Raw genomic sequence first — 57,671 nt, forward strand, 5'->3', positions numbered from 1 at the left:
AAGATTACTGATATCGAAACCTTCCACCCAGACCGTATGTCTGGCCGTATCCTCGGTATGGGGGATATGCTGACCCTGATTGAAAAGGCCGCTCAAGAGTACGATGAGAAGAAATCTCTTGAAATGGCTGAAAAAATGCGGGAAAACACCTTTGATTTCAATGATTTCATCGACCAACTGGACCAAGTTCAGAATATGGGACCTATGGAAGAATTGCTCAAGATGCTGCCAGGTATGTCCAATAATCCTGCTCTCAAAAATATCAAAGTAGATGAAAAAGAAATTGCCCGTAAACGTGCCATCGTATCCTCTATGACGCCAGCAGAACGGGAAAATCCAGATCTGCTCAACCCGAGTCGTCGCCGTCGGATTGCGGCTGGTTCTGGTAATAGCTTTGTCGAAGTCAATAAGTTTATCAAAGACTTTAACCAAGCTAAACAGATGATGCAGGGCGTCCTATCTGGAGATATGAATAAAATGATGAAACAGATGGGGCTCAATCCTAACAATCTTCCTAAAAATATGCCGGGTGGCACGCCTGATATGTCAGCTTTAGAAGGCATGATGGGCCAAGGCGGTATGCCTGATTTATCTGCTTTAGGCGGAGCAGGTATGCCAGATATGAGTCAACTTTTTGGCGGTGGTCTCAAAGGTAAAGCAGGAGAATTCCTCATGCGCCGCAGCATGAATAAAATGGCCAAGCAAATGAAGAAAAACAAGAAAAAACGGAAGTAATCGCAAACAAGTTACATAATTTAGTTTATGTAACTTGTTTTGTACATTTAGGAAAAAGAAATGAAAAAGTTTATTAAGTACCTAATTCGATTTTATAACGACATACAAGCGAAACTCACTTCCCATCCCATCAGCCATCTGCCCTTGAGCAAAGTTGATATTCAGCCAATCATCATGATTCCGGGGAGTTCAGCAACGGAGAATCGTTTTAATAAAATGGTTAGAATGCTCAATCACGGGCAGCATCCACACCATAGTCTGATTCGTATAATAGTCTGGAATGACGGCCGCATGACTTATCGAGGGCATTTGAAGCTCAAGGATAGAAATCCAATTTTTGTGGTTGGTTTTCAGAATAATCGCGATGGTTACAAAAATATCAAGAAGCAGGCTGCTATGTTCAACGCTGCCATAACTGTTTTGCAAGAAAAGTACTCTTTTAACAGCTTTAAAGGACTGGGACATTCTAATGGCGGACTAGTTTATACAGTATTCCTGCAGCAATACCTAGCAAACCATTCAGGGTTGGGGATGGAAAAGCTCCTGACTATTGGCAGTCCTTACAATCTGGATAAGAAAAATCTCAATCATCGAGTCCCGATGCTAGACGACTTTGTAGCCAACCAAGGAAAACTGCCTAAGAAGCTGCAGCATTTATCGATTTTAGGAATATTTTTCCGAGATGGCGATGGCATCGTTCATAGAAGCAGTGTAGAAGCAGGGCGCCTGATTTACAAAGGCAAAATTGCTTCATACAGAGAGGCTATCATCGCAGGAAAGGATGCTCATCATTCATCTCTGCCGCAAAATGATCAAGCCATTGATTTAATTAGGGAGTTTTTATTCTAATAATTATATTACATAATTTTATTTTGGTAAAAAATTTAGAAAGACAATAAAACAATGAAAATGACAGCCATTCTTCATAGGTATTATGGTGACTTCGATCTGATAAATGAAAAATGGAATGAAGACTATGAAAGCATTTTGATTAAGCCAAAGGATGATCAAGAATATAAAAGATGCCGTTTGGCAAAGAAAACACCCAAAAAAGAAGGCTACTTTACAGTCTTTTGGAAAAAAGCCCCAGACAACAAGAATATTCCATATACTGATAAAGACTTAGGGGATGAACTGGTAATTGTCGTTATCGACGACCGTCATTGCGGTATATTTATCATTCCCAAAGAGGTGGCTATCAGTAAAAAAATTCTTTCTACAAAGGATTGTAAAGGAAAGATGGCGATGCGGTTTTATCCGTCCTGGTGCAGCAATTTAAATAAAACAGCACAAACAACACAAAAATGGCAACTGGATTATTTTCAAAAAATCGAATTAGAAGAATAAGCTTCAGGTAAAACAAGACAGAGTTTAGTTTATCAATTCTGTCTTGTTTTTTATTATCTATTTTGTAGTAAAGTCAGATTGCTTAATTTCTCCTACGATCTTTCCGAAAAACTATAATTTTCTTGAAAAATATATCTAGATATGCTATACTTCTTTTATAGAAAAATCACGAGGAAGATGGAATGAAACGTGAGATTTTACTGGAACGAATCGACAAACTAAAACAAATCATGCCCTGGTATGTTCTGGAATACTACCAATCAAAGCTTGCTGTTCCCTATAGTTTTACGACCTTGTACGAATACCTCAAGGAATACGATCGATTTTTCAGCTGGGTTTTGGAGTCTGATATTTCAAATGTTGATAAAATGTCTGACATTCCTTTATCAGTCTTGGAAAATATGTCTAAAAAAGATATGGAATCCTTTATCCTGTATCTACGTGAACGACCTTTGCTGAATGCTAATACAACCAAGCAAGGTGTCTCTCAGACGACCATCAATCGAACCTTGTCAGCACTTTCCAGTCTTTACAAGTATCTGACCGAGGAGGTTGAAAACGACCAGGGGGAGCCTTATTTCTATCGTAATGTAATGAAGAAAGTTTCAACCAAGAAAAAGAAAGAAACACTTGCTGCTAGAGCTGAAAACATCAAGCAAAAACTCTTTCTAGGTGATGAAACAGAAGGTTTTTTGACTTATATCGACCAAGAGTACCCACAACAACTCTCAAATCGCGCCTTATCCTCCTTTAATAAAAATAAAGAACGTGATTTAGCCATTATCGCCCTTCTTCTAGCATCTGGTGTCCGCTTATCTGAAGCTGTTAATCTGGATCTAAGAGACCTTAATCTCAAAATGATGGTTATAGATGTCACTCGAAAAGGTGGTAAACGTGACTCGGTCAATGTCGCTGCCTTTGCTAAGCCTTATCTTGAAAATTATCTCGCCATTCGAAATCAACGCTATAAGACGGAAAAGACGGATACAGCACTCTTTCTGACCTTATATCGTGGTGTTCCCAATCGTATTGATGCTTCTAGTGTTGAAAAGATGGTTGCTAAGTACTCTGAGGACTTCAAAGTCCGTGTAACTCCCCACAAACTACGCCATACCCTAGCAACTAGGCTCTATGATGCTACTAAATCGCAAGTTTTGGTCAGCCATCAGCTAGGACACGCCAGTACACAAGTCACCGACCTCTATACCCATATCGTTAATGATGAGCAAAAGAATGCTTTGGATAGTCTGTAAAATACATAAAATAAATTATGTAATATAGATCGCACTTAAAAACGAAAGACCAATTCCTTTATCTTTCGTTTTTTATTTATTTAAACTCAATCCAGTAGTTACGGTGTGGCTCTATAATTACTGGTTTACCCCAAAAGGCTTGCAGATAGGCTAGATTTGCTGGGCTTACAGGTTTTTTTGAATCATTGTACTGCTCAGCACTCTCTTTAGTTAGAAAACATTTTACTGCTTCATAAGTAGTTCCATCAGCTGATTCTCTTTCGATTCCCATATAAGAAATTTCGCCACCATTTTTAAGATCGTCAGTTAACAGTTTACCAATAAAGAACACTGTCTTATCTTTCATGAATTCATAAGCCTTACTATTTTCAAGTCGGTTATTTGCTGCAGCATACATAATACAAAAACTATCAACAATGTCTTTCAAAGGCATTAAGTCCTCTTTGTTTACTTTGATTTCATCGGGAAGAAGACCGCCAATTATAAGATTTTGGAAAAATGAATAACTCCTTTTCATTTTTCCTCTCTATTATACTCTAATCAGCTTGATTATCAAGTCTAAATGTAATAAAAGAATCCATCTTAAATGGATTCTTTTATTATCCTACTACTGCTTCAGCGATTTCTTCACGGCTAATACCAGCAAAGTAGCGTGTAATGTCAATTGTTTCTAAGGCTTTAAGTACATCTTCACGTTCGTATTTCACTCCACGAAGGACATCTTCTACGGCTGTAACGTCCTCGATACCAAAGAAGTCACCATAGATTTTGATGTCTTGGATTTTTGATTCAATGACGTTGGCAAAAACTTCAACCTTACCACTAGTGAATTTTGTTCCTCGACGGACGTTAAATTCTGGTGATTTACCGTAGTTCCAGTCCCAAGTTCCAAACTTGGTATCCTTGATGCGGTTGATTTCAGCTAATTCTTCTTCTGAGAAGACGTATTCAGTCATCTCTGGGTACTCTTTTTTCATGTATTCCAATAGTAAATCACGAAATTCTTCAACTGTAATTTTCTCTGGTAATTCATCGATAATATTGGTTACACGGGCACGGACGGATTTCACGCCTTTTGATTCAAATTTATCTTTTGAAACCTTGAGGGCATTTGCTAGGACTGACAAATCAACGTCAAAGAGCAAGCATCCGTGGTGCATGATACGGCCGTTGATATAAGCTTGGGCATTTCCACAGAATTTCTTTCCGTCAATCTCAAGGTCGTTACGGCCTGTGAACTCAGCTTTAACGCCTAGTTGAGCCAAGGTATTGATAACTGGAGTTGAGAAGCTCTTGAAGTCAAAGGCCTTGTTTTCATCTTCTTTTGAAATGATGGTGTAGTTGAGGTTGTTTAAATCGTGGTAAACAGCTCCACCACCACTGATACGGCGGACTACTTCAATGCCATGTTCTCGAACATAATCGCGGTTAATTTCCTCAATAGTATTTTGATGACGCCCGACAATGATAGATGGTTTATTGATCCAAAGTAGGAAGATTTGATCCTCATCCAAAAGGTGTTTAAAGGCATATTCTTCCAAGGCGATATTAAAGGCAGTGTCGTTTGAATGATTGATAATATATTTCATGATATCCCTTTATACGATAGAGACTGGAAATAAGCTTCCAGTCTAATCTATCTTCGTTTTATTTTTTCTTAGGGGAATGGATGGCCATTCCTAAAACATCCGCAAATGCTTCGTACATCACTTCAGAGTAGGTCGGGTGTCCGTGGATGGTCTTCAGCATTTCTTCAACAGTGATTTCCATTTCGATAATGCTTGACGCTTCGTTGATCAATTCTGCAGCTGCAGGACCAATGATATGAACACCAAGGATTTCTCCGTATTTCTTATCAGCGATGACTTTTACGAAACCTTGAGCTGCATCTGATGCAATGGCACGACCGTTAGCTGCAAAGTTGAATTTACCGATGGCAACATCGTATTTCTCACGAGCTTGTTCTTCAGTTAGACCTACTGCTGCTACTTCAGGAAGAGTGTAGATGGCTGCCGGAGTCAAATTCAATTTGGCGACAGCATGATTTCCTTTAAGGGCATTTTCAGCGGCAACTTCACCCATGCGGAAGGCTGCGTGCGCCAACATCTTAGTACCATTGATATCACCTGGTGCGTAGATGCCTGGAACAGAAGTTTCCATGTATTCATTGACCTTGATACGTCCACGATCCAATTCAAACTCAACATCGCCAATTCCTTCAAGATCTGGAACACGACCGATTGAAAGAAGGGCTTTATTTGCGATGATATCATCTTTTCCTTCAACCTTGATACGAAGTTGACCATTTTCCTCGATGATTTCTTGGAGTTTTGTACCTGTCAAGATAGTCATGCCTTTGCGTTCCAAAATCAAGCGAAGATTCTTAGATACTTCCGCATCCATAGCTGGAACGATACGGTCCATCATTTCGATAACGGTTACTTTTGAACCAAATGTCATGAAGGCTTGACCAAGTTCGATACCGACAACCCCACCACCTATGATAACAAGGCTTTCTGGTACTTCGTTCATTTCCAGAATATCATCGCTGGTCATCACAAGTGGAGATTCCATACCAGGAACGTTGATCTTGCTGACTTTTGAACCACCAGCAAGGATGATTTTCTTAGTTTCAAGCAATTCTGAGCCATCAACCAAGACATTCTTGTCTTTAGTGATTGTACCAATTCCCTTATGAACAGTAACTCCGTAGCTACGAAGGAGTCCTGCAACACCACCTACCAAGGTATTGACAACTTTAGACTTGGTTTCAAGGAGTTTATCCATATCAACGGTGAAGTTTGGATTTTCAATGACGATACCACGATTTGCTGCATGACCGATGTTTTCAATGATTTCAGCGTTGTGAAGGTAGGTCTTAGTTGGGATACATCCACGGTTCAAGCAGGTTCCACCGAGTTCTGATTTCTCAACAAGGGCAACCTTCCCACCGAGTTGGGCAGCTTTAATCGCTGCAACATAACCAGCAGGACCTCCACCAATCACAACGATATCAAAGGCATCATCGCTCTTACCATCGTCGTTTGAGGCGATAGCTGCAGGTGCAGGTTTTGATTCTGGTGCAGCCGCTCCAGCTGTTGGGATATTTTCCCCTTCTTCACCAAGGTAACCAATGACTTCCGTTACTGGAACAGTTTCACCATCTCCTTTAAGGATGGCAATCAAGTATCCATCTTCTTCGGCTTCCAATTCCATGCTGACTTTGTCAGTCATGATTTCCAAAAGGATTTCTCCTTCTTTTACAAATTCTCCGACTTTTTTATTCCATTGGACGATTTGTCCTTCTGTCATATCCACGCCGGCTTTTGGCATAATTACTTCTAAGGCCATGTCTTACTTCCTTTATCTAAAACTCTAAAATAATAATAGCTGACTTAAACCAACATTGAGATTGGGTTCTCAATTAAGGCTTTCAAGTCTTTCATAAACTTAGCACCAGCCATACCATCTACGACACGGTGGTCAATCGTTAATCCCAGACTCATAATTGGACGAATCACAATCTCACCATTAACGACAACAGGTTTTTCAACTGTTGAGCTAACCCCGAGGATTGCTGAGTTTGGTTGGTTAATGATAGGACCAAAGGACTGAACACCAAACATTCCCAAGTTACTGATTGTGAAGGTTGAATTTTGCAGTTCACTTGGAGCTAATTTGCCATCCAAGGTACGTCCAATCACATCCTTGAAGGCTACAACCAACTCTGAAAGGCTCATCTTCTCAGCATTGTAAACAACAGGTGTCATCAAGCCATTATCCATTCCCACAGCCATAGCAAGGTTGACATAGTTGTGAGTGATAATGGTCTTGCCATCTTCGGTCAATGAAGCGTTGATATAAGGGTGTTTCATCAGTGTCTTAACAACCGCAAGAGAAAGCAAGTCAGTAACCGTAATTTTCTTACCAGTTGCTTCCATGATTGGCTCAAGAACCTTCTTACGAAGCGCCAACATTTCTGACATATCGACATCGTAGTTGAGCGTGAAGGTTGGCGCAGTTAAGTAGGATTCAACCATACGTTGGGCGATAACCTTACGCATTGGTGTCATTGGAATACGCTCAATCTCACCATAAGGAGTGATATTGTCTGGAATTTCTTCCACTTTTTCGATCTGAGCAGGAGACTTGATGGTATCATTTTCGATATTTTCAGGCAGAAAGGCAAGGACATCTTTTTTCATAATCTTGCCACGATGGCCAGTTCCTTGAATTTCTTGCCAAGCGATATTATGTTCTTGGGCAATTCGTTTTGCCAGTGGTGAAATCCGCACCACGTTTGTATCTTTAAAAGTTTCCACGTCTTCTTTGTGGACACGACCGTTTGCGCCTGAGCCAGAAACATCATAGAGGTTGATTCCCAAATCATCCGCTAACTTTCTAGCAGCAGGAGTCGCTCTTAGCTTATCATCAGCCATGACCTCTCCAATTCTAATTATGATACTAAGGGCACTGACTGCAAAGAAAAATAGTTTCAATTCCTTACAGTCGTAACCCTACAAGTTATTTTAATGCTATTTGTAACGACTATCAGCCATCACAGAAGTTTTAACTTCTTTGACCCTCTACACAAGATTAGATTACATAAATAATTCTATGTAATCTAATCCACGAGAAAGCCTTTTCTTTATTATACCTTATTCTTTATGATATGTCTTCCGAATAGCGTCTTTGATGCTTTCAACAGTCGGAATCATTGCGTTTTCCAAGTTTTGTGCATAAGGCATTGGCACATCTTCACCTGCACAACGGCGGATTGGTGCATCTAGATAGTCAAATGCTTCAGACTCGGCAATAATCGCTGAAATTTCACCAATAAAACCGCTGGTTTTGTGAGCATCATTGACCAGAACGACCTTACCAGTCTTTTTAACAGAGTTGATGATAATGTCCTTATCAAGCGGCACCAATGTACGTGGGTCAACGACTTCTACAGAGATACCTTCTTCTGCCAATTCTTCAGCTGCCTGCATGACACGGCGCAGCATTTTTCCGTAGGTAACAACTGTTACATCAGTACCTTCTTTTTTGATTTCGCCAACGCCAAGTGGAATAACATACTCAGGATCGACTGGCACTTCCCCTTTTTGGTTAAATTCAGACTTATATTCCAAGATAATAACTGGGTTATTGTCTCGGATAGAGGCCTTGAGGAGGCCTTTCATATCAGCTGGAGTACCTGGTGCTACTACCTTCAATCCTGGAATGTGGGTAAACCAAGATTCCAAAGACTGAGAGTGCTGAGCCGCAGAGCCAACTCCGTTACCAGCCGCACAACGAATGGTCATTGGAACTTGCCCTTTACCGCCAAACATATAGCGAGTTTTAGCCGCTTGGTTGACGATATTATCCATGGCAATCACAGCGAAGTCCATGAAGGTCATATCGACAATTGGACGAAGACCTGTCATGGCTGCTCCTGCTGCTGCTCCAGAAATCGCTGCTTCTGAAATCGGACAGTCACGTACACGCTCAGGTCCAAACTCTTCCAGCATACCAACAGATGTTCCGAAATCTCCACCAAAGACCCCGACATCCTCTCCCATCAAGAGTACATTTTCATCACGACGCATTTCCTCAGACATAGCGAGGATAATGGTGTCACGAAAAGACATAGTTTTAGTTTCCATTTTGATTTTCTCCTCTCTTTAGTCTGCGTAAATATCTTCAAAGGCAGATTCAAGCGGCGGGAATGGGCTCTCTTCTGCAAACTTAACAGATGCTTCTACTGCTTCTTTGACTCCAGCTTGGATAGCTTCCAGCTCTTCCTCGCTTGCAATCTTGTTTTCCAGCAAGTAGTTACGAAGATTTTCGATTGGATCTTTCTTCTTCCATTCGTCTACTTCTTCACGAGTACGGTATTTACCAGGGTCAGAAGATGAATGTCCCAACCAACGATAGGTCACACTCTCGATCAGAACTGGTCCCTTACCACTGCGAACATGCTCGACAGCCTTTTGGAAGCATTCATAAACATCCAGAACATTATTGCCATCTTCGATGAACATACCTGGAATGCCATAGGCTGCACTACGTTGATGAATATGGTCAACATTGGTCATTTTCTTAATGTCAGCAGAAATACCATAGCCGTTATTGATACAATAGAAAATTACCGGTAGATTCCAGATGGAAGCCATGTTGACTGCTTCATGGAAAACACCTTCGTTGGTTGCACCGTCACCAAAGAAGCAGACAACAATCTTGCCTGTCTTTTTCATTTGCTGGGTCAGAGCTGCTCCGACAGCGATTCCCATACCGCCACCTACAATACCATTGGCACCAAGGTTTCCAGCATCCAGATCGGCAATATGCATAGAGCCGCCTTTTCCTTTACAAGTACCATTATACTTACCAAGGATTTCAGCCATCATACCATTCAGGTCAATGCCTTTGGCAATGGCTTGACCGTGTCCACGGTGATTAGAAGTGATTAAATCATCCGAGTTCAAAGCTAACATTGCACCAACGTTTGCTGCTTCCTCACCAACTGAAAAGTGAGTCATGCCTGGAACTTTTCCTTTTTTTACAAGTTGCGCAATTTTCAAGTCCATGCGACGGATCTCTTCCATCTTACGGAACATCTCTAATAAGAGAGATTTATCTAAGGTTGCCATTTCTTTGCCTTTCTAAAACCCCATTCAATCGTATGTACGGGCAGCTGCAACTGTTTAAGTTGTACTAGGATATTATGAATATCCCAAGCGTTCTAACTGTCCTATCATTCCGAATGATACAGGGTATAAGCATTATTTATTTCCCTTCTATTCTAGCGAATATTGTAAGCACTGTCAAAGTTTTTGCTCAAATTTTTTCACAAAGAAAAATCAGCATATCGCATGGATAGGCTGATTGATAAATCAAAAATAAATATTTCACAAACTATCATTCTTAGATTTTTTGAATGGTTCAATAGATTAAAAACTATCTTCTCATTCTATTTCCGCAACACTATTATATATGCTGACTGGATGTTCACCGCTGTAAGGAAACTATTTACTATAAAAGATCACTCTGCTTTCTTTCCAAAGTCCGCAATCATCTCTTCCATCTGCTCTCGACTTGGAGTGGTCAGCATGTAGAGGTAGTCACCTTGCAACTCTGCGAAGGCTGCTGGCATGTCTTTTTTGACTTTAAAGTTATCTCGATACTTCTCTAACAACTCCGCCTCTGAATAGGCATAATGTGAGCTTGCGCGACGAGATGTTGCCAAGCAGAATAACGGCTCCATGTCTGATTCAGGGAAAGGCTCACCCGCCACAATATTCGCGTATCCACGATAGAGATCAATCGAATGAGCAAAATTATAAACATCGATGGTGAAACCACCTGCTGGACGATTATTGTATTCGATAGCTATGTAATCATCGTCTTTGCGGAAAAATTCGATATGGAAAAAGCGCTCTTTCATGCCAAATGCTTGGACGATGGCTTCTCCATAAGCACGAAGTTTTGGATCCATCTCCTTGAGTACATAGTAAGAATTATCCATTTTATAAAGCATGAGGTCAAGCGGTGTGTAGGCGTAATCAAAAGTCGTTGAAAAGACTATATTTCCCTTAGAATCAATCAGGCCATCAAACGTACAGATCTCGCTAGAAGTCACAAATTTTTCAAAGAAATAGACAGTCTCCTGATCCCATTCTTCTTTAAAATGCTCGACATCCGCAGCTGTCTCAATCTTAAACGTGGCTGCAGCACCTACTCCATTATCTGGCTTAGCAATCAGAGGAAGGCCGATTTTTTTGACAGCCTGATCCACATCCGATAGTTTTCTGACAACCTGACCTGGAACGACTGGCACACCAGCTTTCTTGAAGAGTTTCTTCATTTCAGACTTGAATTTGGTCTTTCTCAGGTCATCCGGCTTGGCTCCAAAAACGTTAAATTGTTCCCGCAACTGGGCATCTTGCTCCAGCCAGTATTCATTATGGGATTCAATGCGGTCAATCGGTCCATGTTTGTAGAAAAGGAAGGCTACCGCACGTTTAACTTCGTCCAAATTTTCCAAATTGTCAACACGGAAATACTCAGTCAAGGCATGCTGGAGTCCTGGGCCTAACTGCTCATAAGGCTCCTGTCCGATACCAAGCAATGTAATACCTTTGTTAGCCAGCTCAATCGTAAACTGCTGGAAATTTTCTGGATAATAAGGTGAAATAACAATATAATTCATAGTAAGACTTCCTTTCTACTTAACATTTTAGAGATTTAACTGGCTCAAGAAATAAGGCATCTGCTTGCGCCACCAAATCCAATCATGAGACACATCATGACCCCATTCAGCAAACCAAGCTGGAATATTTTTGTGTTCGCAGGCTTCTTTCAGTGTGTAAAATGAAGGAAGGCCATCCTGCTCCCAGTCGCCCAAACCGGTACAAACGATAATATCAGCCTGACGATAGCGGTCAATAAACCAACCATCATTTTGGTTCCAGATATAATCAGCTGGTGAGTTTTGATAAATGGCTTCGTCGTTCAAATTGTCACCGACAAAGAAACGTGCATCATAGACACCACTGAGGGCGATTACTTTATTGAAAACATCTGGATGTTGGAGGAAGAAATTGACTGCATGATAAGCGCCCATAGAGCAGCCTGTCGTCATCATTGGATCAAACCAGCCTGTCTTGTGTTTGATAAAGGGAATTGCCTCTTCAATAACATAGCGCTCATAAGCACGGTGCATCTCAGCACGGTCATGAGGATGTTTCCAGTCCGCCAGCCAGCTTTCGCTATCTATGCTGCTCAAAGTGAAAAACTGAACCTTCCCTGTCTCGATGAACCAAGAGCAGGCTTCAATCATGCCGAAATCAGCATATTCATTGTGAGAACCGCCCGACGAAGCAAAGACTACTACTGGAATACCAGCATGACCGTAACGATTGACATACATTTCACGGTTCAAATGACCGCTCCAATGACTTAAAAATTCTACATGCATTTCTTTTCTCCTTTTTGCTTCTTTTCCTACCACTTTTCACTGATAAAGCGGAAACAGTCGGGCAGATTTTCCGCCCAGTCCACTTCATTGTGAATCGCCCCTGACTGGATTTTGATGTGGAGATTGTCCAGCTCCACACCAGCAGCAATCAGCTGCCGGTAATAGCTGAGCGATGAATCAATATAGGCCTGCTTGATATTGCCCGCCATGAGAGTCTTATCTGTATCATCAGCTTCCTCTGTTCCAACATAGATGAAAACTCGCTGGTCTGGATGTAACTTCTGACGCTCTATGTAGCGGTCAAAAGCTTCTTGGTGGAGCCAGTTGGCCGATGAAAAAACACCTAGACAGCCGACCTGATCCTGATATTCAATGCCGATAAATTGGGTAATATTGCCCCCCAATGAAGAACCAATCATAGCCGTATGATGGCGGTCAGGCTTAGTCCGATAGTTTTCGTCAATAAAAGGTTTGACGACATCCATGACAAACTCTGCGTACTCTGTTCCCTTGCCGCCAAACTGGACACCAGGAATATTGGACTCCTGAAACTTCCAAGCGGAATATTCATCCATCCGTCGTAGTCCATCATTGTCAATTGCTACGACTATCATTTTTTCAATATCAGGATTACGCTTGATTGTCGGAATCACTTTCCAAGAATGCCCACTGAAAGACTCCTTGCTATAGAGGACATTTTGTCCATCGTGAAAATAGACGACAGGATAGGTCTTTTTAGTATCTTGTTCATAATTTTTAGGGAGCAGCACTCGCACGCGCCGTTTTTGCTTGGTGTAAGGAACCACCAACTCATGAGTTTTCATATCAAGATAGAAATAGGATTTATTCATTTTCAGAAAACTTTCTATTTTCAAAATTTTTATTTATTATAACACAAATTAAGCAAAAAAGTTAGGAATTTCCTAACTTTTTAATGATTTTTATTAGATAATGATAGAAAATAGATTATTTATCCAAATAAGGCTGTAAATCTTGCAAGGCACGCTCAGCAATCTTCTCATAACGCTCTTTCTTATCACGAATCCGAGGGCCATCTAGCTCTTTGATAATACCGAAATTGACATTCATCGGTTGGAAGTGCTTGCTATCAGCGTGAGTGATATAATGCGGCAGACTGCCGATTGCTGTTGTTTCTGGAAAAACAAGTGCTTCTTCTCCCTTGAAGAGTCGAGCGGCATTGATACCTGCCACTAGACCAGAAGCCGCAGACTCAACATAGCCTTCGACACCCGTCATTTGTCCTGCAAAGAAAAGATTGGGCTGTTTCTTAGAGCGGAAAGTCTGTTCCAGCAGATTTGGAGAGTCCATATAGGAGTTGCGGTGCATGACACCATAGCGGACAAATTCTGCATTCTCAAGGCCAGGAATCATCTGGAACACTCGCTTTTGCTCGCCCCACTTGAGATGGGTCTGGAAGCCGACTATGTTGTAAAGGCTGCCTGCAGCATTATCCTGACGAAGCTGCACTACAGCGTATGGCGTCTTATATTCACCATCTCGAGGGCCTTGGTAGTCATCTGGGTATTCCAAGCCAACCGGCTTCATCGGTCCATAAAGCATGGTTTTAATGCCTCGCTTGGCCATTACTTCAATAGGCATGCAGCCTTCAAAGTATTTTTCCTTCTCAAAGGAATTGAGCGGTGCTTCCTCCGCATTGACCAAAGCTTCATGGAAATCCATAAATTCTTGTTTAGTCATTGGCGCATTGAGATAGGCCGCTTCGCCCTTGTCATAGCGGGATTTGAGATAGACCTTGGTCATATCGATGGTATTGACATCGATGATTGGCGCTGCCGCATCGTAGAAATAAAAGCCGTCGCCACCGTTGAGCGCGTGGATTTTTTCTGCCAAAGCATCGCTAGTCAGCGGACCTGTCGCAATGACTGTGATGGCATCCTCTGGAATTTCAGTGATTTCCTCACGAATGACTTCAATCAATGGATGGTTGGTCACTTGCTCCGTTACTAGCTGCGAAAAGCCTTCTCTATCAACTGCTAGAGCGCCGCCAGCTGGCACGCGAGTCGCTTCCGCTGACTTTAAGATGACCGAGTCCAACCGCCGCATTTCTTCCTTAAGCAGACCAACTGCATTAGTCAAAGCGTCTCCTCGCAGGGAGTTAGAGCAGACCAGTTCTGCAAAGTCCGCAGTTTTGTGTTGAGGTGTCGACTTGACGCCCCGCATTTCATAGAGTTTGACTGGGATGCCACGCTTGGCAATCTGGTAAGCTGCTTCACTGCCAGCTAGACCAGCACCGATAACATTGATATAAGATTGAGACACGACACTAATACCTCTTTGGGTGGAAACTGAGTCCAAATAAAAACAAGCTACTAGACTATTTGACACCCACAAATCTTTCTAAATTAATACTTGGTCCATTATACCAAAAAGCTAAGTAAAAAGACAGACAGGAGAATTCCTGAATGTCTTTCATAAATTAATGTTTATTAAAACTGAATGTCTTATAAGCATACAGATGACTATTATCTTCGTAACTTATACCAAATCCTACTTCTGTATTCCTAGGTAGTTTTTCAATTTCAACTATTTGAGCAAGTAAATATTGGAAATCAGAGTCTGTCCAATTGTCAATATTTTCATTAGTTACTTGGAGGTTTTGTTTTCGTACCTGTTCTATATCAGTGTGTATGTGAATACTAAAGGTCGAACGATTATCAACAACTCTTTTTAAGAGTGTATCTTGATTGCGAACAAACGTTTCTTCATCGAGATTGTTGACTCTACTTGGGTCTAAATCCTCGATTAACGGAATTAGTTCTTCTACATCCGTCTTCAAAAATGCCTCTCTTTTTTCTTGTTCTTCAAGACGGGTTTTCGGGTTACCACTGTATTCTTCTTTTGGAACTAGAGAGTAATAGGATTTAAAAGATTCCAATTCAATTGAGTTTTTAATATAAAGCTTCCTAAGCTGATCATCTTTTAAATATGTAAAAGTCAAACTATCACTTTGAAGTATCCTATTGTAAGCTTCCTCAAGTCGGTCATAGTTATCATCTTCGGAAACATACTCCATTTCTAAACGGTAGACTGTTTTCTTGGAAAAACCAAAGAATTCTTTCTTTTCAACTTCTTTAAGCCTCGGATTGTATTTAAGGACTGGAGTGCTCTCAACATAATCTTTTTCAAAATCCACATAGACATCAACAAATTGTTTCGTTCCTTTAATATAAATTGGAGATCCCTGATAACCAAAGGTATCAGCTGTCGAGTATCCTTCTGCTTCTAACCCTGCAGCTTCTACTACGGAACGAATGTTTGAAATAGCTGTTTTAGCTAAATCACGATCGACTCTGTTGTTACATGCAGACAACATAAATAATGTGAGAATAGAAAACAGCACACTAATTATTTTCTTAATCACTTTGCTTTTAACATCTCCTCTAAATAAGCAATCTTAGAAAAATCCTTATGATTGTTATTATCATTTCGGTAAGAATCTTGGGAAGAGGCGCGGTAGATAGCTAAAAATTGCTCTGGAGTCGGCAGTAAAAACTCAATACCATCAACTTCTTTTCGAGTCAGCTTCTCTAGCGGCACACCTGAAAAAGCCTCCAAGGTTTCCATGGCTCCAAACTCAATAGATAGATCTTCTTTTTGAAATTCATGCTCGTGCAGATCGACCAAGCGATAGCCCAAGCGCTCCATCATAGGTTCAATCTTGTCCATATCGTAAATGCGCTCTTCATCTGGTGCTTCCCATCCACGCTCATCACCATGAACATGAATATCAATATCACGCACTTGCCAGTCTTGCCCAGTAACTTGCTCCAGACCTAGAGAACCCATCAGAAGTGGAACAATTCCCATCTTATTCAGCTGAGACGCGATTTTTAGAAACTCTGCAAATTTACCCATCATAAAACTGCACCTCTTCTTCAGAAAAATATTTTACGTTATATAAATTATGTAAAATAACTATTTCACTTTTTCTTCTTGATAGTCACCATTGCTGCAGACCACTTGCTTGCCGCCACCACGAACTTTCTTTTCAACTAGATAGTGGTCGCATTTTGGACAGTCCCGACCGACTGGCTTGTCCCAAGATGTGAAATCACAATCTGGATAACGATCACAGCCGTAGAAAATGCGATTTCGCTTAGTCTTACGCTCGATAACTTGACCTTTCTGACACTGCGGGCAGGTCACACCGATTTCCTTGACAATAGCTTGAGTGTGACGACAGTCTGGGAAATTACTACAAGCATAGAACTTGCCAAATCGACCTAACTTGATAACCATGGGACTGCCACAGACCTCACAGTCAAAACCGGCCGGCTCATCCTTGATTTGGATTTTCTCCATCTCAGACTCAGCTTTAGCCACTTCCTTTTCAAAAGGTTTGTAAAATTCGTCAATAATCTTCTGCCACTGCTCTTTGCCAACTTCTACATCATCCAATTTTGCTTCCATTTCGGCTGTAAATTTCACATTCACGATGTCTGGGAAGAATTCGACAATTAGCGAATTGACAATCTCACCTAGTTCAGTCGGTTCAAAGCGTTTGGAAACCAGCTTAACATAGTAGCGTTTCTGAATAGTCTCAATGGTCGGTGCATAGGTAGACGGCCGGCCAACACCATTTTCTTCCAAAGTTTTGATGAGAGTTGCTTCAGAATAACGTGCAGGCGGCTGGGTAAAGTGCTGTTCTGGATTGGTATTGACACGTTTGACGGTATCGCCCTTTTCCATATCTGGCAGCATTTTATTCTTGTCAGAGTCGTTGTAAATAGCCAGATAACCATCAAACTTGACCTGACTGCCGTTAGCTGCAAATTGGACACCGTTTTGTTCTAGTTTCACATTCATAGTATCAAAGACTGCTGCTGTCATTTGACTGGCTACAAAACGGTTCCAGATCAGCGTATAGAGCTTAAGCTGATCCTTATCCAGATACTTTGCGATACTTTCCGGTGTATTGAAAACGCTGGAAGGACGAATGGCTTCGTGGGCATCTTGAGCGCCAGAAGCGTTCTTGGCCTTGCTGCCATGTTTGGAATATTTAGCACCAAATTTATCCGTAATAAAGCTTGCTGCTTCATTTTGCGCCACAGGGCTGATACGAGTCGAGTCGGTACGCATATAGGTAATGAGACCTTGTACGCCAGAACCGATATTAATCCCTTCATAGAGCTGCTGGGCCACCATCATGGTCTTACGAGTTCGAAAATTAATCTTATTAGCGGCATCCTGCTGCATAGAGGAGGTCGTGTAGGGTAGCGGAGCATTGCGTCGGCGCTCCTTCTTTTCAACGCTGTCGACAGTAAAGTCATCACCCTTGAGGTGAGACAGAACTTCTTTGACCTCATCGTTGTTGGTCAGCTTCATCTTCTTGCCATTCATGCCGTAGAAGCTAGCCTGAAACTGACGAGTTCCTTTCTTGAAAGTTCCGTCAATTGTCCAGTATTCTTCAGGTTTGAAGGCATTGATTTCATTTTCCCGATCGATAATCAGCTTAAGGGCGACAGACTGCACCCGACCAGCTGACAGGCCCTTTTTGACTTTCTTCCAAAGAATAGGAGAAATGGAGTAACCAACCAAACGGTCCAGAACCCGACGAGCTTGCTGGGCATTTACCAAATCCATATCAATCTGACGCGGCTCTTTAAAAGCATTCTTGACCGCATCCTTGGTGATTTCATTGAAGACGACACGGTTTTTCTCTTTCTCATCCAGATTAAGAATGTGGGCCAGATGCCAAGAAATAGCTTCTCCTTCACGGTCCGGGTCACTTGCCAGAAAGACTTGCTTAGCTTTCTTCGCTTCTTTTTTCAAGTCATTAATCAACGGACCTTTACCACGAATATTGATGTATTGTGGCTCGTAGTTGTTCTCAAAATCAATGGACATAGTGGACTTTTTCAAGTCGCGAATATGCCCCACACTGGCCAGAACTTTATAGTTTCGCCCCAGATACTTTTCTATTGTTTTTGCCTTGGCAGGCGACTCTACGATGACAAGATTTTTCTTAGTCGTAGACTTTTTCTTTGTTTTTGTTACCAAATTAGACACCTTCTATAAGAAATAAATCTCATAGAGTGTAAACTATTTTTTGATAGATGTCAACTCACAACATTCTCTATAGGAAAACTTGTTTTAGAATTGGAACTCAGATAGGACGTCAGATCCCGATGTGATGCACTTTGCGCCCTCTTGAATCAAATGATGACAACCGTCAGATTTTCCATCTAAAATTGACCCTGGAATGGCAAAAACATCCCGCCCCTCTTCCATTGCTCGCTCACAGGTAATCAGGCTGCCTGAGCGCATCTTGGCTTCTGCCACGATGACGCCTCGACAAAGACCTGCGATGATACGATTTCGCTCTGGAAAATGGAATTTCAGGGGCTGTTCACCCGGCCCATACTCCGTCAGCAATAAATGATTTTTACCAATATAAGTCTGTAGTTTTTGATTGGCCTTGGGATAGAAGACATCTAGTCCCGTCCCAATGACAGCAATAGTTTGGCCACCATTTTGCAGTGCAGCCATGTGGGCCACGGTATCAATCCCACGAGCCAGTCCGCTGACGATAACCAGTTCATTATTCAACTCCTTGATGATTTTCTGCACAGCAGCATTGCCCTGCTTACTGCTGTCTCGACTACCGACAATGGCTATCTTGGGCATTTCTAGCAAATTTAGATTTCCTTGATAAAATAGCAAAGTCGGTGCATCGTAAATCTCGCATAGATCCCAAGGATACACATCATCCAAGATTGAAAAGGACGGAAAACGTTCAAACTCTTCTTTCAAAGCTGGTAAATCAAGTCGCTTGTACTTTTCCATAAAGAGTGCGGGATTGCGGCACTCAGAAACGACGGCCTTGTCTCTCAAAGATAGCTCCCCCTCTTTATTTTCTGCATATCTCAAGATATTTAAGACTTGTTGATTGGTTAAGCCAGCTTTTTTCATTTTATAAATTTCAAAATTATTCATTTCTATCACCTCACTTTCTTATTCGTAAAAAAGTTCAAAAAAAGAACTGCAATACAGTTCCTTGTTTCTTATTCGATTAATTATTGAGAAAATTGTTGAGTTCTTCTATTCTTCACGAACAGGAATTTCCTTAATAATCTTAGCAGGATTGCCGGCTAGGACTACATTATCGCCAAATGATTTAGTCACCACTGCACCAGCTCCAACTACGACATTATCTCCCAGCGTCACGCCTGGCAGAATGGTTACGCCGCCACCAGCCCAGAAATTGTCACCAATCTTAATAGACGCCCCGTATTCAATACCGGAATTTCTTTCCACTGGGTCAAGCGGATGCAACGGCGTCAGAAACTGGCAATTGGGACCCAGCATGGCATTCTTTCCAATGGTAATAGGACAGACATCCAGCATGGTCAAATTCCAGTTGGAATAAAAATTCTCCCCCAAGTGAATGTTAACTCCATAATCACAGACCAAATCTGGATGCAACCACAGATTCTCCCCTGTACTGCCGAACCACTCCTTGGCGATAGCGCTGCGTTTTTCAACATCTCGTTCTTGGTTAAAACGATACTGAAACTCTCGCGAGCGAGCAGCCAACGCTCTTAATTCAGGATCTTGAGGGCTGTAGTTCTCTCCTGCAATCATTTTTTGGTATTCGCTAGTCATACTTGTCTCCCCATAACGATTAGGATTTCTTATAAATTTGTCATGGATTTGATCGGTTCAAAGCTTCTGCGGTGAATCGGTGTGACACCGTATTTGTCCAGTCCTTCCAGATGCAATTTGGTACCATAACCAGCATTCTGGGCAAAGTCATAGCCTGGATAAATCTGATCAAATTCCGCCATCATCTTGTCCCTCGTCACCTTGGCTACGATAGAAGCCGCAGCGATGGATAGGGAATTGGCATCGCCCTTAATAATGGACTGCTGGGGCAAGGGCAAGTCTAACTTCATAGCATCGATTAAGAGGTAATCTGGCTTTATCTTGAGCTGAGCTACCGCTTCTGTCATGGCTAGCTTGGTCGCTTCATAGATATTGACTCGGTCAATCGTTTGATTATCCATAATCCCCAAGCCAACGGCTAAAGCCTGATCTAGCACCGCTTGATAAATTTCCTCATGCTTTTTCTTGGGAATCTTTTTACTGTCATTCAGCCCCTTGATTTTGCAGTTAGGAGGCAGAATGACTGCTGCTGCAACTACTGGCCCAGCTAAGGGACCTCGTCCGACTTCATCAATGCCAGCAATCACCTGAAATCCTTGACTATAGAGTTCTTTTTCATAGCGCAGCATGTACTCTAGACGTAAGTCTTCATCTAGCTCTGCTTGGATTTCTTTTTGGCGCTTGAGTAAGAGTTTTTGAACACCGCTTCGCTCATCCTGCTTCAATTCTTGAAAAAGCGGATCCTGCAAGTCAGATACTTGAGCCAACTGCTCTTGGATTTCCTTAATCGTAGCCATCCAATTCCTCCAATGTATCCAGTGTATAGCGACCTAAGCGCCCATCACGCACTTCCTTGACAAAGAGACTGTAAAAGCGATCATAGTCCTCTCTGAAGCCCAATTTCTGGGTCATATCCATAATCATGTCTGGCGCTTCCAGCTCTAAATCTAGCTGCTTAAAGCGCTCCTGCAGTGCCTTAGGATAATGCTCTTTGAAATAATTGAGTCCAAAAATAGTAACTTCGTCCATGGGCAGCAAATTGTCCTTGATAGCACCCGTCAAAGCGAGTTTCAAAGCCACCATTTCATCTTCAAATTTTGGCCAAAGAATCCCTGGCGTATCCAGAATTTCCAAATCCTTATTGGACTTGAGCCACTGCTGACCTTTGGTGACCCCTGGTTTATTGCCGACTATCGCGATTTTCTTACCAGCCAGTCGGTTCATCAGCGTTGACTTTCCAGCATTGGGAATCCCGATAATCATGGTCCGCAAGGTCTCGATTTGAATTCCTCTTTCCCGCTGGCGAGCTAGTTTATCAGCCATTAATTTCTTAGCTGCTTCGGTCACTTTTTTAACTGCAGATTGTTCCTTAGAGTTAATAGCCAAGGTTTTGATTCCCTGACTTTCAAAATAGGCCTGCCATTCCTTGGTTAAGTTTGGATCCGCTAAGTCGGCCTTGTTTAAAATCAATAATTTGGGCTTATCCCCAACAATTTTGGTCAACATAGGATTTTGACTGGACAAGGGCAACCTTGCATCCACCAAAATCGTCACAAAATCTACAAATTTAATACTTTCTTGAACCTGTCTCCGAGCCTTGGACATGTGCCCAGGAAACCATTGAATCGTTGCCATTAAAAACCTCTTTCTTACAATCTTCTAGTATCTCATTATACCAAAAAAATAGAGAATAAAATAGTAAAATCGCTCCCTCGAACTGATAGAAGCGATTCTCTATTCTTATAAAAATGACGGTTTACGATCCTGCTTATCTGTGAATGGAACTCGCGGTTCACGAATCCTAGTCACATAATCAACAAACTCCTCACCAGTCTGATCAAACTCAGCAACTGCGAAAAATTGATCGTGGTAAAAGAAAAACTTATAGTGGTTTTCAAAAGCTTCTTTGAGCCATTTGTCTTTGGCAACGATTGAACGCATCGGATAATCATCTACCGCAGCAACCCACAGAGGTTTCCGATGAGCATGAGTCAGCACCAAATCAGCCATATGAATCATGGTTTCCTCGCCCTGTTTGAGTAAGATGATGCTGTGACCATTACTGTGACCGCCTGTATGAACCATTTGAATTTCTGGAATGACGTTCAGATATTCAGTAAAAGTTTCAACCTGATCTTGGATTGGCTCCCAATTTTCCTTCAGATAAGTTCCCCTTGTCCGACTATTGGGATTTCGCATTTCGTACCATTCCATCTCATTTACAAAAATCTTTGCATTTGGGAATTTTGAAACAAGCTGATTGTTTTCATCTAGTCTAGTCAAACCGCCAGAGTGATCATGGTGCATGTGTGTCATTAAAATATGGGAAATATCTTCTGGCTTTAATCCCAAGAGTGCCAAGCTTTCTTCAACACGGCTCTCAGAAAGAATACCGAGATTGCGGCGTTGTTTATCAGACAGCTTAGCCGTATCAAAACTCGCATCAATTAAATAATTCTGCCCCTTGTATTGAATCAAAATCGGATCTGTCAGTTCAGCCATCATATTTTCTTCTGTTGTTGGATAATAACGCGACCAAACAACCTTTGGTACCGGGCCAAACAAGGTGCCTGCATCTGTGAGCTTATCCGCTCCACGCAACCAAGTCAGCTTCATTTCCCCAAACTGATACTCTTGTAATTTGAGTTCTGTCATCTTTTACTCCTTTAACCATCTCTCTGCGATTTCTTTTCTGATCGAATTTCCTGACCGTCCATAATTCTCAATAATTTCAGCATCTTTAAAATAGCGTTTGATATTCACATGATCAAATTTTTGTAAAGGCCCGATAAGACGGAGAATTTCATCTGTAACCTCTAGCGCTACCTTAGTCATATATAGCTTTATCCGTGCAACAAACTTGGAATCTTCTTCTATTTGATTTGGATAGGATGAAAAATAAGCATCTGCAGCACAAATTTTATTGTACAAATCTGCGAATTTATACTGATGCAACTCAACATCCATCAGTCGCTTGCCGAACCCCCTTTTTACACGTGCAAACTCAAGGCCCTTATGAAAGGCACCTTCGGCAACTCCTAAAGCAACCGCACTCAAGCCAAGTTGCATATTCTTTATGATATCATTAAATTGCTCATTTCCAGCCAAGACTCCACCTAATAAGGCAGTTTCCGGCAGGTGTACATTATCTAAGGTAACAGAACTTAGTGGAAGTCCTAGTAAACCTTGCTTTTCTATCTGCTCACCAATGAGCACACCCGAAGCACTCGTCTCCACAATGAAGAAGCCGTAAGAATCAGGCTTTCCAGTTTCCCTTACTTTAGCTAATACCAAGAGAATATCCGCAATGCTGCTATTCGACACTTTGGCTTTTTCTCCCGAAAGTTGCCACCCTGTCTCTGTCTTGATCGCATAGGTCTCCAAATCTGCCAAACTATTTAGATGCTTAGACTCAGAAAATCCAAGACCTGCTTTACAAGTTCCCTTTACCAACTTGTCCAGATAACGCTCTTTCTGTTGCCCTGTACCAAACTTCAAAATCGGATAAACACCATAACAACCTTGGGTCAGCAATATAGTTGAAAGAGCTGGAAATTCATTCGAAATCATTCGAATAGAGCTGATAAAATCAGAAGCCAAAGCCTGATCGCCTTCTGACAAAATCGGTGAAAAAATATCCAAATCCGTCGTCATTACTTCCCAGATCTCCTGAGGAAAGTCGACTGACTCATCATGATTTTTCATGTAGTCTCTAATAGCTGTATTTACATATGAACTCAATGCTGCTGTTTTGGTACTGGACTTCATCATCAATTCTCCCCCCTATGGATGTGGCTCAGAAAGAGGCTGATAATAACCTTTTAAAAGCTCTTCATATACGTATGCTTCTACCTCATTGTAGCTTGCTTTATAAGGACGGCAGAACCAAATATTGAAAGGCACTGGGTCCTTAAAGCGCACAACCTTGAATTTATTCTTATCGACAAAATACTCTAAAGGACGAGGTAACAGTGCAATCATATCGTTTTGATAAGTTGACTCTATCAAGAAATCCCATGTCGATGATAAATAGGCAAAATTTGCTTTTATCTTTTTACTCTTTAATTTTTCAGTGATTAAATCGTAGGTTGTAAATGATTTATTAAAGGTTGCTAAACCGTACTGAGCTATATCTTTCCATTTCAACAATTCTTTGTTTGCCAAGGGATGATTCTTGTCCATATAGGCCACGTATTCATCAACTTGAATGATATACTGTTCATATTTTTTTGGATCCAGATTGGTAGGTTCGATTAATACTGCAAAATTCAGATCCCCTGCAACCAGCTTTTGACGTAATTCATTACTTCCATCCTCAGTAACCTGAATGTTGACTTGCGGATTGTCTTGTAAAAACTTTGGTAAAATACTAGAAAAATATACACGTAAAATCAATGACGGAATGCCCAAGTTAAAGGTACCTTTTTGTTTAAGAGCTTCCATATGAATCATTGACTGCATCTCTTCATGCCGGTTGACAATCTCTGTGGCAAAACGGTAAATCTTACCACCAGCTTCCGTCAGACTCTCTAATCTTCCATTTCTGCGATTGAAGAGCTGGATTCCTTCCGTTGATTCAAAATTTGTGACAAACTGACTCAAGGCTGACTGGCTGATATGAATTTTCTTAGCTGCGATAGAAAGATTGCATCCACATTCGACGATATTGATAAAGTAAGTCATTTGAATTATATCCACTTTTCGTCTCCCATCTTTCAAATTTCACGAGGTAATTTGCCATAAATAAAACAACAACTGGCCCTCGAAACCATGATGACCAGTTGCTAGTATTCTGATTAAAAACTAATCATCGCTCAAGTTGTTATAAACACATAGTAACACACTTTCAGAGAAAGAGGAGATTAATTGCTTACTAACTTTATTAGATTGACATCGTTTTCAAGTCTTCTGAAACAATTACTTCTCCTGCTGTCTTTTCAAGAACTTCCTCTAGGGTAACGCCGGGAGCAAGCTCTTTCAAGAGGAACTTACCATCTTGGAAACCAAAGACAGCCAACTCTGTAATGACTAAATCAAGAACTCCTTTGGCAGAAAGTGGCAAAGTACACTCTGGCAGAAGTTTAGATTGGCCATCGGCAGTAGTATGCTGGATTGCACCGATAACACGCTTCGCTCCAACCAACAAGTCCATCGCTCCACCCATTCCTGGGGCAAACTTCCCTGGAATAATCCAGTTAGCAATACTACCATCTTGACTGACTTCCAAAGCTCCTAGCACGGTCGCATCAACGTGTCCACCACGGATGATCGCGAAGGAAGTCTGTAAGTCAAATAATGCTGCTCCAGGCAAGAGAGTGATTGGCGCTCCACCAGAGTTTGCCAGGTTTGGATTGTAAGTATCTTTCGTTGGTGTTTCACCAAAGCGAAGCGCTCCATTTTCAGCCTGAAGAATAACGTTTACTCCCTCAGGAATATAGTCAGCAGATGCGTTTGGAATACCAAATCCTAGATTGACAACATCTCCATCTTTAAATTCTTGTGCAACACGTCTTGCAATAATTTCTTTTGCTTTCATATTAGTTCACCCCCGCCAATTTTTTAGTCTCTGTCCAAAGATCACCCATCATCTTATGGTGTTCTTCTGGAGTCAAGCTTTGGACGACATAGTCAACAAGGATGCCCGGAACATAAATATCATTCGGATGAATTTCGCCAGCTTCAACAATTTCATTCGCTTCAACGATAACAGTATCTGCTGCGAGTGCTAATTGCAAGGAAATGTTTTTCGTAGTACCATCGATATACAAGTTGCCGTATTTGTCAGCTTTAGTCGCTTTGATTAAGGCAACATCAATTTTAAGTGGATCATAGACCAAGTATTCACGGCCATTACGTTCCACTTTTTCATAATCTTTTTCTAAGATTGTTCCGACTCCTGTCGGGGTCAAGACAGCTCCTAAGCCAGCTCCAGCTGCATGGAGACGCTCGACAACAGTTCCCATCGGTGTAAATTCGACTTCCATCGTCTTTTCAAAATACTCACGTTGAGCTGCTGCAGATGTTCCTATGTGGGCTGCAATATATTTTTTTACTTGGTGATTTTCACAAAGTCGTCCAACCCCAACTTCTTTACCAGGATGAGATGTTACCACCGATACCAAAGTCAAGTCTTGCTGGTTTTGTTTTACTAATTCTTCAATCAATTCAAAAGGTTCACCGACACCGAGGAATCCAGAAATTCCAACGATATCACCCGATTTGACCTTAGAAATAGCGTCTGATAATGATACAACTGATTTCATGCTGATACCTCCTCTTTTACTTACGATTGAAAACAGCTTTGCGTTTTTCAACAAAAGCACGCATTCCTTCTAGTTTGTCTTCTGTAGAGAAGAGCAAGGCTTCTGCTTCTGTTTCCAGACGAATTGCATTTTTAAGAGGAAGTTCCGCACCAACTTGAATGACATGTTTTGCTTTTTCAACAGCTAACGGTGCATTCTTCATGATGGCTGCGGCTAATTCTTCAGCTGAAGACAACAATTCTTCAGCAGGAACCAGTTTGTTAAGAATACCTAAGTCATAGGCTTCTTGACCTTTCACTGTACGAGCAGTGAAGATAAGTTCTTTGGCACGGCTAGTTCCAATCAAGCGAGACATCCGTTGAGTACCAGCAAATCCCGGAATAATACCCAAGCCAACTTCTGGGAAGCCAACCACTGTTTTTTCAAATCCAATACGGATATCTGTTGAAAGTGCTAGCTCCATACCACCACCGAGTGCATAACCATTGATGACTGCAATCGTTGGTTGGCGTAAATCTGAAAGGCGAGTAAATGTATCATTTGCAAATGTCATGTATTCAAATGCTTGAATAGGTGACATCAAATCCATTTCCTTGATGTCTGCTCCGGCGACGAATGCTTTTTCTCCTGCTCCAGTTACGATGACAACGCGAATTTCTTCGCTTTTCTCAACTTGATCAAGAACTTCATTCAAATCAGCCAAAACTTGAGAACTCAAGGCGTTCAAAGCTTCAGGACGGTTGATAGTGATATATCCAATCCCATTTTTAACTTCTAATAAAACAGTTTTACTCATTTTTATGCTCCTACTTATAAAATTGAATGACTAAGTATGGTGTCAACAAATACTTAAACCACAAATGTAAGAGCTTACATTCTTATGATATACCATTTCTCACACTTCGTCTACTTAATCATCATTTATGAATCAATAAGCTAAGCTTATAGTTTTGAAATTCAAATTAATTTTTTGAAAAATAAAACAAGCCCTATCAAGGCTTGCTTGCAAAAAACAGCTCATCGATAGGACTTGTTTATATAGTAGAAGCAAATGGAAAACTTCAAAAATGAACTAGATTCTAGCGTTCTACAATGACCGCTGTCCCCATTCCGCCACCAATACATAGGGTAGCAAGGCCACGTTTAACATCACGTTTTTTCATTTCGTGCAAAAGTGTTACCAAAATACGGCAGCCTGAAGCACCGATTGGATGACCAAGAGCAATCGCACCACCATTTACATTGACTTTTTCAGGGTCAAGATTCAGTTCTTTGCCAACGGCACATGCTTGCGCTGCAAATGCTTCATTGGATTCAACCAAATCTAAATCTTCCACTGTAAATCCGCCTTTTTCAAGGGCTTTGCGAGATGCGTAAATCGGACCACAACCCATAACTTTTGGATCTAGTCCAGCGCTTGCGTATGATTTGATCGTTGCCAAAACTGGAACGCCCAATTCTTTAGCTTTATCAGCACTCATAACAACCACTGCTGCTGCACCGTCGTTAATACCTGAGGCATTACCAGCAGTTACAGTACCATCCTTCTTGAACACTGGACGCAATTTACCCAAACCTTCAAGAGAAGCATCTTTTCTTGGAAATTCATCTGTATCAAATACGATAGGATCGCCTTTACGTTGTGGAATTTCAACAGGAACAATTTCTTCTTTGAAACGCCCAGCTTCGATCGCTGCAACTGCACGTTTTTGAGATTGCACAGCAAAGTTATCTTGGTCTTCACGTGTAATGCCATATTGTTCAGCAACGTTTTCAGCTGTAATTCCCATATGGAAGGATTCAAAGGCATCTGTCAAGCCATCGCGGAGCATAGTGTCTACTACTTGAGAGTCTCCCATACGAGCGCCCCAACGTTGGTTTTGAAGGACATAAGGAGCTTGGCTCATGTTTTCGGCCCCTCCAGCTACAACGATATCAGCATCTCCACATAATACAGCTTGAGCCGCCAATTGAACTGCTTTCAAACCAGAGCCACAAACTTTGTTAATAGTAAAAGCTGGAGAAGCTACTGGGACACCTGCGTTAACACTCATTTGACGAGCTACGTTTTGACCAAGACCTGCACCCAGAACATTCCCCATGATAACTTCATCAACTTGTTCTGGTTTCAAATTTGCTCGTTCAATAGCACTTTTAATAACTAAACTCCCTAGATCAACAGCCGAAACATTTTTTAAAGTTCCGCCAAAAGAACCTAAAGGTGTGCGGACTGCTGCTACAATAACTGCTTCTTTCATTTCTCGCTCCTTATATCTTAATATTTAAAGAATCCTTCTTTAGTCTTGCGACCAAGCTTACCAGCTTCAACCATCTTCTTCAGAAGTGGAGCAGGACGATACTTAGGATCTCCAAATCCATTGTTCAATACTCCCATAATAGCCAAGCAGACATCAAGACCGATCAAGTCAGCCAATGCCAATGGGCCAATTGGATGATTAGCACCTAGTTTCATTGCTTCGTCAATTTCTTCTGCTGAAGCAATTCCTTCTCCTAAGATGAAAATAGCTTCATTGATCATTGGAATCAAGACACGGTTCACAACAAAACCATAAGAATCTTTCACATCTACAGCTGTTTTACCGATTTTTTCAGTCAATTCACGAACAGCTTTCACAACTTCATCTGATGTTTGAAGCGCACGGATAACTTCAACCAATTTCATAACTGGTGCTGGGTTGAAGAAGTGCATACCAATAACGCGTTCTTGATGAACTGTCGCTGCTGCAATATCAGTAATAGATAGAGATGAAGTGTTTGAAGCCAAAACTGTTTCTGGAGCAGTGATTTCATCCAATTGTTTAAAAATGCTCAATTTGATTTCGCGATTTTCAGTAGCCGCTTCAATAACCAATTGAACATGTTTAGCATCTTCATAAGATGTAGAAGGAATCAGATTTGCCAAAATGCTGTCTTTATCTTCTTCTGACAAACGACCTTTTTCAACAGAACGAGACAATTGCTTAGTAATACCATCCAGCCCTCTTTGAACAAACTCTTCCTTGATATCATTGAGATAAACTGTGAAACCTGATTGAGCAAAGACTTGTGCAATACCGCTTCCCATTTGACCTGATCCGATGATCATCACTTTTGAAATACTCATTTTTTTCTCCTATTTACTATCAAAATATAAACTTCAAAAAGAAAGAATCGGAACGATTACTAGCAAATGCTGAGCAATCGTTCCAAATTCATTATTATACAAATGCTCCAATACCAGTAATTTCACGGCCTACAATCAAAGCATTCACTTCATGAGAACCTTCATATGTGTAGATTGCTTCAGCATCTGCAAAGAAGCGAGCTACATCAGTTTCAAGAGTGATTCCGTTACCACCACATGTTTCACGTGCAAGTGCAACTGTTTCGCGCATTACCAATGAGTTGTGCATCTTAGCAAGTGCAGAGTTCAACATCAATTCGTTACCTGCTTCTTGCATTTCAGCAATACGAGCTGAATATGAAAGTACTGCCACTGCGTTAGCTTGCATTCTAGCCAATTTTTCTTGTACGATTTGGAATGCAGCAATTGGACGTTTGAATTGTTGACGATCTTTAGCATACTTAAGAGCTGCTACGTATGAGCCACAAGTGATAGCAGTTGCAATGTGAGCAACGTCAGCACGAGTGAATGTCAAGATACGAGCTACATCGCCAAATCCATTGATGTTTACCAAACGGTCTGAATCTGGAACTTCCACATTCTTCATAGTAATGTGGCCATTACGTACGCAACGAAGAGCTGTTTTGTGAGGGATTGGTTCTGCATGATATCCAGGAGCGCCTTTACGAACGATGAAACATTTTACTTTTCCATCTTCAACGTCGCGAGCAAATACTGGAACCACATCAGCTGTATCTGATCCACCGATCCAACGTTTTTCTCCGTTCAAGATCCATTTATCGCCAACACGCTCAGCTGTTGTCGCAAGACCTCCAGCAATGTCAGAACCTGACAACGGCTCAGTCAAAGCGAAACATCCTTGCCAGTCAAATGCAGCTAATTTAGGAAGGAATTCTTTTTGTTGACGCTCGTCACCACCAAGCAAGACTGTGTTGTAGCAAAGTCCACCATGAACTGTGAAGAAAGTCGCTATAGACGCATCGAAACGGCCTAATTCCAAATACAAGAATGCGATGTAAAGTTCTGATGGTTTGTAGTTGCCTTCACGACCTTCGAACAATTTAGGGTTGTTCATGATTTGAGCGCCTTTAGCAACTGCATAGAATTCTTCAAATGGGAAATCAGGTGCTTCCCAATATTCATTAATGACTGGACGAAGATGCTTTTCAATCAAACGACGAGTTTCTTGTAATACTTCCGCTTCTCCCAATGTCAAGCCATCGGCATAGTGGAAAAGATCCTCAGGGTATAGTTCACGTAAAATTTCTTCTTTAGTTGCCATTTTATTGACTCCTTTTGTATAGTTTTTATTTGTATAAGAGCGCTTTCATTTTTATAGCTCAGTATTTGTTGACGCTTTCATTTTATATCTAATATGTCCTAGTGTCTACTTAAGAAAGATTAAGAAGAGCATAAGTCCAGATTATACATATTGATTTAACTGGCTTTGAAAGGCCTTTTTCTAATAAAAACAAGGAAAAAGTCTTTGAATGCGGTTACAAATTTTAACAAAAAATCTACTTTGAACTGAATTTTTATATTGAGTTTTGCAAAAGAAAAAGCCCATGTGGGCCTCTCAGCATTTTTATCGGATTTGCTCAAAATGCAAATGGACAGCGATATGATCACCGTAACCACTGCGCTCCAAATCACGCTGCAAGCGGTAAGAAATATAATGCTCAGCAATGGTGATATAACCTGCTCCCAAGAGACGGTTTTCAACCATAGACTGAATCATACTGATAGTGGCACGCTCAACCTTGGCTTCTTCCAAATCTAACGCGACTTTTTTTGTCACCAAGGCTAGATTTTGGCGGAGGTCGTCTGTCAAGACATAAACGGTTTGAGCTGCTTTTAATACCGCTTGATAGATTTTATCTGGGTCAAAGTCAACGACTTCCCCACTGCGTTTAATAACTTTCATAAGATACTCCTTTATTTATATATTTCTGATATAGTGTAAATCTCTAGCTTGACTGCCATCAATCCAATTTTCAGTGGCAGACTCGAAGACAAAACCCTCTTTTTCATAAAATGGAAGACCGATAACATTTCCTTCCGTTACTGTAACAGCTTGCTCTCTGGCCTGATATTGTGATTTTTGATAACTTGTCAAGGTCTCCAGTAATGCATGACCGATTCCCAAACGTTGAGCCTGCGGCAAGACATAGAGAACATAAACATTGGCTCTGCCGTCCTCACTCATTCCACCACCAATACAACCAAGCGCCTGACCATTCCTTTCTGCCAGCCAATAGCCATTCCATTCAGGAGAAAGTTCAGTCAAGTCCTTATATAAACGTTCCTGGCTATAGAAAATGTCAAACACTCGCTCTATGTAGGAAGAGGAATAAATATCTTTATAGGTAGCCAGCCAAGTTTCTCTACATATCTTTTGGATTAGTTGCCAATCATCCTTGCTTGCCTTACGAACCTGCATTATCATCACCTCTCAAGAGATAACTTACCCTATCATTATACAATTTTTTCTTGTTTTTTTCAAAAAGAATGAAACATTTAGAAAAAGGACTGCAGAGATGAACTAAACCTCAATCCTTAGAATGTTATCTAACGTTTGAGGCACCATTCAACTGCAATCCTTTTGAAATATTTTTCAGACAACTATAAATATTACTCCTTTTAGATCAAGCTAATAATATATATACTATATACCACTTTCCTCTAATACAATGTCTTGTTTCTTGTAACGATATTGCATTTTCCAATGATTTTCAGACACTTCTTCTAATTTCAGAGTTTTGTTAATCTTATTAAAAGGCAATTTCTCTTCCTCAACTTTCTTTAGGAGCTCAACTAATAAATCACCCCCAGCGTTTAGAGAAATCAAACTATCATCCTCACTATCGTATTGAAGCAAAACTTTCTTAGTCGGTTTGTGGATGACATTATAAAGATTGAAAGCTCTTTTAATGTCAAAATTCTTCTCTTTGTCTGCTATCATTGACACAGTATGTAACTCTAACCGACCAATTTTAAACGCTCCAAAAAGACTGAGAACAATCCCTAATCCAGCAAGTGTTTCCCAGATGAGAGAGAAAAGTTTTAAATCCCAATCTGTTATAAGGTTAAGAAGTAGATAAAGAGCCCCCAAACCAAACCCTAACAAAATTAGACCTGCACCATAAAAACTTGCCTTATCACCAGTTCGAATAATTGGCTTGTCGTAAACTCTCTTCCCCTCAAGCTTTTCCAGACTACGCTTTGCCTTGTACTCTTCGATTCGTTGACTATGCTTTTCTGACATATTATGAAATCACACCTTACTTACTCTATATAAAATCTAAAGCAAATTTGCCGATCAATAATCTGGTCTTAGAACCCCTTTAACAGTCTCCTTCGTCGCTTCATAGTCGCCATCAACTACGACCTTGATAATTCGCTTAGCATCTTCCTCAGGAGCTGGAACGAGCGGTAAGCGGGTTGGACCTGCTGCAAATCCCATGTAATTAAGCACAGCCTTGACTGGAGCTGGGCTTGGGTAAGAGAAAAGCGCATTGACCTTAGGGATGAATTTCCGTTGGATAGCAGCTGCTTTTTTGATGTCATTGTGTTCAATAGCATCCAGCATTTCAAACATTTCATCACCGTTTGTGTGAGAAGCAACGGAAATAACGCCATCAGCCCCCAGATTCATAGCATGAAAGGCATCACCATCCTCACCCGTATAAATCAAGAACTCCTCTGGACGATGTTCGATCAAATAAGCCATATTAGCCAGACTGGTACATTCCTTCACGCCAATAATATTTGGATGTTCTGCCAGTCTCAGCATGGTCTCAGGCGTCATTTCAACCACTACCCGTCCTGGGATATTATAGATAATGATCGGCAGGTTTGAAGCATCCGCAATGGCTTTGAAGTGCTGATACATGCCTTCTTGAGACGGTTTATTGTAATAGGGGACAATGGCCAAACCAGCCGCAAAACCTCCAAAGGCATCTACTTCTTTGACAAATTCAATGGAGTCCCGCGTTTCGTTGGTACCAACACCCGCAATCAAAGGGACACGTCCCTTGACAACTTTTTGAACAGCCGCAAATAATTCCAACTCTTCATCGTGGGTCAGAGTTGGACTCTCTGCAGTCGTTCCAGCTAGCAAAATCCCATCTGTATGATGAGCCAAAAGGTGCTCAATCAAGTCCGGAATGGCCTCAAAATTGATGGAGCCATCTTCATGAAAAGGCGTAATGAAAGCGGTGATAATTTTACAATTCTTCAAATCTGCGTATGCCATAGACTTACCTCTCTTTGTATGAAAAGAGGATTGAATGACAGATATTCAATCCTCGACCTGTCACATATTTTCAGACAGTTTATTTTAATTCAAAAACAACTTCTTCCGTCGGACGGACCAAACCACGCTCATGAAGAGTTTCAGCGATTTGGACAGAATTCCAAGCTGCTCCTTTGAGAAGGTTGTCTGACACGACCCACATATGGATTCCTTTTTCTGCATCCAAGTCTTTGCGGATACGACCTACAAAAGTATCGCGTGAACCAACTGCGTTAATTGCTTGAGGATAGATTTGGTGAGCTACATCATCCTCAAGAACGGCACCTGGGAAAGCTGCAATGGCTGCTTTGACTTCTTCAATCGGAGCCACTTCTTTTGTTTCGATGTAAACAGACTCAGAGTGAGCTGACAAGACGGGAATACGCACACATGTTGCTGAAACTGCGATGCTATCGTCTTCCATGATTTTCTTGGTTTCCTTAGTCATCTTCATCTCTTCGTAAGTGTAGTCGTTGTCAGTAAAGACATCGATTTGTGGAAGAGCATTGAAGGCAATTGGATAATGCTTCTTGTCGCCACCTGAAGGCAAGATTTCCGCATGCAAATCACGTGGATTCACACCATCATTCAACACTTCACGAAGCTCACGTTGCGTTTCAAGAATGGCTCCCATACCAGCACCTGAAACAGCCTGGTAAGTTGAAACGATGATACGGTCCAAGCCCCATTGCTGACGGACAGGCTCCAAGGCAACCATCATCTGAATAGTTGAACAATTAGGACAAGCGATAATCCCTTTATGCTGATCTAGTGCATGAGCGTTTACTTCTGGAACAACCAGAGGCACATCAGGATTTTGGCGGAAATATGAGGTATTGTCCACTACGACTGCACCAGCTTTAACTGCATACGGAGCATATTTTGCTGAAGTAGAGCCACCAGCTGAGAAAAGAGCGATGTCTACACCTTCAAAGGCAGTTTCTGTTGTTTCTTCAATAGTAACATCTTGTCCCTTGAACTGAAGAACCTTGCCAGCTGAACGAGCAGAAGCCAAATAACGAATCTTGTCGATTGGAAGTGACGATTCTTCCAGCATTTTAATCATTTGAGCGCCAACGGCACCAGTGGCACCAACCACAGCAACTGTATATCCCATACAATCCACCTCTGAATTTTCTAAAAATTTTGTATATTCTAGTATTATACTATTTTTGATGAAAATTGCAAATATTTCTGAAGGATAAGCCAGGCTTTTTAAAATGTTGCTGCTATTCTAAGACTCAACTTCGTCCTGTGGACCCCTTTCGTTAAGAGCAATAGCACTCATGACGACAATCGTCTCAGCATCAATGTCTCTAAGCTCGGCTGCGACTAAGAATATTGCCTCTCTAAGCGAACTTCCAAGGTTTACAGATTTTGTTCTCACGAACAAAACTGCATCCATTGCTCTACGACTAAACTTCTTCCTGTGGACTCGTTTCATCAAGAGCAATAGCACTCACGACGTCGACCGTCTCAGTATCAATGTCTCTAAGCTCGGCTACGACTAACTGTTTTGCCTCTCTAAGAGTAGTTGCAAAGTTTACAGTTTTTGTCCTCATGGACAAAACTGCATCCATTGCTCTACGACTCAACTGCCTTCTGCGAAGTTGTTTCATCAAGAGTAATAGCACTCACGACGTCGACCGTCTCAGTATCAATGTCTCTTAGATCAGCTTCGACCAATGGTCTTGCCAATCTAAGAGACATAGAAAAATCCCCAATCCGAAGACTGGGGATAAGGGCACTTTCGTGTGATCAGCAGGTTCACACAACTGATCAAGGTCCGCTCCTGCGTTTATGGCCTCCCATGCTTCAATTTGCAGAAAATCTGCATATCGACTCATCGCACCTATCTATCATAAGCTATAGCGTAGAAAATGTCAAGCCTTAACGATTAGTAAAAGCATCACAGATACTTACTTCCCTCTCGAATACTAAGCGCAGCCATTTCTGCCTGATGCCGCTCGATAAAATCTCTGACCCAGTCTGGATTTGTTTTGGAATAATCTCTCAGCGCCCAGCCGATGGCCTTGTTAATAAAGAATTCTGTTTGACCAAGATTATTCACTAAAATTTTCTCTAATAGTTCTGTGTCAGTATCTTCTTTTCGCAGCAACTGATGATCAATAGCCAGGCGCCGCAACCAAAAATCTTGGTCACAGCTCCAAGATAGAATAATCTCTTTGGTTTCTGGAAATCGGGCAATGATGGATCCGACCAAGCGGTCCAAAAAGTCAATGGTATCCCACCAAGACTTAGTTTGAGCTAGTTTCTTCAAACGTGGCAAATCAGATGGGGTCAAGAGCTTCTTGCGAATTTCCAGATAATCTAGCGCGGCATACTGTAATTCTCGATAAGGATTATTCCAAGCTTCATTTATAAAATCCCAATCAATGACGGAGTCTGTTTGCTGTTTGAAAAAAATCTTTGCGAGTTTCCTCCTAGCCGGAGTCTTGATTCCTAAAAATTCAAATTTATTTTTCATATAGGCTTTCATAGCAACCGCATCGTCAGGGTTAGCTACTGCTTTCAGATTTTCAAGTAATTCTTCTACATCCATAACTTACTCCAGCAATTCACGGTCATAAATAGTGTAGTCGCAGCGGTAAATCACGAGGCGCTTGCCGTCAATCAGCAACTCAGAAGTTTTGGGAGCATCAGATTTATCAAGAGAGACACGATCGCCAGCATAGGCAGCCAACGGAGTGCCGTTTTGAGAGCGAATCAGAATAACCTTTTTCTTGCCGGTAAAATCGTTTTTAAAAGCTGAAATCATACGATTTAAAACAGGGACTGCATGGCTATTCTCCTCAACATCCGCAGTCTTTTGATATTGAGCAAAGACATCTTTCAACCCCTTTTCTTCTGCAATCAAGGAAGAGCCCACATGGTCAATCTCATACTTACCCAAGGTAATTTTGAGCACAGAAGAATCTTCCTTGGAATTTCCTTCCGCATCAACTGAGTCAAATTCCTCGTTACGCGAGATGGATAAGGATTTGCCCGACATCTGGTCGATGAGTTGAGAATTCTCATCATAGGTGCGAACCGTCATCTCCAGCCCCAGCCATTCTTCCTTGGCATTTTTGAACCACTTTTCAACAGACTGACAACCCGTCAAGGTCAAAAGGGCAATACTTAGAAGAGTTATTAATAGGTATTTCTTTTTCATTATTTATGCTCCATATTTTTTTCGTATAAGGAAATTTCTTTTGCAATTTGCGATTTGGCTGCTTTTCCCGTCAATAATAACTTGAGAGGCCTCATCACTTGCAGTCCTAGGCCACCCATTGTATAGTAAGACAAGCGATAGTAAAAATAATTTACAAATTCAATGATGGCAAACAACCAAAGTAAAACTCCAATAATGATATTACTGCTACTACTCACTCTAAAAGACCAGATCCAAATCGGTATATATGCAAGCAGCATCATAAAATCTAGCACTTTTAATCCTTTATAAAGAGGTGCAAGTAGTTGAGTTTCCAAGGACTTCTTCTTTTGGATTCGTTCCAAACAGTTAAGCCAATAGATGGAACCTTGAACCAATATCAGATTAAGAATTAACAGTGGGAAATAAAGGACCGCACTAGATGTGGCAAATCGGGTCTCTGGTTTCGTATACAGGACATACACGATACAAAACAACACGACACTTATCGATTCCCCCGAGGCCAAATAAATTAATTCCTGTTTGAGACTTCTTCTTTTCAAGGTTCATCCTCCTATGAGCAAAAACTAAGTGATGGAAATATGGCTTTATTATATCAAAATATCTGGAATTTAAGTCTAAAAAAGAGAGGTCAGACTCTGTTCAGCCCAACCTCTTCTTATATCTTAAATTCAATTAGAACAGACCAATCGCTGTACCGTCTGCTGCCACATCCATATTGAGTGCTGCAGGACGTTTTGGTAGACCTGGCATGGTCATGACATCTCCTGTCAAAGCCACGATAAAGCCTGCCCCAAGTTTTGGTACCAGTTCACGAATAGTAATTTCAAAGTTTTCTGGCGCGCCCAAAGCAGCAGGATTGTCTGAGAAGCTATACTGTGTTTTGGCCATACAAATTGGCAGCTTGTCCCAGCCATTCTTGACAATTTCACGAATCTGAGTCTGCGCTTTTTTCTCAAAGTTTACTTTTGAACCGCGATAGATTTCAGTGACAATTTTCTCGATCTTCTCTTCGATAGTTGAGTCATTGTCATAAAGACGAGTGTAGTGTGCTGGTTTTTCGTCAATGGTTTTGACTACAGTTTCAGCTAGAGCCACACCGCCTTCAGCGCCATCAGCCCAGACACTGGCAAGCTCAACTGGTACCCCGATTTCTGCACAGAGTTCCTTAAGAGTCGCAATTTCAGCTTCTGTATCAGAGACAAATTCATTGATGGCTACGACCGCTGGAATACCAAACTTACGGATATTTTCAACGTGACGTTTGAGATTGGCAAAACCAGCTCTGACTGCATCAACATTTTCTTCTGTAAGTGCGTCCTTAGCAACGCCACCATTCATCTTAAGAGCACGAAGTGTTGCGACAATTACCACTGCATCTGGAGAAGTTGGTAAGTTCGGAGTCTTGATATCGAGGAATTTCTCAGCGCCAAGGTCTGCACCGAAGCCTGCCTCCGTCACAGTATAATCGGCCAAGCACAGCGCTGTGCTAGTCGCTAAAACAGAGTTACAGCCGTGGGCGATATTGGCAAAAGGTCCGCCATGAACAAAGGCTGGTGTCCCGTAAATAGTCTGAACTAGATTTGGCTTAATTGCATCTTTCAAGACTAAAGCCAAAGCACCTTCTACCTCAAGGTCACGAACATAAACTGGTGTGCGGTCATAGCGATAGCCGATGACAATGTTTGCCAAGCGATTTTTCAAATCTTCAATATCCGTAGCTAGGCAAAGAATCGCCATAATTTCAGAAGCAACCGTGATGTCAAAACCATCTTCGCGTGGAATACCATTAACCGGACTTCCTAAGCCAACGGTCACATGACGAAGAGTCCGGTCATTCAGGTCAACTACCCGCTTCCAGATAATGCGACGCTGATCGATTCCCAGGGGATTTCCCTGATGAAGATGATTATCGATAAGAGCAGACAGAGCATTATTCGCAGTCGTGATGGCATGCATGTCACCAGTAAAATGCAAGTTGATATCTTCCATTGGCAGAACTTGCGCATGACCGCCACCAGCTGCTCCTCCTTTGATCCCCATCACTGGTCCCAGGGACGGTTCGCGAATAGCAATCATCGTTTTCTTGCCAATCTTGTTAAGCGCGTCAGCCAGTCCAATGGTAATGGTCGACTTACCTTCTCCAGCTGGAGTTGGATTGATCGCTGTCACCAAAATCAGCTTGCCAACAGGATTTTCTGCTACTTCACGAATCTTGTCAAAACTGAGCTTGGCCTTATACTTTCCGTACAACTCCAAATCATCGTAGTCAATACCAACCTTTTTTACTACATCCACAATAGGCTGCAGGGCAACACTCTGAGCAATTTCGATATCTGTTTTCATTAGGAACTCCTCTAATTTGATAAAACTATTATACCAGATAAGAATTAAAACTGCACATTTAAAATCTAATAACAATACAACGTTCGGCAATTACTCTATATACTCTAAAAGAATATAGAGTTTTTCGTAGAAAAATAAGTTTAGCTGAATAAAACTTTAAGTTTATTTTATTTTACTAAATTCGTTTTTTCTTGTAGAATAAAGCTATGAATATATTGATTACCTCTGGCGGAACGAGTGAAAAAATCGACCAAGTCCGCTCTATCACCAATCATTCAACGGGTCAACTTGGGAAAATGATGGCCGAGCATTGCTTGGCCGAGGGTGCTTCGGTGACTCTGCTGACAACGGCTAAAGCTGTCAAACCTGACCCGCATAAAAACCTGACGATTAAGATCATTGAAGATACGGAGCAGCTCCTGACAGCTATGGAAAGGCTGGTGCCAGCTCATGATGTACTCATTCATTCAATGGCTGTTTCTGACTATAAACCAGTGTATATGGCAGGATTTGAGGAGGTTCTTGCCAGTTCAGATTTGGCTGAATTTCTTGGAAAAATTAATTCTGAAAGTAAGATTTCATCTGCTGATGACTATCAGGTACTTTTCCTCAAGAAAAATCCTAAAATCATCAGCAAGGTCAAGGAATGGAATCCCAATATTCGATTGATTGGCTTTAAGCTCCTAGTAGGCGTCTCTAAAGAAGAGCTACTGGCTACTGCTAGAGCCAGCCTTGAAAAAAATCAGGCTGAATTAATTGTAGCCAACGATTTGACTGAAATTTCTAGCGGGCAACACCACGCTTATCTCCTAGGTGCAAATACTGTCACTGAAGCTTTCTCCAAGGCAGAAATTGCTGAACAATTGTTAAGCCATATCCAGAAAGGAGACAGTTCATGATCCATGTTACTCTCGCTGTCACGGGCAGTATTTCGTCCTATAAAGCAGCAGATATTACGAGCCAGCTGGGTAAGCTAGGCTACAGTGTCTCTGTTCTCATGACGGAAGCTGCCAGTCACTTTATCACCCCGCTGACCTTACAGGTTTTATCAAAGAATCCTGTTTCCCTTGACCTCATGAGCGAGCCGAGGCCAGACAAGGTCAACCATATTGAGATCGGCAAAGAAACAAATCTTTTCTTAGTCGCTCCTGCTACAGCCAATACCATCGCCAAACTGGCTAATGGTCTGGCAGACAATATGGTAACCGCTACAGCTCTTGCTCTCCCATCTCATGTCAAAAAAGCCATCGCGCCAGCCATGAATACCAAGATGTATGAAAATCCACTAACTCAGCACAATTTGGAAAGATTAAAAAAATTTGGCTGGGAGATTATCGAACCGCGTGAAGCTGTTCTAGCTTGCGGAGATCATGGGACTGGCGCTCTAGCTGATGTCAAAATTATTATAGAAAAAGTAAAGGAAATTATAAATGAGAAAACAATCTAGTATCGCGCAAATTGCTATCTTTTTTGCTATTATGTTAGTGCTCCATCTGCTGAGCTCTGTTATTTTCAACCTACTACCGGTTCCGATTAAACCGACCATTATTCATATTCCAGTCATTATCGCTAGTATTATCTACGGACCGCGAATTGGAGCTGTTCTTGGAGCTCTGATGGGAGTAATCAGTGTGGTGACCAACACCGTTGTCCTGCTGCCAACTAGCTACCTCTTCAGTCCTTTTGTAGAAAACGGTAGCATCAATTCATTGATGATCGCTATGGTTCCACGTATTCTAATCGGGATCACTCCGTATTTTGTCTACAAATGGATGAAAACTAAGCCAGGTTTGGTTTTAGCTGGTGCCGTAGGCTCAATGACCAACACCATCTTCGTTCTTGGAGGAATTTTCATTCTATTTTCATCTGTTTACAATGGAGATATCAAAGCCATGCTTGCATTGATTTTTTCAGCTAATGCAATCTCAGAAATGATTATTTCTGCTATCCTTACAGTTGCAATCGTTCCAGCACTTGAAAAACTTAAAAAATAATCACCTAGCGTGATTATTTTTTTGATCCAAGCATGTTCATTTTTTCAAAGTATTTCACTATTTTTTAGGTCGGTACTTTCAAAAAATATGAAAATATGTTACAATGAAAGCGATTGAACAAACAAGGAAATCTTGTGCCCTTTCTTAAAAACACACAGTGATTTTCTATCTTAAATATAAAGGAGACTCTACCTATGACCTATCAAGAAAACTTCAAAAAATGGCTTGACTTCGCTGAACTTCCTGACTATCTTCGGAAAGAGTTAGAAGGTATGGACGAAAAAACTAAGGAAGATGCCTTTTATACAAACCTTGAGTTTGGTACCGCTGGTATGCGTGGTTTGATCGGCGCTGGTACCAACCGTATCAATATTTATGTTGTCCGTCAGGCAACCGAAGGTTTGGCTCGCTTGATTGAAGAAAAAGGAGATGATTTCAAAAAACGCGGTGTTGCGATCGCTTACGACTCTCGTCATTTCTCACCAGAATTCGCCTTTGAATCTGCTGCAGTCTTGGCTAAACATGGTATCAAGTCCTATGTCTTTGAAAGCCTGCGCCCAACTCCAGAACTTTCATTTGCAGTGCGCCATCTAGGAACTTTCGCTGGTATCATGATTACAGCCAGCCACAACCCTGCTCCATTTAACGGCTACAAGGTATATGGTGAAGACGGCGGACAAATGCCTCCGCATGATGCAGATGCATTGACTGACTACATCCGTGCGATTGAAAATCCTTTTGCTATCGAAGTTGCTGATGTGGAAGCTGAAAAAGCTTCTGGCTTGATTGAAGTGATTGGCGATGCTATTGATGCTGAATACCTCAAGGAAGTTAAAGATGTCAATATCAACCAAAAACTGATTGATGAATACGGCAAGGACATGAAGATTGTCTATACTCCTCTGCACGGTACTGGTGAAATGCTAGCTCGTCGCGCTTTGGCTCAAGCAGGATTTGACTCTGTGCAAGTTGTTGAAGCGCAAGCTGTAGCTGACCCTGACTTCTCAACTGTTAAATCTCCAAACCCAGAAAGCCAAGCAGCCTTTGCACTCGCAGAAGAACTTGGTCGCCAAGTAGGTGCTGATGTTCTTGTCGCAACTGACCCAGATGCTGACCGTGTTGGTGTGGAAGTTCTTCAAAAAGATGGTAGCTACCTCAACCTTTCAGGTAACCAAATCGGGGCTATCATGGCTAAGTACATCTTAGAAGCTCATAAGAGTGCTGGAACTCTGCCAGCTAACGCAGCTCTCTGCAAGTCTATCGTTTCCACTGACCTGGTGACTAAGATTGCTGAAAGCTACGGCGCAACCATGTTCAATGTCTTGACTGGTTTCAAATTTATCGCTGAAAAGATCCAAGAATTCGAAGAAAAACACAATCACACTTACATGATGGGGTTTGAAGAAAGCTTTGGTTACTTGATCAAACCATTCGTACGTGATAAAGATGCAATCCAAGCTGTTTTGGTCGTGGCTGAGCTTGCTGCCTACTATCGCTCACGTGGCTTGACTCTGGCTGACGGTATTGAAGAAATCTACAAAGAGTATGGCTACTTTGCTGAAAAGACTATCTCTGTAACCTTGTCTGGTGTTGATGGGGCTGAGCAAATCAAGGCTATTATGGCTAAATTCCGCGACAATGCTCCGAAAGAATTCAACACTACTGCTATTTCTGTTACAGAAGACTTTAAGGCGCAGACTTCTACAGCCGCAGACGGTACTGTTACAGCTCTGACAACTCCTCCAAGCGATGTGCTGAAATACACTTTGGCTGATGGCTCATGGATTGCTGTCCGTCCATCTGGAACAGAACCAAAAATCAAGTTCTACATTGCCGTTGTCGGTGATAGCAATGAAGATTCACAAGCTAAGATTGCAAATATTGAAGCGGAAATCAATGCTTTTGTAAAATAAGCAATTATAAAAGATGAGACGAACCAATCTCATCTTTTTTTCGTATCAAATCTAAGCAATTTTAGAAACTTTATGGCATACTAGTTTTATCAAAAGAAATGAGGATTATTTATGGAACAATTTGCTCAACATATTAAAGACCTAGAAGTCACAACTGTTGACCGAGCTCGCCAAGCGATTGCTGACAAAGAAACTGCAACTTTCTTCGTTGGTCGCAAAACTTGCCCTTACTGCCGTAAATTCGCAGCTACTCTTGCTGGCGTTGTCGCTGATACCAAGGCGCATATTTTCTTTATCAATAGCGAAGAAGCCAGCGAATTAGAGAAACTGCAAGCCTTCCGTTCTGAATACAGCATTCCGACGGTTCCTGGTTTTGTTCATGTTCAAGACGGACAAGTGGCTGTTCGTTGTGATTCTTCTATGACTGCAGATGAAATTAAAGCTTTTGCTGGGATTTAAGCACAAGTCTCTATCTAAAGGGTAGTTTATTTGCCTCACGCCTTACAGAACGAGAAGGGCTAAAAGTCATTTTAAAAACAATAAAAGACAAACTATATTGTTTGTCTTTTATTTTTCTTTCAAAGTATATATCGGAAAGCCGTGTTCTACTATTCTATCATCTAGTTTAAAATAATTTTTAAACCAATGTTTATATTTTTTAAATAAAGCTTTAATACAGGATGATTAGTAAAAAAATAAATAGAAAAGCGTGCCAATCTTGAAATTTCGAGGAACTCTCAATGAACATGGCCCAATATACACATGAGAAGAGCAAAAGAACTCCTAAAATTAAATTCACATATAAAATATAGCTCGCAAAGAAGAGAAATTGATGTTTCTTTGATCTTTTACTGTAATAGACCTTATAGTTTTCGGTATGTCTTTCGAAAACAGGCAAGTGAAAGGAATAGCGTCCGCTCCCGAACTCAACTAACTCAGGTAAGGCATGATAGCCACACCAATGGAAGCATTTATAGATGAACTCGCGAGTCAAAAAATAAATATTTAAGCCTATAAAAATTGGAATAATGACGAAGTCAGGTTTCACCGTTGGAGAAAATACCCACTGAAAATAAAGAAGACAATGTAAGAAATTCAAAGCGCCTAATATAAAATAAATGACACCAGCAAGTTTGCTACGACGTCCAATAAAAGTTTTTTCTGGAGGACTAGAGGTAGGGGACATATTTTAGTGATTTCCTATTCTTCGTAAATTTAATCGAGTACAACAGACTATTGACTTTAGTTTCCATCTTTTACGTTCCTAAAAGCCTCCCACATCTTCTGCTGGGGCTTGGCAAAGGGGTACTTGCCAAATTCTTCTGGATCAAGCCACAAGACCTCTCCCTCAGCTTCGTGCTGGCTATCTTTGACTCGACCATAAACCAGCTGGATATGCCACTTGCGATGACTGAAAACATGCTGCACCTTCGGAAAGGACTGTTGCTGCCAATTGACAATTAAATCATAATCCTGCTCAAAGCTTTCTTGAGGAGACAGATCCATACTGGGCTGATTTTCAGCCACCTCAAAGAGAGACATCTGATTATCTGATTGAAATTCCTCGACTTCAATCAAGGGAAAATGCCAAAAACCTGATAACAGGCCAGCAGCCTCATTCTTTTCAAGCAAGAATTGTCCCTGCTCATTTTCGATAATCAAGCCTTGAAGATAGACTGGAACTGGCTTCTTTTTAGGCGCTTTAATAGGATATTTATCCATAGTTCCATGTAAATAGGCTGCACTGAATTCCTTTACAGGACTGTCTTCTGGATGAGGATTAACAGGAGCTTCGATATCTGAGCCCAGATCCATCAGCGCTTGATTAAAATCTCCAGGTCTATCTGGATCAATCAGAATCTCCATCATGGCCTGAAAGACCTTACGATTGCTGGGTTGGCCAATATCTAAATCAACTTCAAACAAGCGACTCAGCACCCGCATGACGTTGCCATCCACCGCAGGCTCAGCTAGACCAAAGGCAATACTAGCAATAGCACCAGCCGTATAAGGACCAATCCCTTTGAGACTAGCAATTCCCTCATAGCTATCAGGAAATTTTCCTGCGAAATCCGTCATTATCTGCTGGGCTGCCTTTTGCATATTTCGCACCCGCGAATAATAGCCCAAACCTTCCCAAGCTTTGAGCAGTCTCTCCTCTGGCGCTTGAGCTAAGTCAGCAACAGTTGGAAACCAGTCAAGAAAACGCTCATAGTAAGGAATCACCGTATCCACACGTGTTTGCTGCAACATAATCTCAGAAACCCAGATATGATAAGGATTATTGGACCTACGCCAAGGCAAATCACGTTTATGTTCATCATACCAAGTCAATAATTTCTCGCGAAAAGAGGCAATCTTTTCCTCTTCCCACATTTCAATTCCAAATTTTTTTAAATCTAACATTTCTCTCATACTTAAACAGACTAAAAAAGATGAATTACTCATCTTTTTTAGTTATTTTATTGGTCAACACTTTGTGCAGCTGTAATCAGTGTTAAGTTATAAACGTCATCTGAATTACATCCGCGTGAAAGGTCGTTTACCGGCTTGTTCAATCCTTGAAGAACTGGACCGACAGCTGAGAATCCACCTAAACGCTCTGCCATTTTATAACCGATATTTCCTGCTTCAATGCTTGGGAAGACAAAGACAGTCGCTTTACCTGCAACCTTGCTTCCTGGAGCTTTCAAGGCTGCTGTGCTTGGTACAAATGCAGCATCAAATTGCAATTCCCCGTCAACTTCCAAGTCTGGGCGCAAGTCATGGACCAACTTAGTCGCTTGTACCACTTTATCAACGCTTTCTCCAAAGCCAGAACCTTTAGTCGAATAGCTCAGCATGGCAATCTTAGGATCAATACCAAACATTTTAGCTGTCACCGCTGAGTTAATCGCAATTTCTGCCAAGGCTTCTGAGTCAGGATTGATATTAATGGCACAGTCGCTGAAAAGATACCGTTCTGAACCACGCACCATGAGGAAGGCACCTGAAGTTCTTGTTACATTTGGCCGTGTTTTAATGATTTGCAAGGCTGGACGCACTGTGGCAGCTGTAGAGTGGATAGAGCCAGAAACCATACCATCTACGATACCGAGGTAGACCAGCATCACCCCAAAATAGTTAACGTCTGTTCTTAAAAGCTCAAGAGCTTCTTCTTCACTGATTTTGCCCTTACGACGCTCTACAAGAGCCGCCACCATCTCTTCCAATCTGTCATAGTTTTTAGGATCTATGACTTCATAGCCTTCCGTAATATTTTCGATCTCCAAGTAAATACGGATCTTATCTGGATCTCCCAAAAGAACTGGTGTAACTTCTGATTCTTTTACTATGCGTTTAACCGCTTGAAGAATACGTGGTTCTTGTCCTTCTGGCAATACAATACGAACATTTTTACCAACAACTGAGTCTCTTAGACTTTCAAAAACTTCCATGAGTTTCTCCTTTAAAAATTAATTATTTTTTGTTAACGATGTAATGGTGTTTTGGAAATCAATCGGCAACTGGGATTCCAATTGGAGCTGCTTTTCCAAAAATGGATTATAAAAAGATAAAGAGTGGCAATGCAAGGCCTGACGTGTAATTCCCGCTTCCAAAGTCCCGCCATAGAGATCATCTCCGAGGAGAGGAAATCCAAGATGGGCGAAGTGCACACGAATCTGATGAGTCCTCCCCGTATGCAGACGAATGTCTACCAGATAGATATCGCCAAACTGCTCTACAACCTTGTAGCTGGTATGAGCATACTTACCATCCTTTGTCACACATCTGGTAATAATGCTGTCAGGGTCGCGCCCGATTGGCGCAATAATATCTCCCTCCGGTTTAAGCTCACCGCTCCCCTGAACGAGCGCGTAATAGCGCTTTTCAATCATTTTTTTCTGCAGTTGCTTATCCAGTCTTGCATGAGCATAGCCATGTTTTGCAAAGAGCATGAGTCCACTGGTATCGCGATCCAATCTTGTTACAATGTGAACCTGCTGATTTTCATAATCTTGCCGAATATAGTATGCCTTGACAAAGTTCGCCATCGTATTCGAATGGTTGACACTAGGGATACTAGCTACTCCGGCAGGCTTATCTAAAACTAGAAAGTGCTCATCTTCATACACGATCGACAAATCACGATCCACGGCTTCTAGACTTTCAAATCCCTTCTCAGAAGGGATATCTACTGTCACCTTATCGCCAATATCCAGCAAATAAATGGCATTTTGAGATTGACCATTGACAAGAATATTGCCACCTGCAAACTTCACTTTGGCCAAAAGGGCTTTTGAAATTTCATGCTTTTTCAAAAATGTTTTGACTTTGACATGCTCATCCGCAATAAACTCAAATCTCATTCTTGACACTCCTCGATAAAGGAGTCTCTCACGCGATTCCAAAAGCTGGTATGGCTAGGTGAGGCTACAAAGTTAATCTTATGATTATCGATTTGGTACTCAATACGGACAATATTTTTATAAGAAAATGTTTGATTATCAACCGCTATGGTATAGTAGTCATTACGAGTCGGCAATAGCTCAATTTTATCCTTTTTAGGAACGATAACTGAGGAACCCAAAGTGCGATAAACACGATTATTCAGACTAGCAATTTCTGTTACTTGCAAGGCTTCAATCGTTGGGTGTAGAACAGCTCCTCCCAATGATTTATTGTAGGCTGTGCTTCCAGTAGGCGTTGAGACAGAAATCCCATCGCCTCTAAAACGCTCAAAATGGACATTATTGATGACCACATCAACTACCATGGTTCTGTCGGAGCGTTTAATGGTTGCTTCATTGAGCGCACGAATCGTCCGAGTTTCCCCATTTTCAAAGGTTAGCTTGACATTTAAAATCGGATAAGAGACCTTGGCACCTGTGTCCAATTTCAGATTTTCCACTAATTTATCAATTTCAAAGTCTCGGTAATCTGTATAAAAACCCAAATGTCCGGTATGGACACCGACAAAGCGCACCTTATCCAGCTGCTCTTCATACTTGTGGAAAGCTGATAGCAGCATCCCATCACCACCGACAGAAATCACGATATCTGGATTTTTGGGTGTCAGGATGAAGCCTGCTTTCCGCAATTTTTGCATCAGAGTTTGAAATACTTCCTCACTCTGCCTTTTGCGATTGCGGATAATCGCTATTTTTTTACCTGTATTCTTCATCTGTATCGTCACTATTTCCAACACCGTCATTTAGCTTGCGGTGCAGAGGATCAAAGAGTGCTTGTGCTTCTTGGATGGCATCGCGAATGGCTCCCATCTCTTCATCTAGCTGATAGGCGAGATTAGCTGTTGTCTCCAAGCGCCGTTTAATTTCCTCTGGAAATTCTCCTTTATACTTATAGTTTAAAGAGTGCTCAATCGTTGCCCAAAAGTTCATGGACAAGGTACGAATCTGAATCTCTGCCAAGATAACTTTGTTTCCATTAATCGTATCTACTGGATATTCAACGATGGCATGGTAGCTACGATAACCACTGGCTTTTTTGTTTTTGATGTAATCACGTTCCTGGACGATACGCATGTCTGTCCGATTTCGCAAAACTTCTAAAACTTCATCCACATCGTCTACAAATTGAACCATGACACGCAAACCAGCAATATCCTGCATCTCTTGGGCTAAGTTTTCCTCAGTTATCCCGCGAAGTTCCATTTTTTCCTTGATGCTTTCAATATGTTTTACGCGACCGGTTACAAACTCGATCGGTGAATGGCGTTGCTGTTTGCGATACTGTTTGCGTATGCCACGAAGCTTGATTTTCAACTCACCAACCGCCTGAATATATGGATCCAGAAAATCTTCCCAATCTATTGTCATATACATACCTTGTCATCTATTCGTTTTTTGTATAAAATAAATACAGTTGTTATTATAACATAAAATCGCTTTCAGATAAAGAAAAGGATTTAAAAATGAACCATTTAGAAATTGAATACAAAACAATGCTAACAGAAGACGAACATAAACGACTTCTGACCTTCTTTGATCATGTCCAGCCAATTTTCCAAGTCAACTATTATATTGATTCGGCTGACTTTGCTCTTCGTGAAGCTCGCATGGCTCTGCGAGTCCGAACCACTCCTGACGCTGCTGAGTTTACTCTGAAAATTCCTCAAAAACTTGGAAATTTCGAATACAACCAAGCCTTGTCCGAAGATGAATTTAAGGAAATTACAGAAAATTTGCAATTTCCTCAAGGAGAAATCCTAGACAAACTGCAAGAAAAAGGAATCCCAGTTGACAAACTAACAATACTCGGAACCCTTGAAAATATTCGATACGAAAAACAAGATGCAATCGGCCTTTTTGCCTTAGACGAAAGTCGTTACTTTGGTAAAAAAGATTTCGAATTAGAGTTAGAAATCAATGATATCGAAGAAGGGGAGCAAAAGTTCAAAGACTTTTTAAACGAAAATCAAATCCAATACAAGCCTGGTAAAAGTAAGATTGCCAGATTTGCCGAAAACTTGTAAAAATGCTGAAATAATCTCATTTTTTTGGTAAAATAATATTTATAAATCTAAAGAGACAAAAAGAGGATGGTCATTCTAATGTCAGACAAAAAAAATATGAAGCTTTTCTCCCTCAATTCCAATCACTCAATTGCTGAGAAGATTGCTGAAGCTGCTGGCGTACCTTTAGGCAAGCTTTCTTCCCGCCAATTTTCTGATGGAGAGATTCAGATTAACATTGAGGAGAGTGTTCGTGGCTATGATATCTATATCATCCAATCTACCAGCTTCCCAGTCAATAATCACTTGATGGAGTTATTGATTATGGTTGATGCCTGTAAACGAGCAAGTGCCAATACCGTAACTGTGGTTATGCCCTATTTTGGTTATGCTCGCCAAGATCGGACAGCTGCTCCTCGCGAGCCAATTACTGCAAAACTCGTGGCCAATATGCTTGTTGGAGCTGGCGTAGACAGAGTTATCTCACTTGACCTTCACGCTGTCCAAGTACAAGGTTTCTTTGATATTCCTGTTGACAATCTCTTCACCATTCCATTGTTTGCTGAGCATTATTGCAATATGGGATTAACTGGCGAGGATGTTGTCGTCGTTAGCCCGAAAAATTCTGGCGTGAAACGCGCTCGTAGCTTGGCAGAATATCTCGATGCTCCAATCGCCATCATCGACTACGGTGAAGACGAAGCAGGACGCTCTGAAGGCTATATCATCGGTGAAGTTGAAGGTAAAAAAGCTATTTTGATTGACGATATCTTGAATACCGGTCGTACCTTCTCAGAAGCTGCTAAAATCGTTGAACGTGAAGGAGCTGTCGAAATCTATGCTGTCTCAAGTCATGGTTTATTTGCAGATGAAGCTGCAGACTTACTAGACAGTGTTCCTATCCGAGAAATCTTGGTGACTGACTCTGTTGATACAAAAGAAAAGACTCCGAAGAATGTTCACTACATCACAGCCAGCGAGTTGATTGGTGATGCTATCGTGCGTATTCAAGAGAGAAAACCAGTCAGCCCACTTTTTGCTTTTCAAAAGAAATAAGGGATAAATTTGTGATTTATTTAGATAATGCTGCTACGACTGCCTTATCGCCTGCTGCGATTGAGTCCATGACTCAGGCAATGACAGTCTTCGGCAATCCATCCAGTACCCACAGCCACGGTCGAGAAGCTAAAAAACTGCTCCGACAAGCTCGCGAAGATATTGCTAAAGTTCTACACACACAGAGCAAAAATATCCTCTTTACATCAGGTGGTACTGAAAGTAATAACACTGCAGTCAAGGGATATGCCTTACGCCATCAGAATCAAGGCAAGCATATTATCACTACAGCCATTGAGCACCATGCTGTTTTGGAGCCTGTTGAATACTTGGTGGAGCACTTTGGTTTTGAAGTCACTATTATTCAGCCAGTGGATGGGCAAATCCGAACGGAAGATATCAAGAATGCCCTTAGACCAGATACTATCCTTGTCTCAGTCATGGCTGTCAACAATGAAACAGGCTATATTTTGCCAATTCAAGAAATTGGTGAATTACTAAAGGATCATCCTGCTGCTTTTCACGTTGATGCAGTCCAAGCCGTCGGCAAGCTCCCCATCTATCCTGAAGAATGGGGAATCAATTTCCTGAGTGCATCAGCTCATAAATTCCACGGTCCAAAAGGAGTTGGATTTCTCTATGCTTACCAGATGGATTTTGATAATTTCATGCATGGCGGCGATCAAGAAAACAAGCATCGAGCAGGTACAGAAAACCTCGTTTCCATTGTTGGGATGGCGACTGCCCTTTCTGAAAGTTTCGCCCATTTAAAGGAAAACCTTACACACGCTCAACTGTTAAAAGATACGCTACTGGATGATTTGGCAAATTTAGACTTCTATCTAAACGAAAGTCAGCCTAGCCTGCCTTATGTTATCAATATTGGATTTCCAAACCATAAGAATGACCTTATTTTGCTTCAAATGGACCTTAATGGCTTTTCAATCTCGACTGGTTCTGCTTGTACAGCTGGAGCGGTTCAGCCCAGCCACGTCCTTCAAGCCCTCTATGGGCAAGATTCTGAACGCCTAAAAGAATCCATTCGTATCAGTGTATCAGACCAAACTAGCATCCAAGAAATCAAACTCTTCAGCCAAAAACTAAAAGAAATACTAGGAGGATAAGATGGCTTTTCAAACATCTGTTAGCTTAGCAAACTGCGACTTCACCTACTCACTCCATCCAAATGTTAAGAAATTTACCTTGCGGGACAATACATTTGCTGAAACAAAAGTTGGTAATTACGAGCTTTCTCGTTTACTTGAAGCTGTTCCCAATAGTGGCGATGGATTCTTGCTTAAGATTATCATCAATAAAGATCTAAGCGGAGTAAAAATTAATATTACGGACAAGTCTGGTTTAAGACTGGTGAATATCTTCAAATCAGAAAAACACCATATTATTCAGCAAAAATTCTATTTCCTGATGGATAGTTTAGTTGAAAGAGATATTTTTGAAAAAACACCCCAATAAGCGAAATTCTAAGAATTTTGCTTATTTCTATTATTTTATCTATCTTTATTAGTATAATAATATTTTGTTCATCAAATTAGTTGATTTTTTCACAAGCTTTCTATAGAATAGAAGATAGAAAGGTCGTGATTTTGTGAAAACTGAAAAAAGCAATTCTATTCCACGTGCTACTGCTAAACGGCTCTCCCTCTACTACCGGATTTTCAAACGATTTAATGCAGAAAATATTGAAAAGGCCAATTCAAAACAGATCGCAGAGGCGATTGGAATCGACTCTGCGACTGTTCGGCGTGACTTTTCTTACTTCGGTGAGTTAGGTCGTAGAGGTTTTGGCTACGATGTCAAGAAACTAATGAGTTTCTTTGCCAATCTTCTCAATGACAACTCGATTACAAATGTCATGATTGTTGGCGTCGGAAATATGGGTCGTGCTCTTTTACACTACCGCTTTCATGAACGGAATAAAATGAAGATTGTAATGGCCTTTGATACAGATGATTATTCTGACGTCGGGACCACTACAAATGATGGAATTCCTATTTATGGAATTTCTCAAATTAAAGAAAAGGTCCAAGAAGGAAACGTAAAGACAGCCATTCTGACAGTGCCGAGCGTTAAGGCACAAGAAGTCGCATCCGTCTTGGTTGATGCTGGTATCAAGGGAATTCTTTGCTTCTCCCCAGTGCACCTATCTGTCCCCAAAGATGTGGTTGTACAATATGTGGACCTAACCAGCGAACTCCAAACCTTACTCTATTTCATGAGAAAAGATGATGAGTAAGGTAAGAAAGGAAACAGACACTTTATGAAAAAACCGATTATCGGTATAACAGGAAACCAAAGGGATATTCCCAACGATCAATTTATCCATATCAGTTATACTTCAACTGGCTTTATCGAGGGAGTCAATAAAGTTGGGGGAATCCCAATTATCTTACCAATTGGTGATGAAGCCTTAGCTCACACCTATATTACTATGATCGATAAACTGATCCTTACCGGTGGACAAAATGTCCATCCTCATTTCTACGGCGAAGAACAGACTATCGAAAGTGATGATTATCTGCTTCAAAGGGATCTATTTGAACTAGCTCTCATCCGAGAGGCGCGGAAACAAAACAAGCCTATTTTTGGTGTCTGTCGTGGTACTCAGCTTTACAATGTTTCTATGGGTGGCACACTTCACCAAGACATCGAGAATCACTGGCAAGATAGCACTGCTCAATACACTACACAGACTATGGTCACTAAAAATGGCTCCATCCTCCATGAATTATACGGACCTACTTGTCAAATCAACTCATTCCATCACCAAAGTATCAAGGATCTAGCGAAAAATCTAGAAGTCATAGCCTACGATCCTCGGGATAAGGTCATTGAGGCTGTTACCTCAACTGATGGAAGTCCATTTCTTGGTGTACAGTGGCATCCAGAATTTCTATTTCCCACAAGAACGGGGGATTTAGCCTTGTTTGATTATGTCGTTCACAAACTTTAGATCAAATCCGTTTTTTCACGATAACTATAATAATTATTTTTTGAAACGATTAAATGATCTAAAAGAACCAACCCCATTAGCTCACAAGCTTCTTTCATGTGTTTGGTGACCTCGTCGTCATTCTTACTTGGTAAAGTCACTCCAGAAGGATGATTGTGTACAAGTATAATAGATGTCGCCAAGTGTTTGAGCGCATAATGCAAAATCTCGCGCGGCTCAGCAATGCTTCTAGTTACCGTTCCTACAAAGATTGTCTGCTGATGGATAATCTGGTTTTGACTGTTGAGATAAATAGCGACCAAACACTCCTGCTTTTTATCTCCTAATTCTACCTGCATTTTGCGAGCTAGTTTTTGACTTCCAAGAATTTGCTCTCTCTCCAGCACTTCAGCTTTGTTGATACGACAGCCAAGCTCAATAATGGCCTGCAACTCAACAGCCTTCACAGGGCCAATTCCTGAAATTGTCTGTAATTCTTGCAAAGTCAGATATTTTAAATCATTCAAACTAGAAATCGATGATAAAATCCTTTGAGAAACTTGAAAAACAGTTTCTTTTTTGCTGCCTGTTCGCAAAAATATAGATAGCAATTCCTGATTACTAAGTTTATCCGCCCCTTCTCTTATCAGCCGTTCACGCGGCATCATACTTATGTCATCCTGCAATGAAATACGATACATATCAACCTCCTTACTTATTAATTCGAGATTAAATAAAAAAAAGAACCTAAATAAATGAACTACACCCCAAAGGTTAGACACAAAATCTATCGATTAGGCGAGTTCATTTATTTAGGCTATTTATTATTAATTGCTAAATCTTATCATATTTGTTGCTTGCTGTTGTAACAGCCTCTCTAACGGATGTAGACCATTGTCCCTTGATGGCACTATCTAAAGTATCATTAATCCCCTTGATAGCCAACTTTCCTTCCTTTGCAACTTTACTAATTGCTTCCTCAGATTTGGTCTTAATACCATCACTTTTACTAAGAATATGTGGAGCATAAACATTTGTTATCAAAGATTTTTCAATCTGTTTTTGAATAGCAAGCAGACGAGTTCCTAAATCATCGAAATTTCCTACAGTAAATACACCTGTAATATCCTCAGTTAATGTTGTTGCCATTTTAGCATCACTTCCTTTTACTCTCTAGTTTTATTATTATCATCTGCGGCTATTCTCCTACGTAGATAAGCCTCCTCTAGCTTATCATCTAGATATCGTCTTTCTCGTCGGAAATCATCACTCTCTTTTAAAGATTCTAATTCCAATATTTTTTGCGCCTCCGTCAAGGCATCTTCCGATAACATTTGGTAAGATTCCATCTCTCTATTAAGAATCCTATAAAAATCCTGATCCGCATCAGTAGATTTCAAATAATGTAACGTTTCTTCGTACTTTTCATCAAGAATATTTTGTATGGCACGACGCGCAGTTTGAAAATAATCATTTCTTTCCTCAAATTCTTGCAACTTTTCTCGATGCCGATCTTCCAATTCTTCTAATTCTTTAGTTTTCTTTTCGACTTCACGTTGTGCTAATTCAAATTTCTCCATTGATTGAATTCCCCTGCTAAAGCTATGTCTTCTTCGAGTTTTTTGTTTATACCAGCTGCAATTTTATCTTTTAATTTAGTCATTTCATCTAATATTTGACTCGCTTTGTTGAGCTTATTTTGTAGAGAGATTTCTACATTTCCGACCACACTATCATGTGTGACACCACCAGCTGCAAAAGCCGATCTAATCTCATCAGGACTAAGACTACTGACCATAAACGGAGACTTGGTCGTTTCAAATAAAGACTCAACTTCTTCTACTCCTCTTTGTTTCTCAATCTTAATCTGATCCAAAACTTGCTGAGCAGCATTAATAAGAGCATTTACACCAATAGTAGCTTGCTCGCTGTCTAGAAAAATTCGTTCGTTGCTACTTAGGCCACCTCCGCTTTCTGTAAGTAAGCTTTTCATGCCATAATACCGCAACATTCTCGTTTTTGTTTCTAGGATGAGGGCATTCGCATTTCCTTTTGCAGTATTGGTCACAACATTGCCATTTTCATCAATGAGTTGACCTTTATTATTAAATCTCCAAGTATTATAACTATGATATTTATCCCCTAGACTATAGATCTTATCTGCCTTTTCTTTCCAAGAAAGTTTATCATCTTGTAAAATTCGTAAAGATTCATCAACAAAACTAGCATCTGTCATATTGACATAAATGGCAACGCCTGTTTTATTCCCCAAAATGTTCCCCAAAAACATATCATTTGGATTTCTAAAATTACGAAATTGCTCTGGATGCGCCTGCATATAGGCTATTTCTTCTTCCGAAACAATATTATGAATATCTGGACCATTAAAGCCAACATTATTCCATCCCATTTTTAAGGCAGTATAAAGTGCCATAGACTCTCCCAAAGAATGACCATTCGTTGTTATAATGGCATTGGGATTTTCTTTACGAACCTTTTTCTCTACTCGCTGGGCAAACTCTAATGCTGTTTTTGACTGAACATCTACAATGTTTTCGACAACTTCCTTTTTAACACTATCGTTAAAATGTCCTTCTAGAATGCCTTTGCCCATCCCTGAAATCGAGGGGAGACCTGTTATCATTTTATCCGTAAAACCCATACCTAGATTTTCAAGGTCATTGAGAACATCTTTTTTGTCTCCAAAATTGGTGCCAACATAAGAAACCACTACCTGACTGTAGTCTACGTTCCCTTGATCATCAACAGGAGCAACAGCCATAGCTTGCATACTATTATCCGTTGGTTCAGCAGAGTTCCCAATAGCATCAATGACTCGGAATTTTCGACCATTAACGTTAATCGTTTCTCCAACTGATAATTGCTTATCCGGATTATCTACTGGGTCAATATCGTAAACATATGTTGCAATTTTATTATAATCCGCATCCGTTATGTTCATTTCTTCTCTCCATAATGTATAACATTTATTTGGGTTTCCGATAATTTTGTATAACTAGTTGGAACTTCCTTACGTTTCAGTTCCTCTGAGCTATTATGATAGATCAAGCCATAATTCTGTATATCGTAACTATCTTTTAAGTCTGTTGAAACTTCTATTTTATCGTTTACCGAGAAATAAATGAATCTAGGTCTACCAAATCCGCCTTTTGAAATACTTTCAAACTCTATTTTATAAACATCTTCAAAATTATTGACCAAAAATAAAGCAAGAGCCTCTTCTTGTTTTCTAATTATCTTTTTCTCTTCTGCTGTCAATGTTACTTCCTCCTTCTGTTCTGTTTTTTTCTGCTGGCTACAGGCACCGAGTGTTCCCAAACCTAGAAATCCAATAAATACTATCAAAAGCAACTTAGATATTTTCATAAATACTCCTTTCCTTTATAAAACACAAGATCATCAACTATCCTAACACGATTATAATATATTATATCAAAAAGAATATAAACCAAGCAAGCGTTTACATTTTTTATCACTTTTATTATGGATGAAACTAAATTTTACATACTATTATAGTTTAACTCAATAGAGTAACCAATAGCATCAATGACTCGGAATTTCGACCGTTAACGTCAGATTCCTTTCCCACACTAAATTGTTCTTCTGCTTTATATTCTTTCGGATCCAAATTATAGACTTTTTTAGATATTATGTTGTAATCTTTATCAGTCAACGCGCAATTTAATAATCTTCGTAATAACTAACATCTACTCCGTCTAAACTAGTTAACTGTGTTGGAGGTTTCTTCTCTATCAAATGAAAGTCTTTTGGATCATATCCTATTGAATAATATCCATCTTTACTTTCTAACTCTGTTGGTAAAATATAACTACTATCATTGACCTTTATAGTGATTGTATCACCCGTCCCAAAACCACCTTTATGAAAATTTACAAATTCTATTTTTTTCACATCTTGATAATGATTTACCAGGTACAAAGCGATTTTCTCTTCTTCTTTACGAAGTTTCTTTTTTTCCTCTGTCGTCAATGTAACCATCTCCTTCTGTCCGTTTTTTTTCTGTTGACTACAGGCACTGAGAGTTCCCAACCCCAAAAATCCAATAAATACTATCAAAAGTAACTTAAGTATTTTCATATAATATTTCCTTAT

62 protein-coding genes and 1 pseudogene (1 of these 63 running past the window's edge) are annotated in these 57,671 nt (G+C 40.8%); 15 read left to right on the forward strand and 48 right to left on the reverse strand.

Going from position 1 to position 57,671, the window contains the following annotated elements:
• The 4 genes from ffh to xerS form a co-directional block, all read left to right on the forward strand.
• Positions 1-735, forward strand: partial view of a signal recognition particle protein gene (gene ffh / locus ACWPVL_RS10920; RefSeq protein WP_454388923.1) — the end only. It extends 834 nt beyond the left edge of the window; the window shows 735 of its 1,569 coding nt (coding positions 835-1,569); the start codon falls outside the window, past its left edge; it ends in the stop codon at positions 733-735.
• Positions 736-795: 60 nt separating this feature from the next.
• Positions 796-1,584 carry an alpha/beta hydrolase gene (locus tag ACWPVL_RS10925; protein WP_454388925.1) on the forward strand — a complete coding sequence of 263 codons (789 nt, stop codon included), beginning with the start codon at positions 796-798 and terminating at the stop codon, positions 1,582-1,584.
• A gap of 54 nt (positions 1,585-1,638) precedes the next feature.
• Positions 1,639-2,082, forward strand: coding sequence for a MepB family protein (locus ACWPVL_RS10930; RefSeq protein WP_454388927.1), 444 nt, complete (start codon positions 1,639-1,641; stop codon positions 2,080-2,082).
• Between the two features lie 182 nt (positions 2,083-2,264).
• Positions 2,265-3,335 carry a tyrosine recombinase XerS gene (gene xerS / locus ACWPVL_RS10935; RefSeq protein ID WP_454388929.1) on the forward strand — a complete coding sequence of 357 codons (1,071 nt, stop codon included), beginning with the start codon at positions 2,265-2,267 and terminating at the stop codon, positions 3,333-3,335.
• A 76-nt stretch (positions 3,336-3,411) separates the two neighbouring features.
• Here xerS and ACWPVL_RS10940 read toward each other — a convergent pair.
• The 37 genes and pseudogenes from ACWPVL_RS10940 to ACWPVL_RS11120 form a co-directional block, all read right to left on the reverse strand.
• Positions 3,412-3,831: pseudogene (locus ACWPVL_RS10940) on the reverse strand (hypothetical protein); the annotation flags it as partial.
• A gap of 103 nt (positions 3,832-3,934) precedes the next feature.
• A complete protein-coding gene (locus tag ACWPVL_RS10945) occupies positions 3,935-4,924 on the reverse strand; it encodes a lipoate--protein ligase (protein WP_454388931.1) in 990 nt (329 codons plus the stop codon).
• 58 nt (positions 4,925-4,982) lie between these two features.
• Entirely contained in the window at positions 4,983-6,686 is a 1,704-nt protein-coding gene (lpdA, locus tag ACWPVL_RS10950; RefSeq protein ID WP_454388933.1) for a dihydrolipoyl dehydrogenase, read from the reverse strand.
• A gap of 44 nt (positions 6,687-6,730) precedes the next feature.
• Positions 6,731-7,774 (reverse strand): dihydrolipoamide acetyltransferase, encoded by a 1,044-nt coding sequence (locus tag ACWPVL_RS10955; RefSeq protein WP_454388935.1) that lies wholly within the window; start codon positions 7,772-7,774, stop codon positions 6,731-6,733.
• Between the two features lie 219 nt (positions 7,775-7,993).
• Positions 7,994-8,986: an alpha-ketoacid dehydrogenase subunit beta gene (locus ACWPVL_RS10960; RefSeq protein WP_149517319.1), complete on the reverse strand. Its 993-nt coding sequence runs from the start codon at positions 8,984-8,986 to the stop codon at positions 7,994-7,996.
• An 18-nt stretch (positions 8,987-9,004) separates the two neighbouring features.
• Positions 9,005-9,973, reverse strand: coding sequence for a thiamine pyrophosphate-dependent dehydrogenase E1 component subunit alpha (locus tag ACWPVL_RS10965; protein ID WP_454388937.1), 969 nt, complete (start codon positions 9,971-9,973; stop codon positions 9,005-9,007).
• Between the two features lie 392 nt (positions 9,974-10,365).
• A complete protein-coding gene (locus ACWPVL_RS10970; protein ID WP_454388939.1) occupies positions 10,366-11,532 on the reverse strand; it encodes an ATP-grasp domain-containing protein in 1,167 nt (388 codons plus the stop codon).
• Between the two features lie 27 nt (positions 11,533-11,559).
• Positions 11,560-12,300 carry an esterase family protein gene (locus ACWPVL_RS10975; RefSeq protein ID WP_454388941.1) on the reverse strand — a complete coding sequence of 247 codons (741 nt, stop codon included), beginning with the start codon at positions 12,298-12,300 and terminating at the stop codon, positions 11,560-11,562.
• 26 nt (positions 12,301-12,326) lie between these two features.
• Entirely contained in the window at positions 12,327-13,151 is an 825-nt protein-coding gene (locus tag ACWPVL_RS10980) for an alpha/beta hydrolase (protein ID WP_454388943.1), read from the reverse strand.
• Positions 13,152-13,266: 115 nt separating this feature from the next.
• Complete coding sequence (gene trmFO, locus ACWPVL_RS10985) at positions 13,267-14,601, reverse strand: methylenetetrahydrofolate--tRNA-(uracil(54)-C(5))-methyltransferase (FADH(2)-oxidizing) TrmFO (RefSeq protein WP_454388945.1); 1,335 nt, start codon at positions 14,599-14,601, stop codon at positions 13,267-13,269.
• A gap of 157 nt (positions 14,602-14,758) precedes the next feature.
• On the reverse strand, positions 14,759-15,703 hold the full coding sequence (locus tag ACWPVL_RS10990; RefSeq protein WP_148888982.1) for a hypothetical protein: 945 nt from the start codon (positions 15,701-15,703) through the stop codon (positions 14,759-14,761).
• Positions 15,700-16,200, reverse strand: coding sequence for a nucleotidyltransferase (locus ACWPVL_RS10995; RefSeq protein WP_148888983.1), 501 nt, complete (start codon positions 16,198-16,200; stop codon positions 15,700-15,702). The genes ACWPVL_RS10990 and ACWPVL_RS10995 overlap by 4 nt, the downstream gene beginning before the upstream one ends.
• 57 nt (positions 16,201-16,257) lie before the next feature.
• Positions 16,258-18,351 carry a type I DNA topoisomerase gene (topA, locus tag ACWPVL_RS11000; RefSeq protein WP_454388948.1) on the reverse strand — a complete coding sequence of 698 codons (2,094 nt, stop codon included), beginning with the start codon at positions 18,349-18,351 and terminating at the stop codon, positions 16,258-16,260.
• 84 nt (positions 18,352-18,435) lie between these two features.
• Complete coding sequence (gene dprA / locus ACWPVL_RS11005) at positions 18,436-19,278, reverse strand: DNA-processing protein DprA (RefSeq protein ID WP_454388950.1); 843 nt, start codon at positions 19,276-19,278, stop codon at positions 18,436-18,438.
• Positions 19,279-19,383: 105 nt separating this feature from the next.
• The gene (locus ACWPVL_RS11010) at positions 19,384-19,947 is read right to left on the reverse strand and encodes a sugar O-acetyltransferase (protein WP_454388952.1); all 564 of its coding nucleotides are present in this window, start codon (positions 19,945-19,947) and stop codon (positions 19,384-19,386) included.
• 29 nt (positions 19,948-19,976) lie between these two features.
• Complete coding sequence (locus ACWPVL_RS11015) at positions 19,977-20,744, reverse strand: ribonuclease HII (RefSeq protein ID WP_454388954.1); 768 nt, start codon at positions 20,742-20,744, stop codon at positions 19,977-19,979.
• Positions 20,731-21,582, reverse strand: a complete 852-nt coding sequence (ylqF, locus tag ACWPVL_RS11020) for a ribosome biogenesis GTPase YlqF (RefSeq protein ID WP_454388956.1) — start codon at positions 21,580-21,582, stop codon at positions 20,731-20,733. The genes ACWPVL_RS11015 and ylqF overlap by 14 nt, the downstream gene beginning before the upstream one ends.
• Before the next feature lie 105 nt (positions 21,583-21,687).
• Positions 21,688-22,602, reverse strand: a complete 915-nt coding sequence (locus ACWPVL_RS11025; protein WP_048764406.1) for an MBL fold metallo-hydrolase — start codon at positions 22,600-22,602, stop codon at positions 21,688-21,690.
• 3 nt (positions 22,603-22,605) lie between these two features.
• A complete protein-coding gene (locus tag ACWPVL_RS11030; RefSeq protein ID WP_454388958.1) occupies positions 22,606-23,718 on the reverse strand; it encodes an acyl-CoA dehydrogenase family protein in 1,113 nt (370 codons plus the stop codon).
• Between the two features lie 12 nt (positions 23,719-23,730).
• Positions 23,731-24,645: a LysR family transcriptional regulator gene (locus tag ACWPVL_RS11035; protein ID WP_166492635.1), complete on the reverse strand. Its 915-nt coding sequence runs from the start codon at positions 24,643-24,645 to the stop codon at positions 23,731-23,733.
• 184 nt (positions 24,646-24,829) lie between these two features.
• The gene (locus ACWPVL_RS11040) at positions 24,830-25,483 is read right to left on the reverse strand and encodes a 3-oxoacid CoA-transferase subunit B (RefSeq protein ID WP_005590348.1); all 654 of its coding nucleotides are present in this window, start codon (positions 25,481-25,483) and stop codon (positions 24,830-24,832) included.
• Between the two features lies 1 nt (position 25,484).
• A complete protein-coding gene (locus ACWPVL_RS11045) occupies positions 25,485-26,210 on the reverse strand; it encodes a CoA transferase subunit A (protein WP_148877098.1) in 726 nt (241 codons plus the stop codon).
• A gap of 16 nt (positions 26,211-26,226) precedes the next feature.
• Positions 26,227-27,006: an enoyl-CoA hydratase/isomerase family protein gene (locus tag ACWPVL_RS11050; RefSeq protein WP_005590351.1), complete on the reverse strand. Its 780-nt coding sequence runs from the start codon at positions 27,004-27,006 to the stop codon at positions 26,227-26,229.
• Positions 27,007-27,289: 283 nt separating this feature from the next.
• Complete coding sequence (locus ACWPVL_RS11055; RefSeq protein ID WP_125387827.1) at positions 27,290-28,468, reverse strand: acetyl-CoA C-acetyltransferase; 1,179 nt, start codon at positions 28,466-28,468, stop codon at positions 27,290-27,292.
• 17 nt (positions 28,469-28,485) lie between these two features.
• A complete protein-coding gene (locus tag ACWPVL_RS11060; protein ID WP_454388962.1) occupies positions 28,486-29,334 on the reverse strand; it encodes a 3-hydroxybutyryl-CoA dehydrogenase in 849 nt (282 codons plus the stop codon).
• A 94-nt stretch (positions 29,335-29,428) separates the two neighbouring features.
• Complete coding sequence (gene fadE, locus ACWPVL_RS11065; RefSeq protein WP_005590354.1) at positions 29,429-30,637, reverse strand: acyl-CoA dehydrogenase FadE; 1,209 nt, start codon at positions 30,635-30,637, stop codon at positions 29,429-29,431.
• 303 nt (positions 30,638-30,940) lie between these two features.
• Positions 30,941-31,279: an ATP cone domain-containing protein gene (locus ACWPVL_RS11070; RefSeq protein WP_005590355.1), complete on the reverse strand. Its 339-nt coding sequence runs from the start codon at positions 31,277-31,279 to the stop codon at positions 30,941-30,943.
• Between the two features lie 15 nt (positions 31,280-31,294).
• Positions 31,295-31,795, reverse strand: coding sequence for an N-acetyltransferase family protein (locus tag ACWPVL_RS11075; protein WP_454388965.1), 501 nt, complete (start codon positions 31,793-31,795; stop codon positions 31,295-31,297).
• A 225-nt stretch (positions 31,796-32,020) separates the two neighbouring features.
• The gene (locus ACWPVL_RS11080) at positions 32,021-32,620 is read right to left on the reverse strand and encodes a hypothetical protein (RefSeq protein ID WP_454388967.1); all 600 of its coding nucleotides are present in this window, start codon (positions 32,618-32,620) and stop codon (positions 32,021-32,023) included.
• Positions 32,621-32,674: 54 nt separating this feature from the next.
• Positions 32,675-33,610, reverse strand: a complete 936-nt coding sequence (gene dapA, locus ACWPVL_RS11085) for a 4-hydroxy-tetrahydrodipicolinate synthase (protein WP_005590358.1) — start codon at positions 33,608-33,610, stop codon at positions 32,675-32,677.
• A 79-nt stretch (positions 33,611-33,689) separates the two neighbouring features.
• On the reverse strand, positions 33,690-34,766 hold the full coding sequence (locus tag ACWPVL_RS11090; RefSeq protein WP_454388969.1) for an aspartate-semialdehyde dehydrogenase: 1,077 nt from the start codon (positions 34,764-34,766) through the stop codon (positions 33,690-33,692).
• A gap of 298 nt (positions 34,767-35,064) precedes the next feature.
• Entirely contained in the window at positions 35,065-35,244 is a 180-nt protein-coding gene (locus ACWPVL_RS11095) for a hypothetical protein (RefSeq protein ID WP_454388971.1), read from the reverse strand.
• Positions 35,234-35,359, reverse strand: coding sequence for a hypothetical protein (locus ACWPVL_RS11100; RefSeq protein WP_454388973.1), 126 nt, complete (start codon positions 35,357-35,359; stop codon positions 35,234-35,236). The genes ACWPVL_RS11095 and ACWPVL_RS11100 overlap by 11 nt, the downstream gene beginning before the upstream one ends.
• A gap of 199 nt (positions 35,360-35,558) precedes the next feature.
• Positions 35,559-36,212 (reverse strand): DNA alkylation repair protein, encoded by a 654-nt coding sequence (locus ACWPVL_RS11105; RefSeq protein WP_371609240.1) that lies wholly within the window; start codon positions 36,210-36,212, stop codon positions 35,559-35,561.
• Between the two features lie 3 nt (positions 36,213-36,215).
• On the reverse strand, positions 36,216-36,824 hold the full coding sequence (locus ACWPVL_RS11110; protein WP_048764452.1) for a DUF5052 family protein: 609 nt from the start codon (positions 36,822-36,824) through the stop codon (positions 36,216-36,218).
• Positions 36,824-37,141, reverse strand: coding sequence for a hypothetical protein (locus tag ACWPVL_RS11115; protein ID WP_454388975.1), 318 nt, complete (start codon positions 37,139-37,141; stop codon positions 36,824-36,826). The genes ACWPVL_RS11110 and ACWPVL_RS11115 overlap by 1 nt, the downstream gene beginning before the upstream one ends.
• A gap of 358 nt (positions 37,142-37,499) precedes the next feature.
• A complete protein-coding gene (locus tag ACWPVL_RS11120) occupies positions 37,500-39,170 on the reverse strand; it encodes a formate--tetrahydrofolate ligase (RefSeq protein ID WP_454388977.1) in 1,671 nt (556 codons plus the stop codon).
• A 206-nt stretch (positions 39,171-39,376) separates the two neighbouring features.
• Here ACWPVL_RS11120 and ACWPVL_RS11125 point away from each other — a divergent pair, with 206 nt between their 5' ends.
• The 5 genes from ACWPVL_RS11125 (at position 39,377) to ACWPVL_RS11145 (ending at position 43,536) form a co-directional block, all read left to right on the forward strand.
• Positions 39,377-40,069: a phosphopantothenate--cysteine ligase gene (locus ACWPVL_RS11125; protein ID WP_454388979.1), complete on the forward strand. Its 693-nt coding sequence runs from the start codon at positions 39,377-39,379 to the stop codon at positions 40,067-40,069.
• A complete protein-coding gene (coaC, locus tag ACWPVL_RS11130; RefSeq protein ID WP_454388981.1) occupies positions 40,066-40,617 on the forward strand; it encodes a phosphopantothenoylcysteine decarboxylase in 552 nt (183 codons plus the stop codon). The genes ACWPVL_RS11125 and coaC overlap by 4 nt, the downstream gene beginning before the upstream one ends.
• Positions 40,601-41,164 carry an ECF transporter S component gene (locus ACWPVL_RS11135; RefSeq protein ID WP_125446530.1) on the forward strand — a complete coding sequence of 188 codons (564 nt, stop codon included), beginning with the start codon at positions 40,601-40,603 and terminating at the stop codon, positions 41,162-41,164. The genes coaC and ACWPVL_RS11135 overlap by 17 nt, the downstream gene beginning before the upstream one ends.
• Positions 41,165-41,358: 194 nt before the next feature.
• On the forward strand, positions 41,359-43,077 hold the full coding sequence (locus ACWPVL_RS11140) for a phospho-sugar mutase (RefSeq protein ID WP_454388984.1): 1,719 nt from the start codon (positions 41,359-41,361) through the stop codon (positions 43,075-43,077).
• 111 nt (positions 43,078-43,188) lie between these two features.
• Positions 43,189-43,536, forward strand: a complete 348-nt coding sequence (locus tag ACWPVL_RS11145) for a thioredoxin (RefSeq protein ID WP_454388986.1) — start codon at positions 43,189-43,191, stop codon at positions 43,534-43,536.
• A gap of 783 nt (positions 43,537-44,319) precedes the next feature.
• Here the strand turns inward: ACWPVL_RS11145 and mutY are convergent.
• From mutY to ACWPVL_RS11170, 5 genes are read right to left on the reverse strand one after another with little or no spacing between them, the layout of a single operon-like run.
• On the reverse strand, positions 44,320-45,483 hold the full coding sequence (gene mutY / locus ACWPVL_RS11150; protein ID WP_454388988.1) for an A/G-specific adenine glycosylase: 1,164 nt from the start codon (positions 45,481-45,483) through the stop codon (positions 44,320-44,322).
• A 56-nt stretch (positions 45,484-45,539) separates the two neighbouring features.
• A complete protein-coding gene (gene pta, locus ACWPVL_RS11155; protein ID WP_125446525.1) occupies positions 45,540-46,514 on the reverse strand; it encodes a phosphate acetyltransferase in 975 nt (324 codons plus the stop codon).
• 18 nt (positions 46,515-46,532) lie between these two features.
• Positions 46,533-47,426 carry an RluA family pseudouridine synthase gene (locus ACWPVL_RS11160; RefSeq protein WP_454388991.1) on the reverse strand — a complete coding sequence of 298 codons (894 nt, stop codon included), beginning with the start codon at positions 47,424-47,426 and terminating at the stop codon, positions 46,533-46,535.
• Complete coding sequence (locus ACWPVL_RS11165) at positions 47,423-48,241, reverse strand: NAD kinase (RefSeq protein WP_005590379.1); 819 nt, start codon at positions 48,239-48,241, stop codon at positions 47,423-47,425. Before ACWPVL_RS11165 ends, ACWPVL_RS11160 begins: the two co-directional genes overlap by 4 nt.
• Positions 48,225-48,896, reverse strand: coding sequence for a GTP pyrophosphokinase (locus ACWPVL_RS11170; protein WP_371594984.1), 672 nt, complete (start codon positions 48,894-48,896; stop codon positions 48,225-48,227). The genes ACWPVL_RS11165 and ACWPVL_RS11170 overlap by 17 nt, the downstream gene beginning before the upstream one ends.
• Positions 48,897-48,991: 95 nt before the next feature.
• Here ACWPVL_RS11170 and ACWPVL_RS11175 point away from each other — a divergent pair, with 95 nt between their 5' ends.
• The 6 genes from ACWPVL_RS11175 to ACWPVL_RS11200 all read left to right on the forward strand — a co-directional run bounded on the left by ACWPVL_RS11175 (position 48,992) and on the right by ACWPVL_RS11200 (position 53,558).
• The gene (locus ACWPVL_RS11175; RefSeq protein ID WP_454388994.1) at positions 48,992-49,552 is read left to right on the forward strand and encodes a CYTH domain-containing protein; all 561 of its coding nucleotides are present in this window, start codon (positions 48,992-48,994) and stop codon (positions 49,550-49,552) included.
• 78 nt (positions 49,553-49,630) lie between these two features.
• Positions 49,631-50,587 carry a ribose-phosphate diphosphokinase gene (locus tag ACWPVL_RS11180; RefSeq protein WP_081105361.1) on the forward strand — a complete coding sequence of 319 codons (957 nt, stop codon included), beginning with the start codon at positions 49,631-49,633 and terminating at the stop codon, positions 50,585-50,587.
• Between the two features lie 11 nt (positions 50,588-50,598).
• On the forward strand, positions 50,599-51,711 hold the full coding sequence (locus tag ACWPVL_RS11185) for a cysteine desulfurase family protein (protein WP_454388996.1): 1,113 nt from the start codon (positions 50,599-50,601) through the stop codon (positions 51,709-51,711).
• A gap of 1 nt (position 51,712) precedes the next feature.
• On the forward strand, positions 51,713-52,060 hold the full coding sequence (locus ACWPVL_RS11190) for a DUF1831 domain-containing protein (RefSeq protein WP_125371928.1): 348 nt from the start codon (positions 51,713-51,715) through the stop codon (positions 52,058-52,060).
• Positions 52,061-52,193: 133 nt separating this feature from the next.
• A complete protein-coding gene (locus ACWPVL_RS11195) occupies positions 52,194-52,841 on the forward strand; it encodes a redox-sensing transcriptional repressor Rex (RefSeq protein ID WP_454388998.1) in 648 nt (215 codons plus the stop codon).
• Between the two features lie 24 nt (positions 52,842-52,865).
• Positions 52,866-53,558, forward strand: a complete 693-nt coding sequence (locus ACWPVL_RS11200; protein ID WP_454389000.1) for a gamma-glutamyl-gamma-aminobutyrate hydrolase family protein — start codon at positions 52,866-52,868, stop codon at positions 53,556-53,558.
• Here the strand turns inward: ACWPVL_RS11200 and radC are convergent.
• From radC to ACWPVL_RS11230, 6 genes are all read right to left on the reverse strand, one after another.
• Positions 53,555-54,238: a RadC family protein gene (gene radC, locus ACWPVL_RS11205; protein WP_061422797.1), complete on the reverse strand. Its 684-nt coding sequence runs from the start codon at positions 54,236-54,238 to the stop codon at positions 53,555-53,557. The genes ACWPVL_RS11200 and radC overlap by 4 nt on opposite strands.
• 133 nt (positions 54,239-54,371) lie before the next feature.
• Complete coding sequence (locus tag ACWPVL_RS11210) at positions 54,372-54,686, reverse strand: hypothetical protein (protein ID WP_454389002.1); 315 nt, start codon at positions 54,684-54,686, stop codon at positions 54,372-54,374.
• Positions 54,687-54,703: 17 nt separating this feature from the next.
• Positions 54,704-55,117, reverse strand: a complete 414-nt coding sequence (locus ACWPVL_RS11215; protein ID WP_454389004.1) for a hypothetical protein — start codon at positions 55,115-55,117, stop codon at positions 54,704-54,706.
• Complete coding sequence (locus tag ACWPVL_RS11220; RefSeq protein ID WP_454389006.1) at positions 55,099-56,499, reverse strand: lipase; 1,401 nt, start codon at positions 56,497-56,499, stop codon at positions 55,099-55,101. The genes ACWPVL_RS11215 and ACWPVL_RS11220 overlap by 19 nt, the downstream gene beginning before the upstream one ends.
• Positions 56,496-56,924 (reverse strand): ubiquitin carboxyl-hydrolase, encoded by a 429-nt coding sequence (locus ACWPVL_RS11225; protein ID WP_125371923.1) that lies wholly within the window; start codon positions 56,922-56,924, stop codon positions 56,496-56,498. Before ACWPVL_RS11225 ends, ACWPVL_RS11220 begins: the two co-directional genes overlap by 4 nt.
• 315 nt (positions 56,925-57,239) lie before the next feature.
• Positions 57,240-57,656, reverse strand: a complete 417-nt coding sequence (locus tag ACWPVL_RS11230) for a ubiquitin carboxyl-hydrolase (RefSeq protein ID WP_125371921.1) — start codon at positions 57,654-57,656, stop codon at positions 57,240-57,242.
• Positions 57,657-57,671: the final 15 nt, after the last annotated feature.

Source organism: Streptococcus sp. Marseille-Q8145 (assembly GCF_965112035.1).

Coding starts and splice junctions, on each gene's coding strand:
- ACWPVL_RS10975 (WP_454388941.1), bottom strand. CDS start 12,300: ATGCATGTAGAATTTTTAAGTCATTGGAGCGGTCATTTGAACCGTGAA.
- lpdA (WP_454388933.1), bottom strand. CDS start 6,686: ATGGCCTTAGAAGTAATTATGCCAAAAGCCGGCGTGGATATGACAGAA.
- ACWPVL_RS11165 (WP_005590379.1), bottom strand. CDS start 48,241: ATGAAGAATACAGGTAAAAAAATAGCGATTATCCGCAATCGCAAAAGG.
- fadE (WP_005590354.1), bottom strand. CDS start 30,637: ATGGCAACTAAAGAAGAAATTTTACGTGAACTATACCCTGAGGATCTT.
- ACWPVL_RS10970 (WP_454388939.1), bottom strand. CDS start 11,532: ATGAATTATATTGTTATTTCACCTTATTATCCAGAAAATTTCCAGCAG.
- ACWPVL_RS11225 (WP_125371923.1), bottom strand. CDS start 56,924: ATGAAAATATCTAAGTTGCTTTTGATAGTATTTATTGGATTTCTAGGT.
- ACWPVL_RS11075 (WP_454388965.1), bottom strand. CDS start 31,795: ATGCAGGTTCGTAAGGCAAGCAAGGATGATTGGCAACTAATCCAAAAG.
- ACWPVL_RS10955 (WP_454388935.1), bottom strand. CDS start 7,774: ATGGCTGATGATAAGCTAAGAGCGACTCCTGCTGCTAGAAAGTTAGCG.
- ACWPVL_RS11190 (WP_125371928.1), top strand. CDS start 51,713: ATGGCTTTTCAAACATCTGTTAGCTTAGCAAACTGCGACTTCACCTAC.
- radC (WP_061422797.1), bottom strand. CDS start 54,238: ATGTATCGTATTTCATTGCAGGATGACATAAGTATGATGCCGCGTGAA.
- dprA (WP_454388950.1), bottom strand. CDS start 19,278: ATGAATAATTTTGAAATTTATAAAATGAAAAAAGCTGGCTTAACCAAT.
- ACWPVL_RS10995 (WP_148888983.1), bottom strand. CDS start 16,200: ATGATGGGTAAATTTGCAGAGTTTCTAAAAATCGCGTCTCAGCTGAAT.
- ylqF (WP_454388956.1), bottom strand. CDS start 21,582: ATGGCAACGATTCAATGGTTTCCTGGGCACATGTCCAAGGCTCGGAGA.
- ACWPVL_RS11160 (WP_454388991.1), bottom strand. CDS start 47,426: ATGAGATTTGAGTTTATTGCGGATGAGCATGTCAAAGTCAAAACATTT.
- ACWPVL_RS11030 (WP_454388958.1), bottom strand. CDS start 23,718: ATGATGAAGTCCAGTACCAAAACAGCAGCATTGAGTTCATATGTAAAT.
- xerS (WP_454388929.1), top strand. CDS start 2,265: ATGAAACGTGAGATTTTACTGGAACGAATCGACAAACTAAAACAAATC.
- ACWPVL_RS11080 (WP_454388967.1), bottom strand. CDS start 32,620: ATGTCAGAAAAGCATAGTCAACGAATCGAAGAGTACAAGGCAAAGCGT.
- ACWPVL_RS10960 (WP_149517319.1), bottom strand. CDS start 8,986: ATGGAAACTAAAACTATGTCTTTTCGTGACACCATTATCCTCGCTATG.
- ACWPVL_RS11145 (WP_454388986.1), top strand. CDS start 43,189: ATGGAACAATTTGCTCAACATATTAAAGACCTAGAAGTCACAACTGTT.
- ACWPVL_RS11045 (WP_148877098.1), bottom strand. CDS start 26,210: ATGAAATCAGTTGTATCATTATCAGACGCTATTTCTAAGGTCAAATCG.
- ACWPVL_RS11180 (WP_081105361.1), top strand. CDS start 49,631: ATGTCAGACAAAAAAAATATGAAGCTTTTCTCCCTCAATTCCAATCAC.
- coaC (WP_454388981.1), top strand. CDS start 40,066: ATGATCCATGTTACTCTCGCTGTCACGGGCAGTATTTCGTCCTATAAA.
- ACWPVL_RS11090 (WP_454388969.1), bottom strand. CDS start 34,766: ATGGGATATACAGTTGCTGTGGTTGGTGCCACTGGTGCCGTTGGCGCT.
- ACWPVL_RS11105 (WP_371609240.1), bottom strand. CDS start 36,212: ATGGATGTAGAAGAATTACTTGAAAATCTGAAAGCAGTAGCTAACCCT.
- ACWPVL_RS11040 (WP_005590348.1), bottom strand. CDS start 25,483: ATGAAAGCAAAAGAAATTATTGCAAGACGTGTTGCACAAGAATTTAAA.
- ACWPVL_RS11015 (WP_454388954.1), bottom strand. CDS start 20,744: ATGGCTACGATTAAGGAAATCCAAGAGCAGTTGGCTCAAGTATCTGAC.
- ACWPVL_RS11220 (WP_454389006.1), bottom strand. CDS start 56,499: ATGAACATAACGGATGCGGATTATAATAAAATTGCAACATATGTTTAC.
- ACWPVL_RS10925 (WP_454388925.1), top strand. CDS start 796: ATGAAAAAGTTTATTAAGTACCTAATTCGATTTTATAACGACATACAA.
- ACWPVL_RS11010 (WP_454388952.1), bottom strand. CDS start 19,947: ATGACTAGCGAATACCAAAAAATGATTGCAGGAGAGAACTACAGCCCT.
- ACWPVL_RS11100 (WP_454388973.1), bottom strand. CDS start 35,359: ATGTCTCTTAGATTGGCAAGACCATTGGTCGAAGCTGATCTAAGAGAC.
- pta (WP_125446525.1), bottom strand. CDS start 46,514: ATGGAAGTTTTTGAAAGTCTAAGAGACTCAGTTGTTGGTAAAAATGTT.
- ACWPVL_RS11200 (WP_454389000.1), top strand. CDS start 52,866: ATGAAAAAACCGATTATCGGTATAACAGGAAACCAAAGGGATATTCCC.
- ACWPVL_RS11025 (WP_048764406.1), bottom strand. CDS start 22,602: ATGACAGAACTCAAATTACAAGAGTATCAGTTTGGGGAAATGAAGCTG.
- ACWPVL_RS11140 (WP_454388984.1), top strand. CDS start 41,359: ATGACCTATCAAGAAAACTTCAAAAAATGGCTTGACTTCGCTGAACTT.
- ACWPVL_RS11070 (WP_005590355.1), bottom strand. CDS start 31,279: ATGAAAGTTATTAAACGCAGTGGGGAAGTCGTTGACTTTGACCCAGAT.
- ACWPVL_RS11175 (WP_454388994.1), top strand. CDS start 48,992: ATGAACCATTTAGAAATTGAATACAAAACAATGCTAACAGAAGACGAA.
- ACWPVL_RS11210 (WP_454389002.1), bottom strand. CDS start 54,686: ATGGCAACAACATTAACTGAGGATATTACAGGTGTATTTACTGTAGGA.
- ACWPVL_RS11055 (WP_125387827.1), bottom strand. CDS start 28,468: ATGAAAGAAGCAGTTATTGTAGCAGCAGTCCGCACACCTTTAGGTTCT.
- ACWPVL_RS11230 (WP_125371921.1), bottom strand. CDS start 57,656: ATGAAAATACTTAAGTTACTTTTGATAGTATTTATTGGATTTTTGGGG.
- ACWPVL_RS11060 (WP_454388962.1), bottom strand. CDS start 29,334: ATGAGTATTTCAAAAGTGATGATCATCGGATCAGGTCAAATGGGAAGC.
- ACWPVL_RS11215 (WP_454389004.1), bottom strand. CDS start 55,117: ATGGAGAAATTTGAATTAGCACAACGTGAAGTCGAAAAGAAAACTAAA.
- ACWPVL_RS11050 (WP_005590351.1), bottom strand. CDS start 27,006: ATGAGTAAAACTGTTTTATTAGAAGTTAAAAATGGGATTGGATATATC.
- ACWPVL_RS11125 (WP_454388979.1), top strand. CDS start 39,377: ATGAATATATTGATTACCTCTGGCGGAACGAGTGAAAAAATCGACCAA.
- mutY (WP_454388988.1), bottom strand. CDS start 45,483: ATGTTAGATTTAAAAAAATTTGGAATTGAAATGTGGGAAGAGGAAAAG.
- ACWPVL_RS10945 (WP_454388931.1), bottom strand. CDS start 4,924: ATGAAATATATTATCAATCATTCAAACGACACTGCCTTTAATATCGCC.
- dapA (WP_005590358.1), bottom strand. CDS start 33,610: ATGGCATACGCAGATTTGAAGAATTGTAAAATTATCACCGCTTTCATT.
- ACWPVL_RS11170 (WP_371594984.1), bottom strand. CDS start 48,896: ATGACAATAGATTGGGAAGATTTTCTGGATCCATATATTCAGGCGGTT.
- ACWPVL_RS11120 (WP_454388977.1), bottom strand. CDS start 39,170: ATGAAAACAGATATCGAAATTGCTCAGAGTGTTGCCCTGCAGCCTATT.
- ACWPVL_RS10980 (WP_454388943.1), bottom strand. CDS start 13,151: ATGAATAAATCCTATTTCTATCTTGATATGAAAACTCATGAGTTGGTG.
- ACWPVL_RS11110 (WP_048764452.1), bottom strand. CDS start 36,824: ATGAAAAAGAAATACCTATTAATAACTCTTCTAAGTATTGCCCTTTTG.
- ACWPVL_RS10930 (WP_454388927.1), top strand. CDS start 1,639: ATGAAAATGACAGCCATTCTTCATAGGTATTATGGTGACTTCGATCTG.
- ACWPVL_RS11135 (WP_125446530.1), top strand. CDS start 40,601: ATGAGAAAACAATCTAGTATCGCGCAAATTGCTATCTTTTTTGCTATT.
- ACWPVL_RS10965 (WP_454388937.1), bottom strand. CDS start 9,973: ATGGCAACCTTAGATAAATCTCTCTTATTAGAGATGTTCCGTAAGATG.